The organism is Streptomyces sp. NPDC057702 (assembly GCF_042799315.1).
Taxonomy (GTDB): Bacteria; Actinomycetota; Actinomycetes; order Streptomycetales; family Streptomycetaceae; genus Streptomyces.
This window is the reverse complement of sequence record NZ_JBHVJC010000016.1, coordinates 81570-139240: the sequence shown is the minus strand read 5'-3', so window position 1 is coordinate 139240 and position 57671 is coordinate 81570. Positions and strand designations below refer to the sequence as shown.

Here is a 57671-nt window from a genome sequence, read left to right as displayed (position 1 = left end):
GGTCGTCTCGCCCGTGCACAGTCCGCTGGTCGAGGACGTCCCGGGTCCCACGGGGCCCGACCCCGACGCCCCGGTGCCGCGCTTCCGGACCTTCGGCACCCCCGCCGACCTGGCCACCGGGCGCCTGAGTCTGCGTGTCATCCGCGCCGAGCTGGCCCGCGTCGTGGCCGAGCGTGCCACCACCGATCCGCGTCTGTCCTACCTGGACGGGCGCGACCTGTACGGCGAGCGGGACTTCGCCACGCTCCCGCTGCCCGACCTGCTGCACCCCGACGCGGGCGGTCACGCGCTGATCGGCGAGCGCTTCGCCCGGCTCGCCTTCGCGGCCGACGGGCCCTTCGGCCGACGCTGATCGGCCCGCCGGCGTACGGGGGCTGTGCCGGCCCGCCCGCGCGCGGGGTCGTGCCGGCCGGCTGGGCGCGGGGTCGTGCGGGCCCCGGTCGGGGTGGGCGGATACACGCCGAAGGCCCCGCTCGGTCCGGGGGAATCGGACGCGAAACGGGGCCTTCAGCGAAGAATCCGCGAGCTAGGCGCACCGCACCCGCGTGGCGAACGCAGGCCGCGTGCGGTGCTGTGTCGTGACGGCCGGCCCGCACAGCGGGTTGGCCGGACGACTGTCGAACGGCGTGGGAGAGAGGGCCCACGGGGTCCGTGTCGACAGGGGAAACGAAGCTCGGTCAGACACCGTGACGTGACAGGTGAGAGGCGAGCGAGGTGGTCGCCTCGCGGCCGTCAGCCACGGTTCGCGGTTGGCCATCGCTGGCCGTTACCGCTGGTGAGGCAGTGGATCAGGCGCTCAGGGTGGAGACCTGGGCGGCCAGCGCCGACTTCTTGTTGGCGGCGGTGTTCTTGTGGATCACGCCCTTGCTGGCGGCCTTGTCGAGCTTCTTGGACGCCTCGCGGGCGGCGACGGTGGCCTTCTCCAGGTCACCGGTGGCCACGGCCTCACGGGTCTTGCGGATCGCGGTACGGAGCGAGGACTTGACGGCCTTGTTGCGCTGGCGCGCCTTCTCGTTCGTCTTGTTCCGCTTGATCTGGGACTTGATGTTCGCCACGAAAGAGCCTTTGCAGGTTCGTCGGATTTCTCGGTGTCGTGCTCGTGATCGGGAAGGCGGCCCCGAAGGGCGTTTTCCCGTGGTGCCGCGCACCAGAGAGGTCACGAGGCACGGTCGTCCAGATTACCAGCAGGTGCTGTGGCCTCCCAAACCAGACGGAGACCGCCACTCATGGGACGATGGGCGGGACTATCACCATGTCCCCATTAGCTGCTAGCTGCGTTCAATCACCGAATGGACCCCTGCGTGCCCGCGATCCCTACCCATGTGCCGGAGCCGAGCCGTACCGATCCGGCACTCATCCGTAACTTCTGCATCATCGCGCATATCGACCACGGCAAGTCCACGCTCGCCGACCGGATGCTCCAGCTAACGGGTGTGGTGGAGCAGCGGCAGATGCGTGCGCAGTACCTCGACCGCATGGACATCGAGCGTGAGCGTGGCATCACGATCAAGTCCCAGGCGGTCCGGTTGCCCTGGGCGCCCACCGACGGCGCGGACCAGAGCCCCACCCATGTCCTGAACATGATCGATACCCCGGGCCACGTGGACTTCACGTACGAGGTCTCGCGTTCGCTCGCCGCCTGCGAGGGCTGCATCCTGCTGGTGGACGCGGCCCAGGGGATCGAGGCGCAGACCCTCGCCAACCTCTACCTGGCGATGGAGAACGACCTCACGATCATCCCGGTCCTCAACAAGATCGACCTGCCGGCCGCGCAGCCCGAGAAGTTCGCCGCCGAGCTGGCGCACCTCATCGGCTGCGACCCCTCCGAGGTGCTGAAGGTCTCGGCGAAGACCGGCGAGGGCGTCCCCGAGCTGCTGAACCGGGTGGTGGAGACGGTGCCGGCGCCGGTCGGCGACGCGGACGCCCCCGCCCGCGCGATGATCTTCGACTCGGTCTACGACTCCTACCGTGGCGTGGTCACCTACGTCCGGGTCGTCGACGGCCAGCTCAACAGGCGCGAGCGCATCCGCATGATGTCCACCGGTGCCGCGCACGAACTGCTGGAGATCGGCGTCTCCGCACCCGAGATGACGGCCTCCGACGGGCTGGGCGTCGGCGAGGTGGGCTACCTGATCACCGGCGTGAAGGACGTCCGCCAGTCCAAGGTCGGTGACACGATCACCGCGTTCAGCAAGGGTGCCGAGGAACCGCTTGGCGGATACAAGGACCCCAAGCCGATGGTGTTCTCGGGGCTCTACCCGCTGGACGGCTCGGACTACCCGGAGCTGCGCGACGCGCTCGACAAGCTCCAGCTCAACGACGCGGCGCTGGTCTACGAGCCGGAGACCTCCGCCGCGCTCGGGTTCGGCTTCCGTGTCGGCTTCCTCGGCCTGCTGCACCTGGACGTGATCCGGGAGCGGCTGGAGCGCGAGTTCGGCCTCGACCTGATCGCCACCGCGCCCAACGTGGTCTACCGGGTGATCATGGAGGACGACCAGGAGCACACGGTCACCAACCCGAGCGAGTTCCCCACCGGCAAGATCGCCGAGGTGTACGAGCCGATGGTGCGGGCCACGGTGCTCGCGCCCAGCGAGTTCATCGGGGCGATCATGGAGCTGTGCCAGACCCGTCGCGGCACGCTGCTCGGCATGGACTACCTCTCCGAGGACCGCGTCGAGCTGCGCTACATGCTGCCGCTGGCCGAGATCGTCTTCGACTTCTTCGACCAGCTCAAGTCCAAGACGCGCGGATACGCCTCGCTCGACTACGAGCCCGTCGGCGAGCAGACCGCCTCGCTGGTCAAGGTGGACATCCTGCTGCACGGCGACAAGGTGGACGCCTTCTCCGCGATCACGCACAAGGACAAGGCGTACTCCTACGGCGTGCGCCTGGTGGCCAAGCTGCGTGAGCTCATCCCACGGCAGAACTTCGAGGTGCCCATCCAGGCCGCCATCGGCAGCCGGGTCATCGCCCGTGAGACGGTGCGCGCGATCCGCAAGGACGTGCTCGCCAAGTGCTACGGCGGCGACATCTCCCGTAAGCGCAAGCTGCTGGAGAAGCAGAAGGAGGGCAAGAAGCGGATGAAGATGGTCGGCAATGTCGAGGTGCCGCAGGAGGCGTTCATCGCGGTGCTGTCCACCGACGACGGCGGGGACGCCAAGGCGAAGAAGTAGCGACGCCACCCACCCCGGGCCGCCCGCCGGCCCGTGGGACGCCGGGGCCCGCAGCCGCGCGCTGCGGGCCCCGGCACGTCCGGGCGGGGGAAGAGGGCCTGGTCACTGTTTTAACAAGGAGGTTGCAGCCCCTTACGTGCCGGGGCGCGGCCCTCTAGTCTGATCACTGCTCGAAGGTTACTCATGAGTCACTAGCGCTGAGGCGGGCCCGGGAGGATGCCGTGACCGACACCCAAGCCTTGCTCGACAACCGGCCGCCATCGATGGCCACGCTCTTCGTGGAGCGCGTCGCGGCAACCCCCGAGAAGGAGGCGTACCGCTATCCGGTCCCGCCCGCCTCGGGCGAGGGGCCCGCCGACTGGCGGGCGATGAGCTGGGCCGAGACGGCCACCCGGGTCTTCGCGATCGCGGCGGGCCTGATCGACCTGGGAATCGACACCGAGGAGCGGGTCGCGCTGGCGTCCAGCACCCGGGTGGAGTGGATCTTCGCGGATCTGGCCGTGCTCTGCGCCGGCGCCGCCACCACCACCGTCTACCCGTCCACCAACGACGACGAGACGGCGTTCATCCTCTCCGACTCCGGCAGCCGGGTGCTCATCGCCGAGGACGCCGAGCAGCTCCGCAAGGCCCGCGCGAACCGCGCCGAGCTGCCCGCGCTGGCACACGTGGTGGTGATCGAGGAGGCCGACGCGCTGCCGGCCGACGACGACCCGCCGGGCTGGGTGCTCTCGCTGGCCGAGCTGGAGCGCCGGGGCGCGGAGTACCTGGAGGAGCACCCGGACGGCGTGTGGGACCGGGTGCGCGCGCTGCGCCCCGACCAGCTCGCCACCCTCATCTACACCTCCGGCACCACGGGCCGCCCCAAGGGCGTACGTCTGCCGCACGACGCCTGGGCCTACATGGGCCGGGCGATCGAGGCCATCGAGCTCCTGGAGCCCGAGGACGTCGGCTACCTGTGGCTCCCGTTGGCCCACGTCTTCGGCAAGGTGCTGGTCGCCGGGCAGCTCGCGGTCGGACACACCACCGCGGTCGACGGCCGCGTCGACAAGATCATCGAGAACCTGCCGGTCGTCAGACCGACCTACATGGCGGCCGTGCCGCGCATCTTCGAGAAGGTCTACAACGGCGTCGCGACCAAGGCCCGGGAGGGCGGTGCGGCCAAGTACAAGGTCTTCAAGTGGGCCGCCGAGATCGCGCGCGAGCACGCCAAGGTCTCCCAGGACAACTTCCGGGCCACCGGCACCGCCACCGTCCCGCTCGGCCTGCGGACCCGGCACGGCATCGCCGACAAGCTCGTCTACGCCAAGCTGCGCGAGGCGTTCGGCGGCCGGCTGCGGGCCTGCGTGTCCGGCTCGGCCGCGCTCGCGCCCGACATCGGCTTCTTCTTCGCGGGCGCCGGCATCAACATCCTGGAGGGCTACGGGCTCACCGAGTCCAGCGCCGCCAGCTTCGTCAACCCCCGCGACTACCGCACCGGTACGGCCGGCAAGGCGCTGCCCGGCCTCGAGGTGCGCATCGCCGACGACGGCGAGATCCTGCTGCGCGGCCCCGGCATCATGGCGGGCTACCACGGGCTGCCGGAGCGCACCGCCGAGGTGCTGGAGCCGGACGGCTGGTTCCACACCGGCGACATCGGCGAGCTGTCCCCGGACGGCTACCTGAGCATCACCGACCGCAAGAAGGACCTGATCAAGACGTCGGGCGGCAAGTACATCGCCCCGGCCGAGGTCGAGGGTCGGTTCAAGGCCGTGTGTCCGTACGTCTCCAACATCCTGGTGCACGGCGCGGACCGGAACTTCTGTACGGCGCTGATCGCGCTGGACGAGCCGTCGATCATGGACTGGGCCGCGGAGAACGGTCTGGCCGGCAGGGACTACGCCGAGGTCGTCGCCGCGCGCGAGACGCAGGAGCTCATAGACGGCTACGTTCAGGAGCTCAACGCGAGCCTCCAGCGCTGGCAGACGATCAAGAAGTTCCGCCTGCTGCCCCGTGACCTGGACATCGAGCACGGCGAGCTGACGCCGAGCCTCAAGCTCAAGCGGCCGGTCGTCGAGCGCGAGTACAAGTCGCTGATCGAGGAGATGTACGCCGGCGCACGCGAGGCGTAGCCGACGGCGCGCCGCCATGGTGGTGCGCGCGTGACGGGCGGTGGAGGCGGGCCTCGACCGCCCGTCACGGCGTCCGGGTCCGGCGGCGCGCCGGCTCGGGCCGGCCGGGCCAGCCCGCCCAGGGGCGTCCGCCCGGTCCGGGCGGCCCGGACCGGGCGGGCCGTCCGGACCGCCCGATCGGGTGGGCAGACGCGTGTGTTCCGGCCAAGTCGCGGACGCGGCCGGCGTGCCGTCCCGTTCCGCGCCCGGTGACGCCCACGGCGGACTAAGGTCACTTCGAGCCCCGCCCCCGTTCACCACCCGTTGGGGAAACGGGGGCCGAGCGGGGCGCGGTTGTGGCCGTACGCGACATATCGCAGCTCATGGCAGCGCATTTCCGTAACTCGACGCATATGAGCGCGCGCGTTCTGCCACGCTGTCGGTATCGGACATCGGGGCCGTGCGGGAAGGCGAATTCCTCCACGGCTCACGCCCTACCCGGCCCGCGGGTGTCGCCTTGTCGCACCCCGGGCCTGGGCCCGACGGGGGTCGGGTGGCGTACAGGAGAACCCCCCGGGGGGAGTGGCATGGGCACGGGTGTGGACGCGCACAGGGGTGGTCGCGGAGCCGACGCGGACGCGTACGGGCACGGTGAGGCCGCGAGGCCCCGGCCCGTCGCGCCGACCGGCGCCGGCGTGACCCCGGACGCCCCGCCCGGCGCCCCCGCCCCGCCACCGGAGCGCATCCGTCGCACGGACCTGTCGGGCAACGCGCTGGCGCCGGCGGCGGCCCGTCAGTTCGTACGGACCGCGCTCGCCGACTGGTCCGCGCACGGGATGCCGGTGGGCGACCCGATCACGGCCCAACTCGGCGATGACGCGGTGCTCCTGGTCAGCGAACTGGTCACCAACGCCGTGGTGCACGCCGGCACCGGGGTGGTCGTGCGCTGCGCCCTGGAGCCGGCCGAGGCGCCCGAGCCCGGAGCGACGTTCTACGCCGAGGTCACCGACCACCACCCGGCCAGCGCCCTCCGTGGCCAGCCCGAGCTGGGCCGGGACCCCGCGCTCGGCCGGCTGGCCGACGGGCGGGCCGGCAGCGGGTTGCGGCTGGTGGGCACCATCGCCGACTCCTGGGGCACGATCTACCGCAGGGCCAGCAAGTCGGTGTGGTTCCGGCTGCCGGTCACCCCCGCGCCCCCCGCGCCGCCCGCCGCCTCGGCCGTCGAGCGGGGCGCCGCCGGGGAGCGGGACGCCCCCGAGGTGGCGCGCGTCACGCAGGTCGTGGCGCCCGCCCCGCGCCGGGCCGCCCGGCACCGCGACGTGTCCGACCAGCTCGGCCGGGGCGCGCTCGCCTTCCTGGCGGAGGCGTCCGACCTGCTGGTCGGCCAGTTCGACGAGGACAAGGTCGCCCTGCTGACGGGCCAGCTCCTGGTGCCCCGGCTGGCCGACTGGTGCGCGGTATGGCTCCAGGGCGCGGACGCCGCTCCGTGCGCCCCGTGGGTCTGGCACGCGAGCGAGAGCCGCATGGCGGAGCTGCGGCGCCAGGTCGGCGAGCGACCGCCCAGCCTGCCGTCCGGCGCGGGCGGGCGCGCGGTGCCCTGGCCGTGGCCACGGGACGCGGCCGTCTTCGGGGCGGGCGGCGCGGCCCTGGCCTGCGGACTGGTCACCGGCGGTCGGACGGTCGGCACGGTGGTGATCGGCCGCGGTGGGCTCGGCCACCTCCCGGACGAGGTGGCGCGCCTCTTCGAGGATCTCGCGCGCCGGGTCGCGCTGGCGGTCGTGGCCGCGCGCCAGTACACCCGACAGGCGCGGATCAGCGAGGTGCTCCAGCGCGGCCTGCTGCCCAGCGGGCTCGCCCCGATCCCCGGCGTGGACACGGCGGTGGTCTACGAGCCGACCGGGGACGCCTGCGCGGGTGGTGACTTCTACGACGTCTTCCCGGCCGGTGACGGGCGCTGGTGCTTCGCGCTCGGCGACGTCTGCGGCAACGGCCCGGAGGCGGCCGTGGTCACCGGCCTGGCCCGCCCGGTGCTGCGGCTGCTCGCCCGCGAGGGCTACGGCGTGACCGAGGTCCTGGACCGGCTCAACCGCACCCTGGGCGAGAAGGCCGTGGAGGCCGCGGCGTCCGCGATCGCGGCCCAGGGGCCGGGGGAGTCCCGGTTCCTGTCGCTGCTCTACGGCGAGCTGGTGCCCTACGACGCCCCGGCGGGCGAGGCGGCCACGGCCGGGGAGCCCACGGGCGCGAGCCGGCGCGGACCGGCGGCCGGGGAGGGCGCGGGCCCCCGCGCGCGGCGCGGGGTGCGCTGCACGCTGGCCAGCGCCGGGCACCCGCTGCCACTGCTGCTGCGAGCCGACGGACAGGTCGTGGTGCGCGCCGCGCCGCAGCTCCTGCTCGGTGTGCTGGACGAGGTCCGGTACGAGAGCGAGACCTTCGACCTGCTGCCCGGCGAGACCCTGCTGTGCGTGACCGACGGCGTCACCGAGCACAGGTCGGACCGGGTGCAGTTCGACGACGACGGCGGTCTGGCCCGCGCGCTGGCCACCTGCGTGGGGCTCGGCGCGCACGAGGTGGCCCAGCGGGTCCGTACGGCGGTGCACGCCTTCGCCGCGACGCCACCGGAGGACGACCTGGCGATGCTGGTCCTCAGGGCGGCGCGCTGACCCGTTCGCCCCGAGGGCGCCGCCCACCCGGAGAAGTCCCGGAGCGCGCCCGGCGCGCGGTGTCGGTGGCGCGCGGTCGGGTGCGCGGCGCGGCGTACGCGGGGTGGAGGGCCCGGCGCGCGGGGCGCGCCCCGACGGGCGGCGCGGCGCGTTCCGGTCGGGTCCCGGTCGCGGCGGACCGGGGTAGGTGGGCGATGCCGGAGAATGGACGCATGCCTTCTGCACTGCCCGACGGTGAGCCCATGCCCGACGACGGGGCGCTGCCGCGACACGCCCTGGCGGGCGCCGGGGAGCGACCGCTCGGGTTCTACCTGCACGTTCCGTACTGCGCCACCCGCTGCGGCTACTGCGACTTCAACACCTACACCGCCAGTGAGCTGCGCGGCTCCGGGGGCGCGCTGGCCTCCCGGGACAACTACGCCGCGATGGTCGCCGACGAGGTGCGCCTGGCGCGCAAGGTGCTCGGGGACGACCCGCGCCCGGTGCGGACCGTGTTCGTCGGCGGTGGCACGCCCACCCTGCTGGACGCCGCCGACCTGGTGAGCATGCTGGCGACCATCCGGGACGAGTTCGGCCTCGCGCCCGACGCCGAGGTCACCACCGAGGCCAACCCGGAGTCCGTGGACGAGCGCTATCTGGCCACCCTGCGGGAGGGCGGCTTCAACCGCGTCTCGCTGGGCATGCAGAGCGCGCGCCAGCACGTGCTGAAGGTCCTCGACCGCACGCACACCCCCGGGCGGCCCGAGCGGTGCGTGGAGCTGGCCCGCGCCGCCGGCTTCGACCACGTCAACCTCGACCTGATCTACGGGACGCCGGGGGAGAGCGACGCGGACTGGCGGGCCTCCCTGGAGGCGGCCCTCGGCGCGGACCCCGACCACATCTCGGCGTACGCGCTGATCGTCGAGGAGGGGACGCAGCTCGCGCGGCGCATCCGGCGCGGCGAGGTCCCGATGACCGACGACGACGTGCACGCCGACCGCTACCTGATCGCCGAGGAGACGCTGACGGCCGCGGGCTTCGACTGGTACGAGGTGTCGAACTGGGCCACCACCCGGGCCGGCCGCTGCCAGCACAACGAGCTGTACTGGCGCGGCGCCGACTGGTGGGGCGCCGGCCCCGGAGCCCACAGCCACGTGGGCGGCGTGCGCTGGTGGAACGTGAAGCACCCGGGGGCGTACGCGCAGGCGCTGACCGAGGGGCGCTCGCCGGGCGCGGGCCGCGAGGTGCTCAGCGCCGAGGACCGCCGCGTCGAGCGGATCCTGCTGGAGCTGCGTCTCGCGGACGGCTGCCCCCTGGACATCCTCGCCCCCGCCGGCGCCCGCGCCGCGGCCCGCGCCCTGGCGGACGGCCTGCTGGAGACCGGGCCGTACGAGGCGGGCCGAGCGGTCCTGACCCTGCGCGGCCGACTGCTGGCCGACGCGGTCGTCCGCGACCTGGTCGACTGAGCGGTCGACCGACCAGCCGGCTCGCAGGGCGCCGGGGCGGCTGGACGCGTGCGCACGGAGAGTGCCCCCCCGGCGCTGACGTCCACGCCGCTCGAACGGGACGGGGCGGGACCGGGAGCCCACGGAAGCTGCCCGCCGGGGAGCGCGGCACGCGCCCCGTCGGTCCGTCACCCGTGCGGCGCCGTGTCGGAGGGCCTGGCTCCTACGCCGGGGCCGTGACGAAGTCGATCAGTTCCTCCACGCGGCCCAGCAGTTCGGGTTCCAGGTCGCGGTACGAGTGGACCGCGCCCAGCACGCGCTGCCAGGCCGCGCCGGTGTTCTCCGGCCAGCCCAGAGCGCGGCACACGCCCGTCTTCCAGTCCTGGCCCCGGGGGATCACCGGCCAGGCCGGGATGCCCAGGGAGGCCGGCTTCACGGCCTGCCACACGTCGACGTAGGGGTGCCCGACGACCAGCACGTCGCCGCCGGCCGCGCTGACCTCGGTGGCGATGCGGGACTCCTTGGAACCGGGCACCAGGTGGTCGACGAGGACGCCGAGCCGCGCGTCGGGCGCCGGCGCGAACTCCCGGACGATGGCGGGCAGATCGTCGACGCCCTCCAGGTACTCCACCACCACGCCCTCGATGCGCAGGTCATCGCCCCACACCCGCTCGACCAGCTCGGCGTCGTGGCGGCCCTCCACGTAGATGCGCCCGGCGCGGGCGACCCGGGCGCGCGCCCCGGGGACGGCGACCGACCCGGAGGCGGTACGCGAGGTTCCGCCGCGCCCCGCCGCCGGCCCGCCGGCCGTGCGCGGCCGGGGGCGTACGAGGGTGACCGGGCGTCCCTCCAGGAGGAAGCCGGCCGCGTTCAGCGGGAAGACCCGGTGCTTGCCGAAGCGGTCCTCCAGCGTGACGGTCGGACCCTCGGCGGTCTTCTCACAGCGGATGACCGCGCCGCAGAAGCCGGTGGTCACCTCCTCGACCACCAGGTCCGCCTCGGCGTCCACCTCGGGCACGGACGCGGGCTTCTTCCAGGGCGGGGTCAGGTCGGGCCCGTACTGTCTGCTGCGCATGCGGCAGACGATAGCCGCCGCCCCGCGCCCCGCCCGTCCCCCGCCCACGCCCCGCGCGCCCGGGTGCCCGCCTCCTCGCCCCGTCGGCGGCTACGACGGCACCGCGAAGCGGCGGGCCAGCGTCGCGCGCTGGGCGCGGACGAACGCCGCGTCCACCACCGCGCCGTGCCCCGGCACATACGCCGCGTCCTCACCGCCGAGCGCCAGCAGCCGGTCCAACGCCGCCGGCCAGCGCGCCGGGACCGCGTCCGGGCCCGCCTGTGGTTCGCCCGACTCCTCGACCAGGTCGCCGCAGAAGACGACCTCGGGTTCGCCCGGCACGAGGACGGCCAGGTCGTGTCCGGTGTGGCCGGGGCCCACGTTGGCCAGCAGCACCTCGCGCCCGGGGCCCAGGGTGAGGGTCACCTCGCCGCTCACCGCGTGGCGTGGGTGGACCAGCAGGTCGACGGCCTCGGCGACCGCGTCGGGGTCGGCGCCGTGGCGTACCGCGTCCGCGCGCAGCCCCTCCCGGTCGCGTCGCAGCACCTCCGCCAGGCCGACCGCCCCGTACACCCGCACGCCGGCGAACGCGGCCGTGCCCAGGACGTGGTCGAAGTGCGGGTGGGTGAGGGCGACGTGGGTGACCGGCTGGCCGAACAGGGCACTGACCTCGCGGCGGATCTCCGCGCCCTCACCCAGCGTCGCCCCGGTGTCCACGACGAGGAGGCCCGCCGGGCCGGCCACGGCACCGACGGTGGCGTCCAGGCCGGGCAGCCGCCGCCGGGCGACCCCGGACGCGAGGATCTCCCAACGCTCCCGCACCCGCGTGCTCGCACCAGTGTTCATGGGGGAGACGCTAGCCCGCGCCGGGCGGGTGTGCCCGGGCGGTGCGGCGGCGGTTTCCAGCCCTCCGCGGATCCACGGCCGGGGTCACTCTTGCCCGGATCGCGGTAACCGGCCGTACACTGGCTCAGGGGATTTGGCACTCGGGCGCGATGAGTGCCAGGAAAAGTCCCCTGATAGACGGTTTGACTGGAGGTGTGCGCGATGCTGAGCGAACGCAGACTTGAAGTGCTGCGCGCCATCGTCCAGGACTACGTCGGCACCGAGGAGCCGGTGGGTTCCAAGGCGCTGACCGAGCGCCACCAGTTGGGCGTCTCGCCGGCCACGGTGCGTAACGACATGGCCGCACTTGAGGACGAGGGCTTCATCGCCCAGCCGCACACCAGCGCCGGCCGTATTCCCACCGACAAGGGCTACCGCCTGTTCGTGGACCGGCTCGCGGGTGTGAAGCCGCTCTCACCGCCGGAGCGCCGGGCCATCCAGAACTTCCTGGACGGCGCGGTGGACCTGGACGACGTGGTGGGGCGCACGGTGCGGCTGTTGGCCCAGCTCACCCGTCAGGTCGCCGTGGTGCAGTACCCGTCGCTGACCCGCTCCACGGTGCGCCACGTGGAGTTGCTCGCCCTCGCGCCCGCGCGCGTGATGCTCGTACTGATCACCGACACGGGCCGGGTCGAGCAGCGCATGGTCGACTGCCCGGCGCCCGTCGGCGAGACGGCACTGGCGGATCTGCGGGCGCGGCTGAACAGCCGGGTGGTCGGGCGCCGGTTCGCGGACGTGCCCCAGCTCGTGCAGGACCTGCCGGAGTCGTTCGAGCAGGAGGACCGGGGTACGGTCTCCACGGTCCTCGCGACGCTGCTGGAGACCCTGGTCGAGGAGACCGAAGAGCGGCTGATGATCGGCGGCACGGCCAACCTCACCCGGTTCGGGCACGACTTCCCGCTCACCATCCGGCCGGTGCTGGAGGCGTTGGAGGAGCAGGTCGTCCTCCTCAAGTTGCTCGGCGAGGCCAAGGATTCAGGCATGACCGTACGAATCGGTCATGAGAACGCTCACGAGGGCCTGAACTCCACATCCGTGGTCGCTGTCGGCTACGGTTCGGGCGACGAGGCGGTCGCAAAACTCGGCGTGGTCGGACCGACCCGCATGGACTACCCCGGAACGATGGGAGCGGTACGCGCAGTGGCACGATACGTCGGACAGATCCTGGCGGAGTCGTAAGTGGCGACGGACTACTACGCCGTCCTGGGCGTGCGGCGCGATGCCTCTCAGGACGAGATCAAGAAGGCGTTCCGCAGGCTCGCGCGTGAGCTGCACCCGGACGTCAACCCCGATCCGAAGACGCAAGAGCGCTTCAAGGAGATCAACGCCGCCTACGAGGTCCTCTCGGACCCGCAGAAGAAGCAGGTCTACGACCTCGGTGGCGACCCGCTCTCCAGCGCGTCGGGCGGCGGCCAGGGCGGCTTCGGTGCCGGCTTCGGCAACTTCTCCGACATCATGGACGCCTTCTTCGGCACCGCCTCGCAGCGTGGCCCGCGCTCGCGCACCCGGCGTGGCCAGGACGCCATGATCCGGCTCGACATCGAGTTGGACGAGGCGGCGTTCGGGACCACCAAGGAGATCCAGGTCGACACGGCGATCGTGTGCACGACCTGTAGCGGTGAGGGCGCCGCCCCCGGCACCTCGGCGCAGACCTGTGACATGTGCCGTGGTCGCGGCGAGGTCTCCCAGGTCACCCGGTCCTTCCTCGGTCAGGTCATGACCTCGCGGCCGTGCCCGCAGTGCCAGGGCTTCGGCACCGTGGTGCCGACGCCGTGCCCGGAGTGCGCGGGCGACGGGCGGGTGCGCTCCCGGCGCACGCTGACCGTCAAGATCCCCGCCGGGGTGGACAACGGCACCCGTATCCAGCTCGCGGGCGAGGGCGAGGTCGGCCCCGGTGGCGGGCCGGCCGGCGACCTGTACGTGGAGATCCACGAGGCGCCGCACCCGGTCTTCCAGCGGCGCGGTGACGACCTGCACTGCACGGTCACCATCCCCATGACGGCCGCCTCGCTCGGCACCAAGGTGCCGCTGGAGACGCTGGACGGCCTGGAGGAGATCGACATCAGGCCGGGCACCCAGTCCGGCCAGTCCGTCCCGCTGCACGGGCGCGGTGTGACGCACCTGCGCGGTGGCGGCCGGGGGCAGCTCATCGTGCACGTCGAGGTCATGACCCCGAGCAAGCTCGACCCGGAGCAGGAGGAACTCCTGCGGCGGTTGGCCAAGTTGCGCGGCGAGGAGCGTCCCACGGGTGAGTTCAAGCCGGGACAGCAGGGGCTGTTCTCGCGACTCAAGGACGCGTTCAACGGCCGGTGAGGCTCCGCCCGGTACGCCCGGGCCGGCCTGTCGGTGGGCGCCGACTCCGTGACACACGGGGTCGGCGCCTTTCGCGTGTGGCGGGTCGGGGGCGGCGGCACGGGTGGTGGGGCGACGGGCGGGACGCGTTGCCGGGGCGCCGGCGGGGGCCTTTCGTTCGTGCCGTGGGTGTGCGCGTCGCGTGAACGGCGTGTGCCGGCCGTGCGGCGAGTGTGTGGTGGCCGTCCACGGGGTGGACGCTCGGGGGCGTTACCCGTCGCGGGGGAGCGCGTGACACGATGTGGTCATGTCCTCCGCGTTGACCGATCTCCATCGGTATCCGATCGTGCAGGCCCCCATGGCGGGCGGGGCCTCGCGCCCGCAGCTCGCCGCCGCCGTGAGCACCGCCGGCGGCCTCGGCTTCCTCGCCGCCGGGTACAAGACGCCGGCGGCGATGTACGAGGAGATCAAGCACCTGCGGGCGCAGAGCGACAGGCCCTTCGGCGTGAACCTCTTCATGCCGCAGCCCGCGACCAGCGACCCCTCCGCCGTGGCGGTCTACCGCGAGCAGCTCGCCGGCGAGGCCGCCTGGTACGAGACACCGCTCGGCGACCCCGACTCGGGCAACGACGACGCGTACGACGCCAAGCTGGCCATCCTGCTCGACGACCCGGTCCCGCTGGTCTCCTTCACCTTCGGCTGCCCCGAGCGCTCCGTGTGCGAGGCGCTGGCCCGGGTGGGCACGCTGACGGTGGTCACCGTCACCACCGTGGACGAGGCGCTGGCCGCGCACGCCGCGGGCGCGGACGCCCTGTGCGTCCAGGGCATCGAGGCCGGCGGCCATCAGGGCACGCACCGCGACGACCCGCACGCCCGGGGCTCCGGCGCCGGGCTCGGCCTGCTGACGCTCATCGAGCTGGTGCGCGCGGCGGTGCCCCTCCCGCTGATCGCCGCGGGCGGGGTGATGCGCGGCGCGCAGATCGCCGCCGTACTGGCGGCCGGCGCCAGCGCCGCGCAGCTCGGTACCGCCTTCCTGGTCTGCCCCGAGTCCGGCGCGAGCGACGTGCACAAGCGGGCCCTGACCGATACGACCTTCCCGCGCACCGAGTTGACCCGCGCCTTCTCCGGGCGCCCCGCCCGTGGCCTGGTCAACCGCTTCATGCGCGAGCACGGCCCGTACGCCCCCGTGGCCTACCCGCAGGTGCACCACCTCACCTCCGGGCTGCGCAAGGCGGCGGCCCGGGCGGGTGACCCGCAGGGCATGGCGCTGTGGGCGGGGCAGGGGCACCGGCTGGCCAGGGAGCTGCCGGCGGGTGACCTCGTGGAGGTCCTGGTCGCCGAGCTCGACGCCGCCCGCGCCGCGCTGGCCGGGCACGCCGCGCTGGCCCCCCAGCCGGGGCGGGGTACGGGCGGTCCCGCGTGAGCGCCCCGGTCTTCGTCGCCGAGGCCCTGGCGGACGCGGCGGTGGGCGCCTCCCTGACGCTGACCGGCCCCGAGGGGCGGCACGCGGTCTCGGTGCGCCGGCTGCGGGTCGGCGAGGAGGTCGTGCTCACCGACGGGGCGGGCCGGGGAGCCGTGGGCGCGGTGGCCGCCGTCGAGGGCAAGGACCGGTTGACGGTCGAGGTGCGCGCGGTGCGCGAGGAGCCCGCGCCGAGCCCCCGGGTCACCGTCGTCCAGGCGTTGCCCAAGGGCGACCGGGGCGAGGTCGCCGTGGAAACCATGACGGAGACCGGCGTGGACGCCGTGGTGCCGTGGGCCGCCGCGCGCTGCGTCACGCAGTGGCGCGCCGAGCGGGGCGCCAAGGCGCTGGCCAAGTGGCGGGCCACCGCGCGCGAGGCGGGCAAGCAGTCGCGCCGGCTGCGCTTTCCCGAGGTCGCCGACGCGATGGGCACGCCGGGGGTGGCCGAGTTGCTGGCGCGGGCCGACTTCGCCGCCGTGCTGCACGAGGAGGGCGCGACGCCGCTGGCCACCGCGCCACTGCCGGCGCGGGGCGAGATCGTGCTGGTGGTGGGGCCCGAAGGCGGCGTCTCCCCGGAGGAGTTGGCGGCCTTCGCCGCCGTGGGCGCCCGGCCCTACCGGCTGGGCGCCAGCGTCCTGCGGACGTCCACGGCGGGCACGGCCGCCCTCGCGCTGCTGCTGGGCCGCACGGGCCGCTGGGCGTAACGGCCGCGTCGACCAGCCGCGCCGGGGCGTGGTCGGCCCGGCGCGGTGCCGTCCGGTGCGCCTGGGCAGGCGCGCGCCCGGGGGAGGGGACGTCGGTACGCGCGCGGGCGCGTGGTGCGCGGGTGGCGTATGTCACCGGAGCGGGCCGTGGCGCGGTGTTGCCCGACCGCCGTCCGGCAGGCCGCTCGGTGGGTATGGACGCGGGGGCGCGCGGCACGCGGGTGAGCGCGCCCGTCCGCGTGGCCGAGGGCGCCCTACCGAGCACGTGGGACGGGGTGGCAGGCTGCGACCCATGGGGGCACCAACACGAGTACGGCGATGGCGGCACACGGTCATCGCACTGGGCGCGGTCGGCGCGGCACTGGGCACGCTGGCGGCGTGCGACGACGTCGAGGGCGGGCTGCGGGCATCGACCGTCGCCGTGACCACCGACAAGGTGGGCACGCGGGCGCTGGAGCGCGGCGGCGTCGACGTGGAGTGGCTGACCTGCACGGCGCAGACCAGGCGGGAGGCCGACGACGGGTCGGCCACCCCCCGTTCGCGACACGAGGGCCGCGTGCGGGTGAGCTGCCGGGGCAAGACCAAGGGCGGCCGGGACCTGGAGATCGGCGGGACCGTCACCTACGTGCGCGAGGACCGCTGCGTACGCGGCGCGCTGACCGGCACGTTGGCTGGCCGGGTGGTCTTCGAGGCGGGCCTGATCGGCGAGTGCGGGCGTGGCGGGAGCGACTCGGACCCCGACGGCCGGTCCACGAAGGCCCGGTCGTCCCGGGCCGACCCGCCACCCACGGCACGGCACCGACCCACCACCCCGGCCGGGCCGGCCGCGTCGGCGCGGCCCACGGCGCCGGCCACCGGCGCCGGCCAGGGCGGGGCGTCGGGCGGCACCGGCGACGGTGGCGCGCCGGGCGACAGCGGCACGACCGACGCCGGCGCTGCCTCCGGGAGCCGGGGTGGTGACGTCGGGTCGTCCGTGGCGTGACGGTGTGGCTGACGGCGGCCCAACGCCGCGCCGGCGTGGGGCGCGAGGGGCGGGGCAGCGGCCGAGGCGGCGCCACGGGGCCGCTAGCATGCGACGTACCTCGACGGACGGTGTGTAAGGAGACGCGGCGATGGCGGGAGAACCGCAGGCCGACTGCCTGTTCTGCAAGATCGTGGCGAAGGAGGTGCCGGCGACCGTGGTCCGTGAGACCGCGACGACCCTCGCCTTTCGCGACATAAACCCGCAGGCGCCGACGCACGTGCTGGTCATCCCCAAGTCCCACCACCCGGACGCCGGGTCGCTGGCCGCCGCCGAGCCGGAGGCCGCGGCCGACGTGCTGCGCGAGGCGGGACTGGTCGCCGTCGGCGAGGGCATCAACGACACCGGGTACCGCATCGTGTTCAACACGGGCAGCGGCGCCGGCCAGACCGTCTTCCACGCGCACGCCCACGTCCTGGGCGGCCGTGGCCTGAACTGGCCCCCCGGATAAGTCAGTTGTCCGCACGTGAGCTGGTCGTCCTGGGCACCGCGAGTCAGGTGCCGACCCGGCACCGCAACCACAACGGCTACGTGTTGCGCTGGGACGGCCAGGGCATCCTCTTCGACCCCGGCGAGGGCACTCAGCGGCAGATGCTGCGCGCCGGGGTCGCCGCGCACGATCTGCACCGCATCTGCGTCACCCACTTCCACGGCGATCACTCACTGGGCCTGGCCGGCGTCATCCAGCGGATCAACCTGGACCGGGTGCCGCACCCGATCGCGGCCCACTACCCGGCCAGCGGCCAGCGCTTCTTCGATCGACTGCGGTACGCCACGGCCTACCGCGAGACCGTGGACATCGCCGAGGAGCCGGTGCGCGAGCCGGCACAGACCCTCGCCGAGACCCCCGCGTACACGCTCCAGGCGCGGCGGCTCTCGCACCCGGTCGAGTCCTACGGGTACCGCCTGGTCGAGCCCGACGGCCGGCGCATGCTGCCCGAGCGCCTCGCGGCGCACGGCCTCGCCGGCCCGCTGGTCGGCGCCCTCCAGCGGGAGGGCACGGTACGGGTGGCCGGGCGCACCGTCGCGGTGGAGGAGGTCAGCGAGGTCCGCCGGGGGCAGCGTTTCGCCTTCGTGATGGACACCCGGTTGTGCGAGGGGGTGTACGCCCTGGCCGAGGGGTGCGACCAGCTCGTCATCGAGTCCACCTTCCTCGACCAGGACGCGACGCTGGCCAGCGACCACGGCCATCTGACGGCGGGTCAGGCGGCGCGGGTCGCGGTCGAGTCGGGCGTACGGCAGTTGGTGCTCACGCACTTCTCGCAGCGTTACGGCGAGCCGGCCGAGTTCGAACGCCAGGCCCGCGCGGCCGGTTTCACCGGCGAACTCGTGGTGGCCAGCGACCTGACGCGGGTGCCCGTTCCGGCACGGGCCGGCGCGGCGACCGCCAGCGGTGGGGCCGCGCCCGCGGGGTGACCTCGCGGCGGGCCGGCTCGGGCGGCCGGCCGGGTGCGTGGCAGGGGACGCGGCGCGCCGCCGGTCCTCGTGCGATGGTGCGGAAGCCTTTCCGGCGCGCCGGTGGCGGCGACCACGGGGGCGATCCACAACCGTCGGCGGGCGCCGTGGCCCGCCTCGCTCGGGTACGGCAGGTCCGGGCCCCGCTCCCGTTGACCACGTCCGGGCGTCTGGCGGTGTCCTGGGCGCCTGACGTGGATCGTGACCGTGTCGCCCCACCGTGTCGCCCCAGCGAGACAGATGCCGCTGAGTCCCTGGTCGGCGGCCCCGTGAGGCCACCGGACGGTCGGCCGCCCGGCGAGCGCACTCCGGCCCCCGGGACGGTTCCGCGAGGGCGGTGTGGCGGGCCGCGTCAGTCGGTCAGGGCCGTGGCGGTGGCGCGGGCGAAGCCCTCCGGGTTGTCGAGCATGATGTTGTGCCCGCAGTCCGGGAGGGCGACGACGGCGACACCGGCCGCGGTGAGCTCGTCCGCCCCCGGCAGTGGCCCGTCGGCCGCGGGCAGCAGGTAGGTGCGCGGAACCGGCAGGTCACGCAGCAGGTCGCGGAGCGGAGGCCGGGTGCCGCGGGTGAGGTGGACCGCGCTGCGGTGCAGGGCGAGCCGGTCGGCCAGCCGCATCGTGGCCCACCAGTGGGCGCCGGCCCGGTCCCGTACCTCCCGCCAGCCTCCGGCGAGGAACTCCGCCTCGGAGTGGGCGGCGATGCCCGCGCTGCCCGCCGAGGCGGGGTCGGGCGTGCGGGCGTCGAGGTTGGCGTCGACCAGCACCAGGCGGGAGACCAGGCGCGGGTGGCGGGTGGCCAGCACGATGGCCACCGAGCCGCCCATGCTGTGCGCGACCAACTCCGCCCCGGCCACGCCCGCCTGGGTGAGCGCCGAGGCCAGCGCGTCGGCGTGCGACTCCAGCGCGTAGTCGAAGTCCTGCGGCCGGTCGCTGATGCCGTGCCCGAGCAGGTCGACCAGCAGCGAGCGGTGGCCGGCCAGCAGCGGGTGGACGGCGCTGGCCGTGAAGTAGGCCGGCGACGTGGCGCCCAGGCCGTGGACGTAGACGCGCGTCGGCTGTCGCCCCGGCAACTCGACCCAGCGCATCTGGTCACCCTCGGGGGTCACGGCGGCATGCTGCACGGTCTGCTCCTTCGCGGCGTGGGGTGCGACAGCAGCGTAGACAGCCGGTCGACCCACCCCGTGCGGCGCCCCGTGGTGGGCGCGGTCGGTGGGGGTGGGCGGCGGAGTGGCCGTGGACGATCGGGCACACTGGCCCCAACCTGCGCCACGGGCGTACTCGCGGTACGCCAGGGCACCCGTGGCGTGGTCGTGCAGGGGCAGTACAGCGACGTACGGCGAGGGAGTACACCGTGACACGGCGAGACGGAGACGGCACGAGCGGGCCGAGCGGTGACGGCCCGGCGCGGGGCGAGTGGTCGCAGCGGGCTCGGGAGGGCCGCGCGCCGGGTCCGGCCGGCGCGGCCGAGGGCGTCGTACGCCCCGTGCTCGACCCGCTGGCCGCCGTTCGCCGCCCCGACGACCCGGCCTGCGACGTCTACCTGACCGGCCCCGTCTTCCTCGACATCGTCTTCACCGGGCTCGACTCGGCCCCGGTACGCGGCACCGAGTCCTGGGCCCGGGGCATGGGATCGAGCCCCGGCGGCGTGGCCAACATGGCCACCGCGCTGGCCCGGCTCGGCCTGCGCACCTCGCTGGCGGCGGCCTTCGGCGACGACATGTACGGCGACTACTGCCGGGACGCCCTGGACCGGGGCGAGGGCATCGACCTGTCGCTGTCGCGCACGGTGCCCGGCTGGCACTCCCCGGTCACCGTCTCCATGGCCTACGAGGGCGAGCGCACGATGGTCTCGCACGGGCACGAGGCGCCACCCACGCGGGCGGGGACCGCCGCCGAGGGGGCGTTCGACGGAGAGCCCGCGCCGGAGTGCCCGCCGCCGGCGCGCGCCTGCGTGGCCTCGCTGGTGCCCGGCAGCCGGGAGGAGTGGATCGCGCACGCCGCGCGCCGGGGCAGCCGGGTCTTCGCCGACGTGGGCTGGGACGACAGCGGGCGCTGGGACCCGGCCGACCTCGCCGACCTGGAGCACTGTGAGGCGTTCCTGCCCAACGCCGTGGAGGCGATGCGCTACACCCGCACCGACTGCCCGCGTGCCGCCGCCCACGCGCTGACCGACAAGGTGCCGGTGGCCGTGGTGACGCTGGGCGCCGAGGGCGCGTACGCCGTGGACGGCCGTACCGGCGAGAGCGCCGAGGTGCCCGCGATCGCGGTGGACGCGCTCGATCCGACGGGTGCCGGGGACGTGTTCGTCGCGGGGTTCATCACCGGCACCCTGGCCGGCTGGCCGCTCGCCGACCGGCTGGCCTTCGCCGGCCTGACCGCCGCCCTGTCGGTGCAGGAGTTCGGCGGATCGCTCTCCGCGCCGGGCTGGGTGGAGATCGCCGCCTGGTGGCAGCACGCGCGCGCCTTCGACGACCAGAGCCTGGTCGCGGGGCACGGCAGCGCGCTGCGCCGGTACGCGTTCCTGGACGGGCTGCTGCCCTCGGCCCCGCGCCCCTGGCCGCTGCGCCGCGCGGTGCCCACCATCGGCTTCCGCCCGTCCTGACCCCGCCCACGCCCCGGCCCCGACCGCGCCACCCGCTCCCACATCGGCCGCCCGGCCGCCCGCACCCGGCACCACCCGCCGCCCGCTCCCGAGCCCACCCCCGGCGTGCGCGGGGCGTTCACGCGGTGGTGGCCGGGAAGGCACCGGGCGGTGCCGGGGAGGGCACGGCCTGATACGGGCCTCGATAAAAGGCTCTGGTGTTGTCAGTGCGGCGTCGTACGCTGGATATCCCAAGCCGCTGAATCACGGAAAGAGGGATGAGCAGGCCCCAGAGCCGGCCCATGACGCAGACACCCACAGCCCAGAGCCCCGTCCCGGGGCAGGCACGCGCCCACTTCACCGTTCCGGCCAAGCACCCGATGGTCACGGTCCTTGGTTCGGGTGACTCCCTGTTGCGCGTGATCGAGAAAGCGTTCCCGGCGACGGACATCCACGTCCGGGGAAACCAGATCAGCGCGATCGGCGACCAGCGGGAAGTGGCGCTCATCCAGCGCCTTTTCGACGAGATGATGCTGGTGCTGCGCACCGGTCAACCCATGACGGAGGATGCGGTGGAGCGCTCGATCGCCATGCTGCGCGCGGCGGAGAACGGCGGCGAGCAGGCGGAGACCCCCGCCGAGGTCCTCACGCAGAACATCCTCTCCAGCCGTGGTCGCACCATCCGCCCCAAGACGCTGAACCAGAAGCGCTACGTCGACGCCATCGACAAGCACACTGTGGTCTTCGGCATCGGCCCCGCCGGCACGGGCAAGACGTACCTGGCCATGGCCAAGGCGGTGCAGGCCCTGCAGTCCAAGCAGGTCACGCGGATCATCCTGACCCGGCCGGCGGTCGAGGCGGGCGAGCGGCTCGGCTTCCTGCCCGGCACGCTCTACGAGAAGATCGACCCGTATCTGCGCCCGCTCTACGACGCCCTGCACGACATGCTCGACCCCGACTCCATCCCGCGCCTGATGGCCGCGGGCACGATCGAGGTGGCCCCGCTCGCGTACATGCGCGGCCGGACGCTCAACGACGCCTTCATCATCCTCGACGAGGCGCAGAACACGAACCCCGAGCAGATGAAGATGTTCCTCACCCGGCTCGGCTTCGAATCCAAGATCGTGATCACCGGAGACGTCACCCAGATCGACCTGCCGGGTGGCACCAAGAGCGGCCTGCGCCAGGTGCAGGCCATCCTGGAGGGCGTCGAGGACGTCCACTTCTCGCGGCTCACCAGCACCGATGTCGTCCGGCACAAGCTCGTCGGCCGTATTGTCGACGCGTACGAGCAGTACGACAGCCGCAACGGGCAGTCGGGCTGAGCAGGCCCTGGGCCGTGCGCGCGCCCGCCGTGACCCGTCCGTCGCGGCGTGGTGCGGCACGGCCAGCCAATCGGCATCGGTAATCGGAGAGACCAACACCCCCATGGCGATCGACGTCAACAACGAATCCGGCACGGACATCGACGAACAGGCGGTACTGGACGTCGCCCGGTACGCCCTGGCCCGGATGCGCATCCACCCGCTGTCCGAACTGTCGATCATCGTCATCGACGCCGACGCCATGGAGCAGCTCCATCTCCAGTGGATGGAGCTGCCGGGCCCCACCGACGTGATGTCCTTCCCGATGGACGAGCTGCGTCCGCCGGGCAAGGACGACGACGAGCCGCCCCAGGGGCTCCTCGGCGATATCGTGCTCTGCCCCGAGGTGGCCACGACGCAGGGTGCCCAGGCCCCGACGCAGCACAGCATGGACGAGGAGCTCCAGTTGCTCACCGTGCACGGCTGCCTGCACCTCCTCGGCTACGACCACGAGGAGCCCGACGAGCGCGCCGAGATGTTCGCGCTGCAGAAGGCGATCGTCGACGGCTGGCGGGCCGAGCGCGGTATGACGGGCCCCTCGCCGGCCCCCACCACCAGGTGAGCGCCGCCCGATGACCGCACAACTGATCACCTCGGCCGTCCTCTTGGTCGTCGTCGCCTGGCTGGCGGCCTGTGCGGAGGCCGGCCTGGCGCGCACCACGCGCTTTCGCGCCCAGGAGGCGGTGCGCTCGGGCCGGCGCGGCAGCGCCAAGCTCATGGCGGTCGCCGAGGACCCCACCCGCTATCTGAACGTGGCCCTGCTGGTCCGCGTGGCCTGCGAGGTCGCGGCCGGCGCCGTCGTCACCTACGCGTGCGTGCGCGCGTACGACGAGACCTGGGAGGCGCTGGCCATCGCGATCGGCGTGATGGTCCTCGTCTCCTACGTCGCGGTCGGTGTCTCCCCCCGGACGATCGGCCGCCAGCACCCGCTGAACACGGCCACGGCGGCGGCGTACGTGCTGCTGCCGCTCGCCCGCGTCATGGGACCGGTCCCGCAGCTCCTCATTCTCATCGGCAACGCGCTCACCCCGGGCAAGGGCTTCCGCAAGGGCCCCTTCGCCTCCGAGGCCGAACTGCGCGCCATGGTCGACCTGGCCGAGCAGGAGTCGCTGATCGAGGACGAGGAGCGCCGCATGGTGCACTCCGTCTTCGAACTGGGGGACACGCTGGTGCGCGAGGTGATGGTGCCGCGCACCGATCTGGTCGCCATCGAGCGCTTCAAGACCATCCGGCAGGCGCTGACCCTCGCGCTGCGCTCCGGCTTCTCCCGCATCCCGGTCACCGGCGACAGCGAGGACGACGTGGTCGGCATCGTCTACCTCAAGGACCTGGTCCGCAAGACGCATGTCAACCGGGACTCCGAGAACGACCTGGTGTCCACCGCCATGCGGCCCGCGACGTTCGTACCCGACACGAAGAACGCGGGCGACCTGCTGCGCGAGATGCAGCAGGAGCGCAACCACGTGGCCGTCGTGATCGACGAGTACGGCGGCACGGCCGGCATCGTGACCATCGAGGACATCCTGGAGGAGATCGTCGGCGAGATCACCGACGAGTACGACCGCGAACTGCCGCCCGTCGAGAGCCTGGGCGAGGACCGCTACCGGGTCACCGCCCGCCTGGACATCGGCACCCTCGGCGAGTTGTACGGGCTGCGCCTGGACGACGAGGACGTGGAGACCGTCGGCGGGCTGCTGGCCAAGTCGCTGGGCCGGGTGCCCATCGCCGGCGCGGTGGCCGACGTCGACCTGAGCGAGGACACCACCGACCCGGACCTGACCGCGCTGCGCCTGACCGCCGAGTCCCTGGCCGGTCGGCGCAACCGCATCCTGACGGTCCTGGTCGAGCCCGTACGCGGCACGGGCGCGGCGGAGCCGGCGCGGGAGAGTGCCGGCGACACCGGAGCGACCGGCGCGGAGAGCGACCGCTGACCGACCGCTCCCGCGCGGTACGCCACGGCGCCGACCGCGCGGGAGCATCCGGCTGGCCGTCGCGGCGCGGCCTCGGCCACTGGCCCGGCCCCGGTCACCCGCCCAGCTCCGGCAGGTCGCGTAGTGCGGTGCGCGAGGTGACGCCCAGCTTGGGGAAGATCTTGTAGAGGTGGTAGCCGACCGTGCGGGGGCTCATCGTCAGCCGCGCGGCGATCTCCCGGTTGGTCAGCCCGCGCGCGGCCAGCAGCGCCACCTGTCGCTCCTGAGCGGTCAGCACGTCCGGCGCGTCCGTGGCCCGCCGCCGTACCGACCCGCCCGCCGCGCGGAGTTGACCGAGGGCGCGGTCGCGCCACACGGGGGCGCCGAGCCCGTCGAAGAGGTCCGCCGCCTCCCGCAACGCGGCGCGAGCCGGGCCGGGGCGGCGCGTGCGGCGTAGCCGCTCGCCGTGCGCGAGGGCGTGCCGTGCGCGGGTGAACGGGTGGTCCCCCGCGACCGCCCGGCCCGCCGGGCCCGGGCCCGCCGCGTCGCCGACCTGGTCGGCCATGCGCCAGCCCCCGGCCCCGCCGGCCTCGGTGTCGACGTCCCTTTCGTCCGCGCCCCTGACCCCGTTGGCGTCGGTGTGGCCGCTGGTTCCGTGCGCGTCGGGGTGGCTCCCGGCCTCGCTCTGGCCCCTGGGCCCGCCCCGGGCTCCGGGCGCTCCGCCGGTGCCGGCCGCTCCGCCGTCGCCGGTCGGCCCGTCGGCGCCGCGCGGGGCGCCCGCACTCAGCGCCCCACTGTCGCCGGCGCCCGCCGTCGCGCGCTCCGCCGCGCCGATGTCGAGCAGCCGACAGCGGTCCGCGTCGGCCAGCGCCCACGGCAGCCCGCTGACCTGGGCCCACGCGGAGAACCCGGCCGCCAGTCGCCGGGCACTGACCGCGTCCCCCGCTCCGTGGTACGCCTCGACGAGATCGGCACTGGAGCGCCGCGCCACGCGCGCGTGCGTGTACGGGGAGCCGGGGCGGTGCACGTCGGACAGGTGCTCGCGGGCCTCGTCGTGCGCGCCGCGCGCGAGCGCCGCCAGCGCCAGCGCCCAGCGGGCCTCGGCCGCGGCGGCGCGGTTGTTCAGCGGCAGGGCCAGGGCCGTCGCCTCGTGGGCGTGCGCGCGACAGCTCTCGTGCTCGCCACGCAGCGCCGCGCACCGCGCGAGCACGGCGAGCGCGTCGGCACGCCGTACCGGCTGGTCCATGTCGCGCGACAGGCGTACCGCCTCCGTCGCGTGCTCCATCCCCGCGCGGATCTGGCCCAGTTCGCACTCCAGGCCGGCGCGCCACACCAGCGGCAGGGCGAGCAGGGCCAGGGTGCCCGAGCCGCGCAGGGCGGCGCACGCCTGCGCGGCGAACTCGCGCGCCCGGCGCGGATGGGGCCCCTCGCGCGTGATGGCCAGCGGCCACAACCAGCGGTGCACGCTGCTGGTGCCGAGCTCGTCCGGTGCCCGGCGCAGGATCTCCCACGGGTCGACCCCGCTCGCCGTCGTGTCCCCACTGACGGAGGCGGCCAGCCACCGGCCGTACCGCTGATAGCGGGGGACGCCGTCGAGCGCGGCGATCCGCAGCGCGGTCTCGCGCGCCCGCGTGTCGAGCCCGGCGTGTTCGGCCGCGTCGCACGCCATGAACAACAGCGCGGCAGCGTGCGCCGGCGACGACCCGACCAGCGAGTCGGCGCCCCGGACCAGTTCCTCGTACGCCGCGTCCTGCGGCCCGCCCGCATGCGCCATCAGCCCGGCGAGTCGGGCGAGCGCGACGGGGCGGCCGGCGGCCGACCGGTCGGCCGGCAACTGGTCGGCGGAGACCCGTACGCCGTGGTGGAGCGCGATGTGCTCCGACCCGGTGGCGAGGGCGCCCGGCCCGAGGGTGGGGGGCGGCTCGGGTTGGGTGGCGGACTCGGCGGAGGTCCGTGCCGGCTGGGTGACGGGGCCGGTGGGGGCTTGCGTGGGCTGGGTGGCGGTGCTGACGGAGGGCTGCCCGGGCTCGGGGGTGGGTGGCTGTCGCGGTTGGGTGGCGGGGGCGTGCTGGGGGCGGGGTGCGGGGGCGGTCGGTCCGGGCGTCGGGGCCCGCGCCGGCCGGGGGACAGGGGCGGGGAGGGGCGGCACGGGGTGGCGGGCGGGGCCGGTGGGGGCCCTTGTGGGTTGGTCGGCGGGGGGTCGTCCGGGCTCGGGCTCGGCGGCGGGGTCGGCCGCCGAGTGGGTGTGGGCCGCGGCGGCCTCGGCGGAGAGTTCGCGGGCGGCCTCCGTACGGCCCGACTTCCACGCCGCGTGGGCCGCCTCGGCCAGCCGGCGCAGCCGCCCCTCGGGGTTCTCGCTGAGCTCGGCGGCACACCGCAGGGCCGCCGCGACGGCCGCGAGGCCACCGCGTGCGGCGAGCTCCGTCGCCCGCAGCTCCAGCGCGCTCGCCAACTCCTCGTCCGGCCCCGCGCTGGCCAACGCCCGGTGCCACAGGGCGAGATGCCCGGCGTCTGCGGCCGGAGCCAGAGGTGCTACGCGGTACGCGGCGGGCCGCACCGGCGGGGGAGCGGCGGCCGAACCGGCCGGGGCGAGGCGCGTCGCGTTCGTGCTGGCCGAGCCGGGCGACAGCGCCTCCGTGGCGCCTGCGGTGGCACCGAGCGGCGTCGTCCCGCCGGCGCGGTGCTCCCACTCCTCGGCGATGGCCAGGTGCGCGGCCTGCCGCTCCCGGAACGGCGCGTCGGCGTAGACGGCGGAGCGCACCAGCGGGTGCCGGAAGCGGAGTTCGGGCCCGCTGACGTCCAGCAGGTCCGCGCGTTCCGCGACGTCGAGGGCGGCGGGCAGGACCCGCAACCGCGCGGCGGCGCCCAGCACGATGTCGGTGCGCCCGCGCTCGTCGGCCGCCGCGACCAGCAGGAGCGTGCGCGCGGGCGCGGGCAACCGGCGTACCCGACCGGTGAACGCGGCGCGCAACCGCGCCCCGAGCAGCCGCCCGTCCGCCCCCGCCCCACCACTCCCGCCGCCCCACAACCCGCCACCCGAACCCGACCAGACCCCCGCGTCATCGGGCCCCACACGGCCGGACGCCGGGCCCCCGCACCCCGGAACACCCGACTCCGCGTCACCGCCCACCACGTCATCGGGCCCTGCGCGACCGGGCTCGGAGTCACCCGACCCGGCGCCGCCGGGTTCGGCGCCACCGGGCCACAGAACGCCGGACTCCACATCTCCGCCCCCCGCGCGCACGGTCCCCGCGCCACCGCCACCGGGTCGCGGCCCGCCCCATCCCGGGCCGGCCACGGGCTCCGGGGGCGTGGGCGACACCTCCGCCGCCCACGCCTCGGCTGCCCACGCCCCCGCTTCCCACGGCGCGGACGCCGAGGGGGCGGCCGGCTGGGGCGGGGCGTGGGGTGCGGAGAGTTCGAGGAGGGCCAGCGGGTTGCCGCCCGTCGCGGCGTGCAGGGCGGTCAGGTCGGCGCCGGACAGGGGCCTGCCGTGGTCGGCCAGGAGCGCCCCGCCGGCCTCGACGGACAGCCCACCGAGCCACAGCGCGGGCAGGTCACGGACGAGAGCGCCGGCGCGGTCGGCGGCCCCGAACGTCCCCGCCCCGCCGCCCCCGCCCCCGACCCAGCCCGCCGAGACCCCGGCCACCCCCGCCGTACCACCCCACTCCGCGCCCCGTACGCCGCTCGCGTCCCGCCCCGAAGGCCCCACGTCCCGCGCTTCCCCAGCACCGAGCCCGGCATCCCCCACGCCGTGCGGGGCCACGCGTGCGCTCCGTACGCCGCGACCCCCACCCCGGGGCGCCACGCCCGCACCCTCCATGCCAGGTCCCGCACCGTCCGCGCCCGCACCCTGCGCAGTCGGCCCCGCCCCGCGCGGCGCGCCGGCCCCGCCCCGTACGCCGCCGCCCTCCGCGCGCGGCGTGGCGCCGTCGTCCCGTACGGCGATCAGCGCGGCTACCGGGGCGCGCAGGGTGGTGAGCCGGCGCGCGGCGAAGAGGACGGCCGTCTGCGTCGCCGGGTCCAGCCACTGGAGGTCGTCCACCACCAGCAGCAACGGCCGCTCGTGGGCGGCCCGTTCGAGGAGGGCCAGGGTGGCCGCGCACACCAGGAGGTCGGTGGTGCGGTGTTCGGCGAGCCCCAGGGCACCGTGCAGGGCGGCGCGCTGCGCGGCCGGCAGCGCCGTGGCGTGGTCGAGGGCCGGGGTCAGGAGCTGGTGCAGGCCGCCGAAGCCCAACGTGACCTCGGACTCGACGCCCGTGCAACGCAGTGTCGCCAGGCCGGCGCCCGCCGGTGGCGGCGCCTGCTGCGCCCGGTGCCCTCGCGCCGCTGTCGGCGGCCAGGCCCGCGCTTGGCGCAGCGCGTCCGCGAGCAGCGCGGTCTTGCCGATGCCCGCCTCGCCCCGGACGACCAGGGCCCGGCCCCGGCCCGCGCGCGCGTCGGCCAGCAGGCGGCGCACGCTGGCGCGTTCGGCTTCCCGACCGCGCAGCGGCTCGCGCGCGTCCCGCCCGCCCGACGGCTCCCCCGCCACCTGTCGATCACCCATGGCCAGAGGCTAGCCGGCGGGCGGGACCAGTCGATGTGACAGATGCCCGCGCCGGGGGATCGGCCGGATGCTCGAAGTGGCACGTCGGCGCCGTGGCCTGACAACGACAGGCGGGACGCCGAGCACCAGCGCGACGGACATGAAGGAGTCGGATTCGTGAACAGCACACCGCCCAGGGGACAGTCCCCCCTCCACCGACGGAACGTCCTGGCTGGCGCGTTCGCCGGGGCCGCCGGAGTGGCCGGGCTGGCCGCGTCGGGCACCTCGCGGGCCGCCGCCGACAGCCGACAGCGGGAGGCGGCGCGCGGGGCGCGCGCCGGGCGCCGGTTCGCCGGCAAGGTCGTCGTGATCACGGGCGCCACCTCGGGCATCGGCCGCGCCACCGCCCTGGCGTTCGCCGCCGAGGGCGCGAAGGTCGGATTCTGCGGGCGGCGTACGGAACTCGGCCGCACCGTGGAGCGGGAGATCCGCGCCGCCGGCGGCGAGGCCACCTACCTGCGGGCCGACGTCCGCGAGGCCGACCAGGTCGAGGCGTTCGTGAACGGGGTGGTCGGACGGTACGGCGGCCTGGACATCGCGTTCAACAACGCGGGCATCGAGTTCTCCCGGTCCCTGCACGAGACGACCGTCGCCGAGTGGGACGACATCACGCGCACCAACGAACGCGGCGTCTTCCTCGCCATGAAGTACGAGATCCCCCATCTCCTGCGGCGCGGCGGGGGCGTCGTCATCTGCACCTCCTCCAGCGGCGCCGAGCGCGCCCGACCGGCCCACGCGGGCTACTCCGCCAGCAAGCGCGGCGTCGAGGGCATCGTGAGGTCGGCCGCGCTGGACTACGGCGCCAGGGGCATCCGGATCAACGCCGTCCTGCCCGGCACCACGGACACCGCGCTGGTGCGCCCGCCCGGCCTGAGCGACGACCAGTGGACCGCGTTCAAGAGGGCGTGGGGTCCGCTCAACGTGCCGGGCCTGCACCGGATGGCCGAGCCGAGGGAGATCGCGGACGCCGTACTCGGCCTGGCCTCGGACCAGTTCGCCTTCATGACCGGCACCTCGGTGGTGGTGGACGGCGGCAGCCTCGCGGGCGGGCCGATGAGCTGGCCGGACGGCTTCCCCAAGCCGCCAGGCCAGTAGCCGGCGCGCGAGGCCAGGCCCGCGCGCCGGCCCCGCCGCCGGCGGACGCCCCGCGCCCCGCCGTGGGCCGGGGCCGGCCACCAGCGTCGCCGTATCCTCGTGCACATGAGCGATACGACGGCGTTGGACCCGGAAGACCAGAAGATCATCACGCTCGCCCGCTCCACCCGGGCGCGCAACGGCGTGCCCGAGGGCGCGGCCGTCCGCGATGAGACCGGGCGCACCTACGTCGCCGGCACCGTCGCCCTGGACTCGCTCCGGCTGAGCGCGCTGCGGACCGCTGTCGCGATGGCGGTCGCCAGCGGCGCCACCTCGCTGGAGGCCGCCGCTCTCGTCAGCGACGTCACGGAGGTCTCCGCCGAGGACCGGGCGGCCGTACGGGACCTGGGCGGGCCGGCGACACCGGTGATCCTCGCGGGGGCGGACGGCACGCCGCGCGCCACGGTGAGCGCGGGGTGAGCGCGGGCGACCCGACCGAGCGCCCCGCCCCGCCGGCCGCCGCCGCCAGCCAGGGCGATCCCGGGGCGTCCGTCGATCTCGCCACCCGCCCGCGACCGCCGGCCGACGAGCCGAGCGGCGGCTCGGTCATGGACTGGGCGCTGCTGGTCTGCGGCTCGCTGTTGCTGGTGGGCGTCGCGGTGGACGCGATGAGCGGCATGGGCCTGGCCTGGGTCACCCTCGCCTGGGGGCTGATCCTGCTCCCGGAGGGCGTACGGCGCGTCCTGGCCGGCCGTGGCGACGCGCGCCGGGCCGACCGGGTGGGCCCCGTCGCGGCGGCCGGCACGTTCGCGGCCACCGTGATCTGCTGGGCGGGCCTGGCCTACGACTGGTCCCAGGGCAACGGCACGTCCTGGCTCGTCCTGGTCGCGACGGTGCTGCTGACCGCGGGCGGGGTGTGCTGGCTGGCCCGCCGACTGCTCCCGCGCCGGTAGCCACCGGGCGCGGCGCGCGCCGGCGGACCGACATGCCCCCGTCGCGCCGGCGGCCCCGGGCCGGCCCCGCCGAGTGTGTACGGGGCGGGTACCGGGCGCGTACGGAGCGCGTACGGCGCGGGCCCGGCCGCCCCGGATGGTCGGGGTCGCCGCCCCGATCGGGGAGAATGACCGCATGAGCGCTCGTACCCCCTCCACGGATGCCCCCCACCGCGCGGGTTTCGCCTGCTTCGTCGGCCGCCCGAACGCGGGCAAGTCCACCCTGACGAACGCTCTGGTCGGCACCAAGGTGGCCATCACCTCCAACCGGCCGCAGACCACCCGGCACACCGTGCGCGGCATCGTGCACCGCCCCGACGCGCAACTCGTCCTCGTGGACACCCCCGGTCTGCACAAGCCGCGCACGCTGCTCGGCGAGCGCCTGAACGACGTGGTGCGCAGCACCTGGGCCGAGGTCGACGTGATCGGGTTCTGTCTGCCCGCCGACCAGAAGCTCGGCCCCGGTGACCGCTACATCGCCACCGAGCTGGCCGGCATCAAGAAGACGCCCAAGGTCGCGATCGTCACCAAGACCGACCTCGTGGACTCCCAGCAGCTCGCCGAGCAGCTGATCGCCATCGACCAGCTCGGCCGCGACCTCGGCATCGAGTGGGCCGAGATCGTGCCGGTCTCGGCGGTCGCCGACACCCAGGTGCACCTGCTCGCCGACCTGCTGGTGCCGCTGCTCCCGCAGAGCCCGCCGCTCTACCCCGAGGGCGACCTGACCGACGAGCCGGAGCAGGTGATGGTCGCCGAGCTGATCCGCGAGGCGGCCCTGGAGGGCGTGCGCGACGAGCTGCCGCACTCCATCGCGGTCGTGGTCGAGGAGATGATCCCGCGCCCGGACCGCCCCAAGGACAAGCCGCTCCTGGACGTCCACGCCAACGTCTACATCGAGCGGCCGAGCCAGAAGGGCATCATCATCGGCCCCAAGGGCGCCCGCCTCAAGGAGGTCGGCATGAAGTCCCGCAAGCACATCGAGGCGCTGCTGGGCACCCCTGTCTACCTCGACCTGCACGTCAAGGTCGCCAAGGACTGGCAGCGCGACCCCAAGCAGCTCCGCAAGCTCGGCTTCTGAGCGCACCGCCACCCCTCGGGGTCGCCACCGACCTGGGCAGCCACCCCCGGCAGCCCCCGCCCGCCCGGCCCCGGTCGCCAGGCCCGCTACGTCGCTGGGCCCGCGAGCATCGCCGTGCCCGCTCGGACGAAGCCGATCTGCCCGTACAGCCGGGCCACGTCCGGGTCCTCGGCGGCGAGGAAGACGGTCCGCACGCCACGGGTACGGGCGTCGGCGGCCAGCGCGGCGGTCACCGCGAGCGCCAGTCCGCGCCGGCGCGCGGCCGGCAGCGTGCCCACGCCGACGATCTCGCTGCTGTCACCGGCCAGATGACGCTGGGCGGCACAGAGCGCGAGGCCGCTCGCGTCGTCCACGGCCGCGGCGACGGCGGTCCGCCCGGCCCTGATCCCCTCGGCGACCGCCCGCACCGCACTGGGCGTCCCGTGCCGGGGCAGCGCCGCCGCCAACTCCACCAGGCCCGTGGCGCCGACCCGGGTGCCGGGCTCGGCGAACGCCAGGTGCGGCACGGTCAGCGCGCTGGGCAGCGCCGGATCGGCCGGGGCGACCATGCGGACGGTGACGCCGTCGGGCCGGTGGCGGACGACCGGCAACAGGGCGCCCGGCTCCAGCACGAGCAGCGGGTGCTCCCGCACCGCGAGGCCGTCCCGTTCCATCGCGGCGCGCAGCGTGGGCGCGGTCTCGGCCACCCACTCGAAGTGCTCCGGAACGCCGAGTTCGCGCTGCCGCTCGCGGGCCCGCGCCACGTCGTGGGCCGCCACGCGCCCGGCGTGCCCGAGTGTCGGCCGGGCGAACAGCGGCGGACCCGCCCCCTCCCGTACGAACAGGGTGAGCGGCCCGACGTCCTCGGTCCGCGCGACGGGGCGTAACACCGCGTCGTAGTACCGCTCCAGACGGGCCAGCGTGGCGTGGTGAGAGGTGGTCATGCGGCGATCCAAGCAACACCCCGCAACCCCGGCCACTGGGTTTCCGCCCCCGCCCAGCCAGCCCGCCCCGTCGGCTACGCCCCTTCCCGCAGCACCGTGGTGATCAGTTCGCGCTGCGCCCGGCTCAGCCGTGGATCGGCGCAGTAGACCGTGGTCCCGTCCACCTCGATGCCGTACTGGAAGCCGTCGGGTACGCCCGTCGGTCGGGCGTCGGCTCCCTCGCTCAGCGCCGCACGGGCCAGCTCCTCCAGGCGGTCGGCGTCGGGTCGGCCGGCGCTGTCCAGTCGCGCGCGGCGCGTGATGCCGGCGAAGCCGCCGGTTCTGGTGACGGTGATGCGCATGGTCCCTCTCTACCGGGCCGACGGCGCGGCCCGCTACCCGTGCGGGGCGTGCCCGAGCCGGCGCCACCGGCCCGGGCACGGCTTGGAGCGGCGGTTCAGCTCGCCTGCACGCCCACACGGGACCACGCCTTGCGCAGCGCCCGCTGTTCGTCGCCGTCACCGAACCTGCTCTCGGCCGCCGCCAGCGTCAGCCGCGCGAAGTCGGTGAACGAGGCGTCCGCCGCGAGGTCGCCACCGGTGAGCACGTCGTACCAGATCTGCCCGGCCCGCTCCCACGCGTAGCCGCCGAGGTCGGTGGCCGCCAGGTAGAACGCGTGGTTGGGGATGCCCGAGTTGATGTGCACGCCGCCGTTGTCGTCGCTGGTGTCGACGTAGTCGTCCATCGTCGCGGGCTGCGGGTCCTTGCCCAGCACGTCGTCGTCGTACGCGGTGCCCGGGGCCTTCATCGACCGCAGCGCCTGCCCGGTCACCCGGTCGGTCAGCAGCTCCGCCCCGATCAGCCAGTCGGCCTGGTCGGCGCTCTGCCCCAGGGCGTACTGCTTGATCAGTACGCCGAACACGTCGGAGACCGACTCGTTGAGCGCGCCCGGCTGGCTGAAGTACTCCAGGTTGGCCGTGTACTGCGTGACGCCGTGGGTGAGCTCGTGGCCGATGACGTCCAGCGGCAGGGTGAAGTCCCGGAAGACCTCGCCGTCGCCGTCGCCGAAGACCATGCGCTCGCCGTCCCAGAACGCGTTGCCGTAGTCCTGGCCGTAGTGCACGGTGGCGTCCAGCGGCAGGCCGCTGCCGTCGATGGAACGGCGCCCGTACACCTTCAGGTACAGGTCGAAGGTGGCACCCAGGCCCGCGTAGGCGCGGTTGACGCTCGCGTCCTGGCCCGGCTCCTCGCCCTCGCCACGGACCTTCTCACCGGGCAGCTCCTCCCGGTTGCCGGCGTCGTAGATGGTCCGGCGCGGCGTGTCCGCGGGCTCGCGGTCGGCGGCGGTGGAGCGGATGCCGCGCACGGTGGTGATCCGCCGCCTGGTGCGCTGCAACGCGTCCCGCTCCAGGGTGCGCCGGGCCGGCTCGTGGAGGGCGGGGTCGTCCGCCCGCGCCAGTCGGTCCAGGACGTGCGGGGGCACGATGGTGCAGAAGACGCCGGGTGCGGGAGCGGGGTGGGGCGGGGAGGCCGAGCCGGCGGCGGGCGGGCGGTTGCGGGTGCGTGAGTCGTCCATGGTGGCAATGTCGCACCAGCCGCCGGTGCTGTCATGGCGTGGCGGCCCGATTACCGAAATTGAGTGGTTGACCCCGTCGGGCGCGTGACAGAACCCCGTCCCGCATAGTGATACGGGATGCGGCATTCCCCCACGGCTCGGTTACGCTGCTCCGCATCATGCGTTTTGGGCTGCTTCTTCTCCTTAGCTGCCGCGGCGAGGGCCTGTAGTCGTAGGCCGACCCCCTCCCCGCGGAGATTCGGCGTCGCGCGCCACCCGCCCCGTCGGCCGGTCCCAGCGGATACGAGGAGCCCACGCACCATGTCGAACGCATCGAACGCCTCTGACAACGTCGAACCCGCCAACGCCTCACGCTCCGCCGCGCAGGCGGTCGGCCGCCCCACACCGCAGACGGCCGCGACGCTCACCCAGCGCCCCTCGGGCATGCCCGCCCACCGCTACGGCGCGTACGAGGCGGTGTCCATCCCCGACCGGACCTGGCCCGAGCGGCGCATCACCAGCGCCCCCCGCTGGCTGTCCACGGACCTGCGGGACGGCAACCAGGCCCTGATCGACCCCATGTCGCCGGCCCGCAAGCGCGAGATGTTCGACCTGCTGGTCCGCATGGGATACAAGGAGATCGAGGTCGGCTTCCCCTCCTCGGGCCAGACCGACTTCGACTTCGTGCGCTCCATCATCGAGGAGGGCGCGATCCCCGAGGACGTGACGATCTCCGTCCTCACCCAGGGCCGTGAGGAACTGATCGAGCGCACCGTCGAGTCGCTGCGCGGCGCCCACCGCGCCACGGTCCACCTGTACAACGCGACCGCGCCGGTCTTCCGCCGGGTGGTCTTCCGGGGCAGCCGGGAGCAGGTCAAGCAGATCGCCGTGGACGGCACCCGGCTGGTCGTGGAGTACGCCGAGAAGATCCTGGGCCCCGAGACGACCTTCGGCTACCAGTACAGCCCGGAGATCTTCACCGACACCGAACTGGACTTCGCGCTGGAGGTCTGCGAGGGCGTGATGGACGTCTGGCAGCCCGAGCCGGGCCGCGAGATCATCCTCAACCTGCCCGCCACCGTCGAGCGCTCCACACCGAGCACACACGCCGACCGCTTCGAGTGGATGAGCCGCAACCTCTCCCGCCGCGAGTTCGTCTGCCTGTCCACCCACCCGCACAACGACCGTGGCACCGCCGTCGCCGCCGCCGAACTGGCGGTCATGGCCGGCGCGGACCGCGTCGAGGGCTGTCTGTTCGGCCAGGGCGAGCGCACCGGCAACGTGGACCTGGTCACCCTCGGCATGAACCTGTTCAGCCAGGGCGTGGACCCGCAGATCGACTTCTCGCAGATCGACGAGGTACGCCGGACCGCCGAGTACTGCAACCAGATGGAGGTCCACCCGCGCCACCCCTACGCGGGCGACCTGGTCTACACCGCCTTCTCCGGCTCCCACCAGGACGCCATCAAGAAGGGCTTCGAGGCCATGGAGACCGAGGCCGCCGAGCGGGGCGTGTCGGTGGACGCCCTCACCTGGGCGGTGCCCTACCTGCCCATCGACCCCAAGGACGTGGGGCGGTCCTACGAGGCGGTCATCCGCGTCAACTCCCAGTCCGGCAAGGGCGGCGTGGCCTACGTCCTGAAGAACGACCACAAGCTGGACCTGCCGCGCCGGATGCAGATCGAGTTCTCCAAGATCATCCAGAACAAGACCGACGCCGAGGGCGGCGAGGTCACCCCGGACCAGATCTGGGCCGTCTTCCAGGACGAGTACCTGCCCACCCAGCCCGGTTCCGGCCACCAGCCCTGGGGCCGCGTCCAGCTGCGCAACGGCCAGACCACGACCGACAAGGACGGCACGGACACGCTGGCCGTCGAGGCGGTCGTGGACGGCGAGCCGACCGTGCTGAGCGGCGCGGGCAACGGCCCCATCTCCGCGTTCTTCCAGGCGCTGCAGGCCATCGGCATCGACGTACGACTGCTCGACTACCAGGAGCACACGATGAGCGAGGGCGCGAGCGCGCAGGCCGCCTCGTACATCGAGTGCGCCATCGACGACAAGGTGCTGTGGGGCATCGGCATCGACGCCAACACCACGCGCGCCTCGCTGAAGGCGGTCGTCTCGGCCGTCAACCGCGCCGCGCGCTGACCCCGCGCCGTGCCCTCGCGGGCGGGACCGAGCACGGTCCCGCCCGCTTCGCTCGTGTTCCTCCGCTGTTCGTCTCCCGCTCCCCTGGGTCCGCTCCGGTTTTCTTTTCCGCTTCTTTCGGTCACCCCACCGCCCTCCGACGCGGTCCCCCGCCCCCGCCCCGCCCGCCGTTTCGGCAGGCAGCGGCCCGGAGACGGGCGCCCGCCCGCGCGTACTCCCCCCGGCGGACGCCACAGTTGTCTCCGCACGGGGTACTGACGCCGCGTCTCGGATGTGGCTAACATCACGTCAAGGCGGCGGCTCTGCTCTCAGATGCATAACGAATACGCAGAGGCGTGATGAGGCAGCGCGATGGAGCGATGCGAAGCGTCAGGGAGGTGCCACGCGATGTACGCGCGAGAGCCACGCGAACGGAGCCTGTGCGTCATCGGCGTCCGCACGAGTTGGCGCACGGTCGGCGACGGCGAGTTCTTCTGCACCGCCTGCGGAGGTGATCGCAACTACCGCCGCCGCACGGGACGCCGCAGAGTCGTCGTCCTCGGTCTGCCCCTAGTGCCACGCGGCACCGTGGCACCGGTCGTCGCCTGCTCGGCCTGCCACGCCCACTTCGGCACCGAAGCCCTCAACCACCCCACCACCACCCGGCTTTCCGCGATGCTTCGCGACGCCGTGCACACGGTCGCGCTGGCCGTCCTCGCCGCCGGCGGCACCGAGGCCCGCCCGGTGCGCCAGGCGGCCGTGGGCGCGGTGCGCGCCGCGGGGTTCGCGGACTGCGACGAGGACCAGTTGCTGGCGCTGATCGCGGCGTTGGTCGCCGACACCGGACGGCTGCCCGGCGTCGGCTGCGGCGACGAGGACGCCCACACCTTCGGGCTGGGCGACCCCAGCACGGCCCTGGCCATCGAACTGCACGAGGCCCTGGAGCCGTTGGCGCCGCACCTGGCCCCCGCCGGCCGCGAGAGCATCCTCCTCCAGGGCGCCCGCATCGCACTGGCCGACGGCGCGTACTGCCCGGCCGAGCGCGCGGTCCTGGAGACCGTGGGCCGCGCCCTGTCGCTGGACCCCGAGGACACCACGCGCCTGCTGCTCGCCGCCTCGCACGCCGCGTCCTGACCCACCCCACCCACACGCTCGCGCAGGAAGCTTTCGCCCCTTGGCGCGCTCGCGCCGCGCGGTGCCGCTCGCGCCGCCGCGGTGGTGGCCGTGTGGTGGCGTCGCGCGGTGGTGGGCCCGCGCGGGTCCGGTCTCGCCGTGTCGGCTGGGTACGTCGTGCGCCGACCGGGCGGCGTCGCCCCGCGCGGGGGTGGGGCCCGGCCCGCGCGAACCCGCTCGCTCCGTGTCGGTCGTACGCGGGGTGGGGCGTCTGTCGGCGGATCGGAGCGCCGGCCCGCCGAGCCCGTCGCATCCGCCGTACGCCGTACGCCTACGCGACGGAGGCGCTGCCGGGCGTACTCCCCAGGGAGTAACGCCGCAGTGCGGCCCCCCGACGAAGTACCGCTCATCTCCGTCCCCGTACCGACGACTGTCCGCTCTCTCCACGAAAGCCTGAAGGGGTCAGCACACCAGGCACAGGAGGGGAGGCCCGCATGGCGGTCACACGGACCACCGGGGGCAGCGGGTTCGCGGGGGACGCGCCGGGCTCGGGTAGCGGGGGAGCGGACGCGGTGTCCGGCGAGGGCGGTGCCCGGGAAGGCGGCGCCGGGCCGGCGGCGGCCTCGGGCGGTGGCTCGGTGGGGGAGCACGGCCCGCCCGGCCCCGCCGCGAGCAGACGCCAGCGGCGAGGGGTGCCCTGGGCCCTGGTCGCCCTGTGGATCGTCGTCATCGCGGTGGCCATGCCGTTCGCGAGCAAGCTCAGCGGCGTCCAGGACGACACGGCCGTCAACTACCTGCCGGCAAGCGCCGATTCGACCCGGGTGGCCGAACTCCAGGAGAGCCTGCCCGGCGGCGACACCACCGACCTCATCCTCGTCTACCACCGCGAGAGCGGGCTGACCGCGGCTGACCGCGCCAGCGCCGGCCAGCACATAGCCGAGCTGGCCGACGCGTACGAGTTCAGCGGCGGCCAGCAACCCAGAGCGGTGGACTCCAAGGACGGCACCACGGTGATGTACGGGGTGTCGCTCAGCGGCATGCCCGACGAGGAGGACCAGAACAAGGCGGTTGACGACATCCGCGAGGCCCTCGACGACCACCCCGAGGGGCTGAGCGTGGAGGTCGGCGGCTCCGGCGGCCTCGGCGCCGACGCCAACAAGGTCTTCGAGACCGTCGACGGCACGCTGATGTTCGCGACCGCCGGCGTCGTCGCCCTGCTGCTGATCCTCACCTACCGCAGCCCCTTCCTGTGGCTGGTGCCGCTGATCGTCGTCGGCGCCGCCACGGTGACCGCGATGGCCGTGGTCTACGGGCTCTCGCAGGCGTTCGACGTGACCATCACCGGCATGAGCTCGGCCGTGATGACGGTCCTGGTCTTCGGCGCCGGCACGGACTACGCCCTGCTGCTCACGGCCAGATACCGGGAGGAGCTGCGCCGCTACCCGCGCCCCTACGACGCGATGGTGGCGGCCGTGCGCGGCTGCGGCGCCGCCGTGCTCGCCTCCTCCGGCACGGTGGCCGTGGGCCTGATGTGCCTGCTCGCCGCCGACCTGAGCAGCAGCAAGGGGCTGGGGCCGGTCGGTGCGGCGGGGGTCGTCTGCGCACTGGCCGCGATGATGACGCTGCTGCCCGCCATCCTGGTGCTGCTCGGGCGTCGGGTGTTCTGGCCGCTGATCCCCGCGTACGGGAGCACGCTCGCCAAGCGACGCAACGTGTTCGCGGCCATGGGCGGTTCGGTCAGCCGGCGCCCCGTCACCTTCCTGGTGGGCGGCCTGGCGCTGCTCGGTGCGCTCGCCCTCGGCACGCTGAACGCGCCCGGCGACCTCAAGCAGGAGGACACGTTCACCAACAAGCCCGAGTCCGTCTCCGCCCTGCGCACACTGGCCAAGGCGTACCCCGAGCAGGGCAGTCAGCCGATCACCGTCATGACCCGCACCGATCACGTGGGCGCCGTGCTCGACGCGACGCGGGACCAGGAGGGGATCGTCAGGGCCGAGCGTGGCCGCAGCGGGGCGGGCTGGACGGAGATCAGCGCGTTCGCCAAGGACGCCCCCGAGTCGCCCGGCGAGGCCCGCGCCATCAAGGGACTGCGGTCCGAACTCGCCGCCATCGACGGGAGCGACGCCCTGGTCGGCGGCGCCAGCGCGGAACAGATCGACCTGGAGAAGACCAACGCGGACGACCGCGAGGTGGTCATCCCGCTGGTGATGCTCGCGGTGCTGCTGATCCTGATCGCCCTGCTGCGCAGCCTGGTCGCCTCGGTGATGCTGGTGGTCGCCGTGGTCGCGGTCTGGGGCGCGGCGACCGGACTCGGCGGGCTGTTCTTCGAGCCCGTCTTCGACCTGAAGGGCATCGACCCCGGGCTCCCGCTGATCACCTTCGTCTTCCTGGTCGCCCTGGGCGTCGACTACGGCATCTTCCTCATGCACCGGATGCGGGAGGAGGCGGTCAAGGGCGCGAGCACACCGCAGGCCGCCCTGACAGCGCTGCACACCACGGGCGGTGTGATCGCTTCCGCGGGCCTGGTGCTGGCGGCCACCTTCGCGGTCCTGGGCACCATGCCGATGGCGATGATGCTGGAGCTCGGCTTCATCATCGCGGTCGGCGTCCTTCTGGACACCTTCCTGGTCCGCACCTACCTGGTCACCTCGGCCAGCCTGCTGCTCGACCGGTGGATCTGGTGGCCGGGGAAGCTGTTCCGTCGCCAGTCGGTACCGGCGCGGGACGCCGAGGCGGCCGGCCCGGCCGGGGCGCCGGAGCGCACGGCCGAACCCGCGGGCCGATGATCTGACTGGCCGGCTCGCCCGCCCGCCGGGCCTTCCCACCACCTGCCCGGCGCGCTGCGAAGCCGCTGGTCAGCGGCGCCTCGCCCGCCTCCGTACCCGGCACATCCGGAATACGCGGACGACGTGTGGGGTGCCGACGGGTGCGGTGGAGCGGGGAGTTATCCACAGGGATGGACGGGCCAGAGCCAAAGTCGAGCTCGTACCGCACGATGGGACCGTGCAGATGACCGAATTCACCGCAGCCCTGCGTGGCGGCCGACGTGCCCGTGCCGCGCCGGTGGCCCGGCCCACGGCGCGGGACGTGACGCTCGCGCTGGCGGTCCTGGTGGTGCAGAGCGCCCTCGCGGTGAGCGTGCGCGACGACGGCAGCCAGCCGGACGCCGTCGGGTGGGCGCTGCTCGTCGTCAGCGCCCTCGCGCTGGTGTCGCGCAGGACCGCTCCGACGACCACCACGGTCGTGGTCGTGCTGGCCGTCGGCCCGTACCACTCGTTGGACTACAACCACTTCGCCACGGTGCCCGCGGGCCTGGTCGCGCTGTACGCACTGGCGGTCGGCGCGCCGGCGACCAGGTCCCTGGTGGCGGTCACCGCGATAGTGGGCGTCATGGCGGTGGTGATGGGCAACTCGCCGGACCACCAGGCTCTGCCGGAGATGCTGCGTAGCTCCGGATGGCTGCTGGCCGTGGTGGTGATCGGCATAGCGATCAGGACACACCGCAACTACGTGGCCGCCATCGTCGAGCGGGCCGAGCGCGCCGAGCGCACCCGCGAGGAGGAAGCCGCGCGCCGCGTCGCCGAAGAGCGCCTGCGGATCGCTCGTGACCTGCACGATCTGCTGGCCCACAGCATCACGCTGATCGGCGTGCAGACCTCGGTCGCGGCCCATGTGCTGGTCGCCGATCCGGAGCGGCTCGACCGGGACGCGGTCTCCAAGGCGCTGGACTCGATAGCGGACACCTGCCGGGACGCACGCGCCGAACTACGGACCACCCTGCGGGTGTTGCGCGCGGGGGAGGCGGAGCCGGCGACGGACGCGACCCGTCCGCCGCCGGGCCTGGCGGGCCTGCCGGACCTGGCGCGCTCCGCCGAGGCCGCCGGGGCCCGCGTCACGCTGGAGTTCGCGCTCACCCCCAGCGCCGCGTCCGCGATACCCCCGGCGGTGGGGGCCGCTGCCTACCGCATCGTTCAGGAGGCACTGACCAACGCGGTGCGGCACGCCGGTTCCGAGGTGCGCACGGTGGCCACGGTGTGCCAGGTGCCCCATCCGTGGGCGGAGGGAGAGGCGTTGAGCGTCACGGTGACCGACGACGGACCACCCGTGGGGCGGGGGACGGGCCAGGCCGGGGCGGTCGCGGCCGGTGCCAGCGGCGCCGGTGGAGGTGGGGTCGCTCCGGGGGGACCCGGCGCCGGCGCGGCTGGTGCCGGTGGGGCCGAGGGGTTCGGTATCGCCGGGATGCGCGAGCGAGCGCGCAGCGTGGGGGGTTCGGTGACGGCCGGCTGGCGCGCGGACGCCCCGGGATTCGTCGTGCGCGCGGTCCTGCCGCTGGCCGGCCCACCGCGTGGCGGGCCGGCCGCTCCCCGCGCCGAGTCCACGGCCTTCGGCTGGAAGAGCGCCAGGGGGACGGCCGCGGGTGTGAGGGCGACGGCGGGGGACGAGACGGCGGTGCGGGCGAGACCGCGAGCGGGGAGCGGAGCCGGGGCGGGTGCCGGAGCCGGGGCAGGAGAGTCGGCCGGAACGGTCGGCGTCGAGGAAGAGACAAGGGAGGACGCGTCGTGAACGCATCGCGACCCATTCGCGTGTTGCTCGCCGACGACCAGACGCTGGTGCGGGCCGCGTTCGCGATGCTCGTCGAGTCGGCCCGGGACATGGAGGTGGTCGGGCAGGCCGGGAACGGTAGGGAAGCGCTGGAGCTGGCGCGTACGGTCGAAGTCGACCTCGTGGTGATGGACATCCGCATGCCGGAGCTGGACGGCATCGAGGCGACCCGACGTATCGCGGCGGACGCGGGGCTCTCCGATGTGAAGGTGCTGGTGCTCACCACGTACGACACCGACGAGTACATCGTGGACGCGCTGCGCGCGGGCGCCTCCGGGTTCCTGGTCAAGGACACCAAGCCGGCCGAACTGCTGGACGCCATCCGCACCGTGGCGGCGGGTGACGCGCTCCTGTCGCCCGGCCCCACGGCCCGACTGATCGCCCGCGTCCTACGCCTCCCCACCACTCCCTCACCGGCCCCCGCGGCCCCCGACAGCCTGGTCGCGCTCTCCGACCGCGAACGGCAGGTCCTCACCCTCGTGGGCCGGGGTCTGAACAACGCGGAGATAGCGGAGGCCCTGGGGCTGAGCCCGCTGACGGCCAAGACCCACGTCAGCCGCATCATGGGCAAGCTCATGGCCCGCGACCGAGCGCAACTGGTGATCGCCGCCTACGAGTCGGGGCTGGTGTCACCGGCCCGGACGGGGACGGCGGGATAGGCCCGCGCGAGCCGCGCGGGCAGGGCCCGCCTCGCGAGAGGGCGACTCCGTGAACGGCAGGGGGCGGCCGGTGTGTCAGGAGCGTTCGCGTCGGCTGACGGGCGGGCGGGGTGACGGGCGGGGCCCGGGGTGGTCTGGCCGAAGCGGTTGGGGCGGCGAGGCGGTGGGGTTGGTCGAGCGGTCGGAGTGGCTGGGCGGGCTGGTCTGGGTGGGGCGGTCGGACAGTCGGGGTGGCCCGGGTAGCTGACGGGGTCGGCCGGTCGGAATGTGGCGCGGTGCGGACGAACGAGAGGAGGGCGCCGGGTGCGGCGTGTGGCGTGGGGATGGCTGGGAACGGTCGGCCCGTGGCCTGGGAGGGGCGGGGTCGGGGTCGGGTTGGCGCGGGCCGGGGAGGGGTCGGCTACCGTGGCCGCATGCCCACGCGTGCCCGTGACCGCCTGCTGGAGACCGCCGAGGACCTGTTCTACGCCGAGGGAATCCAGGCGGTCGGGGTGGAGCGGTTGCTGGCGGCCTCCGGTGTGGGGCGTGCGTCGTTCTACCGGCATTTCGTCGGCAAGGACGCCCTGGTCGCGGCCGTGCTGCGACGTCGGGGCGAGCACTGGTTGGCGTGGTTGGAAGGCGCCGTCGCGGAGCACGGGGGCGGGCCGCTGGCCGTGTTCGACGCGCTGGCCGACCGGTCGCGAAGCAGGGGTTTCCACGGTTGTGCGTTCATCAACGCGATGGCGGAGACGGCCGACCCGACCGGTGAGGTGTACCGGTTGGCCGAGGCGCACAAGCGTCGGGTCACCGGGTACGTCGAGCGGTTGATCAAGGCGGCTGGTCACGAGCGGCACGCGGAGCTGGCCCAGCAGTTCGTCCTCCTGATGGACGGGGCGACGGTCACGGCGATGCACGAGCGCACCGGCGAACCGGCGATGCGGGCCCGAGAGGTCGCACGGCGCCTCCTGACGTGAGGGCCGCCGGCGGCGGGTGGCCGGCGGGGGGAAGAGAAGGGCGGCCGGCTCAGTCCCTGGTCGCCAGTTGGGCACGGAGGGTCGCTACTTCGCTGGCCAGGGCGGCGTTGGCCGTTTCCAGGGTGGTGCGTTGCAGGGTCAGTTCGGAGCGGGCTGAGCGTAGGTGTGCGTTCTCGGCCTCCACCTTGGCGATGTGGGCGCGTACCGCCGGTAGGGCGCCGGCCAGTTCGGCCTGGGTGAACCGTGGGGTGATGTGCTGGGGGCAGTTCCAGTTGAACCCCTCGACCCGGATCGTGACCAGCCGCTCCACCCGTCCGTCGGTGCGGGTCCCGCCAAGGCGCTCGGCCAGGTCCGGATGTTCGTCCAACGCTCTGATCTCGGCGCGCCCGAAGATCTTGAGTCGGGCGGGCCGCGTGTAGTCCATCAGGAAGAGGGCGACGCGCCCGTCGGCCCGTACGTTGCCGGTGGAGATGTACTGCCGGTTGCCGCGCACATCCGCGTAACCCAGGGTCCGTTCGTCCAGGACGTGCAGGAAGCCGGGCGGGCCGCCTCGGAACTGCACGTACGGCCACCCCGTCTCGCTGACCGAGCCGAGGTAGAAGCCGTCCCGCTCGGCGATGAACGCGGCCTCGGACGCCCCGATGAGGTCGGGCGCGTCGCCGTGGGCCAGCGCGCGGGCGGCGGCGGACGCGCTGCCCTCCTCCCGCTGCACGCGCAGGACGCTGTCGGTGTAGGCCAGATGGGCAAAGCGGCTCATCGCGAAGTCCCCTCGTCCAGGGCGCGGGTGACGCCCCCGATAACTCGGATGGTACCAATCGGTTCCGTTGTGGGGTGAGAGGTAGTTCCGGGGCTGTTGATGACTGGGATGACCAAGATGATTGGAGTGCCTGGGGTAGCCAAAGTGACACTGGTGGCCGAGGCGACAGCGGGGCCAGCCGAGGAAGAGCGGGGGAGCGGGAGGGGGCGCGCGTCCTCGGTCAGGCGTCAGGCGCGTCCGATGCCCTGCGGCTCGCTTCGGGCGTCGGGTGGGGCCTGGTGTGGTGAGGCGAGGTGAACAGGGGGGCCTGGCCGTGACCGCCCCTCGGTTGGTGCTCCTGGTCCACGTGGCCCTGCCAGAGGAGTACGCCGTGCTGTCGCTCCCAGCGGGCGGCCCGTTCGGCGCGTAGCAGGGGGGCCGGGGACAGCAGCAGGATGAGGAACGCGGTCAGCGGTTCGAAAGCGGCCAATGCCGTGCCGAAGACGACCCAGAACGCCAGCATTCCGGCGTAGAGGCGGCGCAGTTCTGTCAGTGATGCGGTGTGCCCGGCCAGCACGCCGTCCGGGTCGGCGAGCGTCGCCGCCCCCTCGAACGCCGCCACGTCCGACCACCGTCGCGGCTCCACCCGGAGGAGCAGGACCCACAGTGCGACGGCGCCGATCACGACGGCCGCCACCTTTCCGTTCGGCATGTCCGGCGACCCCGTGACGAGGTGGCCCAGCGCTGCCGTGCCTGCCGCCGAGGCCGCCATCACCCCGGCGTACGCCCGCTGCTTGTGTACGAATCTGACCATGGAGGGTTTCTGTAGCACGCCGACATGACCGGTACGTGCTCGCGTGTCACGCGCTTCGTCGATGCGTCGCGCGCGGGAAACATCCCCGCTCGTCCGCCCGTTGCGCTCCCGTCGCCGGTCCAGGTTCGCCAGCGGGTTCGTGACCGGGGGCCGTGTCCGTCAGCTCGCGTCCGCGAGTCCGGGTTCGTGCGCCCGTGTCTGTCGGGCGGCGCCCCGGAACGGGAATGCGTTGAGAATGTCGTGGGCGCGAGGAACGCGCGGTCGGCTCGGCTTGTCCGTCGCACCGGGGGCGGATTCGGCCCGGGTCAGGTCCGACGGGGGAGGCGGAGTCGTCGCCTGTTCGCGCTGACTTCCTCGACGTCGTGGGCGATCGGGAGTGGCGCGCATGCGGGGCTTGGCCCGGTGGCGCGGCATGTCGGCCAGGAGCGGTACGTGTCGACAACCCCGCGAGGGTGTCGGCGCCCGACACCGGGCCACCACCTCGGCCGCGAGCCCGGACCAGCAGCCCAGGCCGCCGCGCCAAGCCGCCCCCCGCGCCACTCGGCGTCCGCGCCGCCACCCGACACGCGACGGCGCTACCTCGCGCGAGGCCGTCATTCGACACGACTCCGCCCCCGGCACGCGTTCGGCACCCGCCAAGACCACGGCCCGGCCCCGCGTCACAGGTCCGGCCCAAGATCACGGTCCGGCCCGCAATCGCAGCCCGAGGAATTGCCGCAGCCGCATGAAGGGCGCGACAAGGCACGAAAGGACGGTGCCGAACAAAGCCGAATAAACCAGCCCACGGCCCCGCCCGGGCGGGCGCGAGCAATGCTTCCTGTTCTCCGGGAATGTCCCGTGGCGTCGACCGGACCCCGCGCTCCCCACCAAAAGCACGGATGCGACGAGAACGATCCGGGCTGATTCCCCCGTATCGGCCCACGTTTCACGTGCCGGCCCGTTCCACATACCGATGTCCCGCCACGACGTGCCGGCCTCCCGCCAGGGCGTGGCGGCACCACGGCCAGGCGGAAGCGGAGTTCGTGGGCGACGCGGCATCCCTCGCCAGGCACCCGCCAGCCGCCCGCGAACCACTCACCGCCAGCGATACGCCGCATGCCCATAAACTGCCGACTGTCGGCATCCGCATCCGCATCAGCCGATCGCCGGCGAACCGACACCGGCCGGCGCCAGCGCCCCTCGGGCGGGGTCGGCCGGCGCCGCGGACGCCGGCCCCTTCGACGCGTTGGAGCGCCCGTGACGGAGATCGTGACGTACGACGACATCGAGGCCGCCGCCGCGCGGATCGCCGGACACACCCGTACCGTGGCTCTCGCGCGGGCGGACGACGACCTGTGGTTCGCCCTCGAGTACCTCCAGCACACCGGGAGTTTCAAGGCGCGCGGGGCGGCCAACTTCGTCGCCGCGCACGTCGCGGCGGGGACCATGCCCGCCGCTGGCGTCGTCATCGCCTCCGGCGGCAACGCGGGCCTGGCCAACGCCTGGGCCGCCGCGCGGCACGGCGTACCGGCCACCGTGTTCACGCCGACCACCTCGCCCGCCGTCAAGGTGGACCGCATTCGGGCGCTGGGGGCGGACACGCGACTGGTCGGTACGGAGTACGACCAGGCGCTGGCGGCCTCGCGTGAGCACGCGGCCACCACCGGGGCGCTGCTCTCGCACGCGTACGACAACCCGTTGGTGGCGGCGGGGGCCGGCACCGTGTTCGAGGAGATCTACCAGGCCAGGCCGGAGCTGGACACGGTGATCGTCGCCTGCGGTGGCGGCGGGCTGTTCGCGGGGGTCGCCGCCGCCGCGCACGCGCGCGGCGTGCGGGCCGTCGCCGTCGAGCCGGCCGGCTGCCCGACCCTGCACACCGCGCTCGCCGTGGGCGAGCCCGTCGAGGTGGGCGTGGACTCGATCGCGGCCGACGCGCTCGGTGCCCGCCTCGTCACTCCCGCCGCGCTGCACTGGGCCCAAACGACCGGCGCCCCGACGCTGCTCGTACCGGACGAGGCGATCACCGCCGCGCGCCGGGCGCTGTGGGAGGAGTACCGGATCGTGGTGGAGAACGCCGCCGCCGCCGCGTACGCCGCCCTCCACAGTCGGGCCTATGAGCCCGCGCCGGGGGAGCGGGTCTGCGTGGTGCTGTGCGGGGCCAACACCGACCCCGGTGACCTGGTCGTCCGGCCGTAGCGGTCGCCACCGGCGCGGCCCGCCGACCGGCGTGGAGGCGCGGCCCGTCGGACCCCGGATCGGTGGGCCCGGCGCGTACGGGACAATGAGCGTATGAGTCTGTTCCGCGACGACGGCATCGTGCTGCGCACCCAGAAGCTGGGAGAGGCGGACCGGATCATCACGCTGCTGACCCGGGGCCACGGCCGGGTGCGGGCGGTGGCCCGAGGGGTGCGGCGGACGAAGTCGAAGTTCGGGGCGCGCCTGGAACCGTTCTCCCATGTGGACGTGCAGTTCTTCGCGCGCGGCAGCGAACTCATCGGCCGCGGGCTCCCGCTGTGTACGCAGAGCGAGACCATCGCCCCGTACGGTGGCGCCATCGTCACCGACTACGCGCGGTACACCGCCGGCACCGCGATGCTGGAGACCGCCGAACGCTTCACCGACCACGAGGGCGAGCCCGCCGTCCAGCAGTACCTGCTGCTCGTGGGCGGCCTGCGCACGCTGGCGGCCGGCGAGCACGAGCCCCATCTGGTGCTCGACGCGTTCCTTCTGCGCTCGCTCGCCGTCAACGGGTACGCGCCCAGCTTCGGGGACTGCGCCAAGTGCGGCATGCCCGGGCCGAACCGGTTCTTCTCGGTCGGCGCGGGCGGCGTGGTCTGCGCGGAGTGCCGCGTGCCCGGCAGCGTCGTACCCTCTGCGGAGTCGCTGGCGCTTCTCGGCGCGCTGCTGACGGGCGACTGGGTGACCGCCGACGCGTGCGAGGCACGCCACGTGCGGGAGGGCAGCGGCCTGGTCGCGGCGTACCTGCACTGGCACCTGGAGCGGGGACTGCGCTCGCTCCGGTACGTGGAGAAGTGAGTTCCGGTACGTGGGGGCGTGCGCCCCACGCCGGGGCGGGGCGCCGGTCGCGCGGCGTGGCGCACGCCGCGCGGGTCGGCGCGGAAGAAGGCTGCGGCGTACGACGGACGCCGTACGAGCGAGGCTGACGGCGCGCAGGCGCCGCACGAGCGAGATTGTGGGAGACGTGGCAGGCATGGCACGACGCGGTTTCATGGGCCGGGCACGACGCGAGTACCGGGCTCCGGACCCACATCCGTCCGGTGCGCGCCCCCCGAAGATCCCCGGCGAACTGGTGCCCAAGCACGTGGCGATCGTCATGGACGGCAACGGCCGCTGGGCCAAGGACCGTGGGCTGCCGCGCACCGAGGGCCACAAGGTCGGCGAGGGCGTGGTGCTCGACGTCCTCAAGGGATGCCTGGAGATGGGCGTCAAGAACCTGTCCCTGTACGCCTTCTCCACCGAGAACTGGAAGCGTTCGCCCGACGAGGTGCGCTTCCTGATGAACTTCAACCGCGAGGTCATCCGGCGCCGGCGGGACGAGATGGACGAGCTGGGCATCCGCGTGCGGTGGGCGGGCCGGATGCCCAAGCTGTGGAAGTCGGTGGCCAAGGAGCTCCAAGTCGCGCAGGAGCAGACCAAGGACAACGACGCCATGACGATGTACTTCTGCCTGAACTACGGCGGCCGGGCGGAGATCGCGGACGCGGCTGCCGCGCTGGCCGCCGATGTCGCGGCGGGGCGGCTCGACCCGTCGAAGGTCACGGAGAAGACGTTCGCTAAGTACCTCTACTACCCGGACATGCCGGATGTGGACCTCTTCGTGCGCCCGTCCGGCGAGCAGCGGACGTCCAACTACCTGATCTGGCAGAGCGCGTACGCGGAAATGGTCTTCCAGGACGTGCTGTGGCCGGACTTCGACCGGCGTGACCTGTGGCGCGCGTGCCTGGAGTTCGCCCAGCGCGACCGCCGTTTCGGCGGCGCGATCCCGAACCTGTCCGAGCCCGCCGCGCCGAGCGACGAACCGCGGCCCTGACCCGTCCGGGTCGGCCCCGCCCCGGGCCGACCCGCCGCCTCGCGCCCGACCCGGGCGCCGCGAAGCCTTCGGCCGCGTGCGTGCCGCGGGTCTCCTGGCGGCTCGGGTGGCCCGGGTGCCCTCCATGGCTCGGGTCGCGCGGCGTCTCCCGGTGACCTCGGCCCGGGCCGGGGCGCGTGCGGCGTACGCGGTCCGGCCCGGCCCGGCTCGGTCCGGCTTTCCGACGTACGCGACCTCCCGGCTCGCCCCGGCTTACCAAGCCCTCCAGCCGTGCCCGCCCCGCGTCCGGGCGCGGGGCCGTTCGCGTGGGCTCGGTCCGTGTGGGCTCAGTCTGCGGTGTCCGGCGCGGGGGCGGGGGCGGGGGCGCCGTGGTGCCAGTCGCGCGTGGCGCCGAGGTTCGCGGTGGCGCTGCGCGTGGCGCTGGTGGCGTCGCCCGTGCGCAGGGCGTCCACCAGTTCCTCGTGCCCCCGGTGGTCCGCGCCGTGGAACCCCCGCTCGTCCCACTGGGCGGCCGTCGAACGGCGCAGGGTCGGGCCGAGCGCCGCGTACAGGTCGGCCAGCAGCGCGTTGCCGCTGGCCACGGCGACGGCCTGGTGGAACGCGTCGTCGGCGCGCACCCAGGCGTCGCGGTCGCGGCGCCGCCAGGCGTCGGCCCGCTCGGCCAACAGGGCGTCCAGCGCGGCGAGCCCCTCCGGCGTGACGCGCTCGGCGGCCAGCCGGGCCGCCTGCGCGTCCAGGGCCTCGCGTACTTCGAGGACGTCGCCCAGTTCGCTGTCGAGCCGCCCTACGGCGCCGGCCAGTTCGCTGGTGGCCCGCACGTAGGTGCCGTCGCCCTGCCGCGCCTGGAGCAGGCCCGCGTGGATGAGGGCGCGGGTGGCCTCGCGCAGGGTGCCGCGCGCGATGCCCAGTTGTTCCATGAGCGCCGACTCGGTCGGGATGCGACCGCCCACCGGCCACCTGCCGGAGGTGATCTCGGTGCGCAGTCGCTGGATGACGTCGTCGACCAGTACCGAGCGGCGTACGGAGGGCAGGGCCACGGCGGTCCTTCCTGACGAGGGAGGGGCGGAGAGGAGGTGTGCGAGGACCGTCAGCTTAGCGGTAAAGGTTGGACGTAAAAGGTCAGACGTTTTACGTTTCCTCTTATGCCGCGCCTTCCCCGCACCCGCCAGACCCCTTCCGCCACCACTTCCGACACCCGTCCCGCTACCGTCCCCGGCGCCGCAGCCACCCCCACTGTCGCTTCCGCCCCGCCGGGCCGCTCCCGCCCCGGCGCGGCCTGGCTGACCGTGGTCGGTGTCGTGCTGATCGCGTTCAACCTGCGGCTGGCGGTCAGTTCGTCGGCCGCGTTGCTGGAACAGGTGCGGGCGCAGCTGGGCTTCGGGCCGCTCGTCGCCTCGCTCGTGCCGACCGTGCCCACGCTGTGCTTCGCGGCCGTGGGCGCCACCAGCGCCATGCTGGCCCGCCGGGTGGGTACCGAGCCCGCCGTCCTGCTGGCCCTGGGCGCGCTCAGTGCCGGGCTGGCCCTGCGCGCGCTGCCGCACACCGTGGCCCTGCTGGCCGGCACGCTGCTGGGCACGGCCGGCCTCGCCGTGTGCAACGTCCTGCTGCCGGCCGTGGTCAGGGCGCACTTTCCCACCCGTGTCGCCCTGTTGACCGGCGTCTACACCACCACGATGGCCCTCGGTTCGGCCGTGGCCGCCGCTGCCGCCGTCCCCGTCGCCGACCTCGCGGGCCGACCGACGCTGGGCCTGGCCGTGTGGGGCGTACCCGCCCTGACGGCCCTCGCCCTGTGGGCGCTGCGGCCGGGTTCCCGGCGGGCCCCGGCGCCGGCCGCCGACCACGCGTCGGCCTCCGCCTGGCGCGTTGGCCGAAGCGGGTTCGGGCTGCTGGTCACCGCGTTCTTCGCGCTCCAGTCGCTGAGCGCCTACGTCGTCATCGGCTGGCTGCCCACCCTCCTGACCGACCACGGGATGAGCGCCGACCGGGCCGGGTTCACGCTGGGTGTGGCGTTGCTCGTCGGCGTTCCCTCGACGTTCGCCCTGCTGCCGCTCACGCGCGGCGGCCCGCGCCTGCGGCTGGCGTTCACCCTGGTCGGGGCGTCCCTGATGGCCGGCTACCTGGGCCTGCTGTACGCGCCGCTGGCGCTGCCCACCCTGTGGGCCGTCCTCATCGGTATCGGGCTCGGGGCCTTCCCGCTGGTCCTGGCGATTATCGGCGCCAGCGGCCACAGTGCGGAGGAGGCCGCCGCGCTCTCGACCTTCGCCCAGAGCACCGGCTACCTCCTCGCCTCGGTCGGCCCCCTCGGCATCGGCCTGGCGCACTCCGCCACCGGCTCGTGGACGGTGCCACTCGTCCTGTTGCTCGGCCTCGCGGTGGTCCAACTCCTGGTCGGACTCGCGCTCACCACCGCCGTACGAGCCCCGTGCACCACCCACGCCGCGACACGTGGTGGGCCGGGTGGGGCGCGGGCCGGGGCCGGACGGCGGACTGGCGTCGGGGGAGGCTGACGTCGGAGGAGGGTGGCGTGGGGTGAGGGGGCGTCGGTCACGAGAGGCCAAGGCGCGATGCCAGGGCGGGGATGCCAGGTCAGGAGTGTCAGGCCACGGGCGTCAGGCCAGCGCTGTCAGGCGGGAGCTGACGTCGGGTGAGGTGACGTCAGGAGAACGCGATGTCGGGTCGGGGCCGCCGCGGTGCGGGCCGCCGCGTGGGGTACGGGGTGGGACGCGGCGGCCGGAACCGGAGTGCGGGCGGGGCGGTGTCGCCGGTCGGCTCCGCGCCCTGGTGACGGACGGGTCAGGCCCTGGCCGCCGCGCACTCGCCGCAGGTGCCGAAGATCTCGATCGTGTGCGCCACGTCCACGAAACCGTGCTCCGTGGCGATCGAGTCCGCCCACTTCTCCACGGCCGGGCCCTCGACCTCGACGGCCTTGCCACACGAGCGGCAGACGAGGTGGTGGTGATGGTCGTCGGTGCTGCACCGCCGGTAGACGGACTCCCCCTCGTCCGTACGCAACACGTCCACCTCGCCGGCGTCGGCGAGGGACTGGAGCGTGCGGTAGACCGTCGTCAGGCCGACGGAGTCGCCGCGGTGCTTGAGCATGTCGTGGAGCTCCTGCGCACTGCGGAACTCGTCCACCTCGTCCAGCGCCGCCGCCACCGCGGCCCGCTGCCTGGTAGCCCGGCCGCGTACTGGGGGACCCGCGGTCGCCACAGCTTCCTCCTCAGTTGCCTGCTCGTCGCCTGTCCGGCATCCGGCTGGACATTGTGCCAGTCTGCCAGGTGAGGTGACCGGCACAGCGGCGCCTTCCCGCCCCCACTTGTCACACCCTCGCCTCGCCACCCGCCGATACGCGGTGGGCCGGGGTCTCCAGAGCGCACCGTTCCGCTTCCAGCGCCGCCTGCCGCGCCCGTCGTCGGGTCAACGGCGCCGCGAGCGCGGTGATCACGGCGAAGACGAGGATGGCCAGGACCACGATGCTCGCGCCCGGCGGTACGTCCTCGTAGTACGAGTAGCTCGTGCCCGACAGCGTCACCAGGACGCCGATGGTGACCGAGAGGGCCATGGTCATCCCGAAACTGCGCGTCGCCTGCTGCGCCGCCGCCACCGGGACCACCATCAGGGCGCTCACCAACAGCAGCCCCACCACGCGCATGGCCACGGTCACGGTCACCGCCGCCGTGACGGCGAGCAGCAGATTCAGGAACCGGACCGGAAGTCCGGTCACGCGGGCGAACTCCTCGTCCTGGCAGATGGCGAAGAGCTGACGCCGCAGACCCACTGTGATCAGCATCACGAAGGCGGCCAGCGCGCAGATGGTGCGTACGTCCCCTTCGGAGACCGTCGTGATCGAGCCGAACAGATACGAGGTGAGGTTCGCGTTGGAGCCGGTGTCCGACATGTTGATCAGCAGGACGCCGCCCGCCATGCCGCCGTAGAACAGCATCGCCAGCGCGAGATCGCCGCGGGCCTTGCCGTACCAGCGGATCAGCTCCATCAGCACCGCGCCGAGCGAGGCCACGGCCACCGCCGTCCACACCGGGTTGTTGCCGGTCAGGAAGCCGAGCGCGACGCCGGTCAGCGCGACGTGGCCGATGCCGTCGCCCATGATCGCCTGGCGGCGCTGGACGAGGTAGATGCCGACCGCCGGGGCGGTGACGCCGACCAGGACGGCGGCGAGCAGCGCCCGCTGCATGAAGGCGTAGTCGAGCATGTCCATCAGATCAACAGCCCCGTCCGGATCGGTTCCGCGGCGTCCGCGGCGTGCGGGTGGATGTGGTCGTGGCCGGGCAGGGCGTGCTGGCCGACGGCCTGCGGCGGCGGCCCGTCGTGCACCACACAGCCGTCGCGCAACACCACGGCCCGGTCGATCAGCGGCTCAAGGGGCCCCAGCTCGTGCAGGACCAGGAGCACCGTGGTGCCCCGGGCGACCTGCTGGCGCAGCGCGTCCGCCAGGACCCGCTGGCTGTCCAGGTCGACGCCGGCCATCGGCTCGTCCATGATCAACAATTCGGGTTCGCCGGCCAGCGCGCGGGCGATCAGCACCCGCTGGTGCTGGCCGCCGGAGAGCGCGTTGACCGAGTCCCTGGCCCGGTCGGCCATGCCGACCAGCTCCAGCGCGCGGTCCACGGCCGCCCGGTCCGCCCGGCCCGGCCAGCGCAGCTTCGTGCGGGCCAGCCGACCGGAGGAGACCACCTCGCGCACGGTGGCCGGAACGCCACTGGCCGCCGTGGTGCGCTGCGGCATGTACCCCACCCGCGCCCACTGCCGGAAGCGGCGTCGCGGGATGCCGAACAGCTCCAGTTCGCCACCCGTGAGCGGCACCTGACCGACGAGGGCGCGCACCATCGTGGACTTGCCCGAACCGTTGGCGCCGAGCAGCGCGACCACCTCGCCGCGCTGGACCGTGAGGTCCACACCGCGCAGGACCGGTCGCGAGCCGAGCGAGGCGCGCGCCCCGCGCACGGTGAGGACCGGCCCCGACGGCTCCGCGCCGGCCACGCGCGTCGCGCGGGACGCCGCCTGGGCTCCGTCGGCCACGCCCCCGCCCGCGGGTGCGGCCGGCTCGGGCGTCACCGGTGTGGAGGCCGCCGGTTCGGGCGTCGTCGGTCCGGGTGCGGCGGCCGGGTGCCCGACGGGGGAGGGGGCGCTCGCCGCGGGCTCGCGGCCGTCCGCCGCCCCGGGTGGCGCGGCCGCCTTGGCCCCCGCGTCCGGCGCGGTCGCCGTCTCCGCCGACCCCGCCGCCTCCGTCGTGGGCTTCCGGGCCGCGCCGGGTATGTCCCCGGCCGGCCCCTCGCTCCGCTCGCTCGCCACGCCTGCCTCCACCATCGTTCGCTGGTCCTACGGTTCTGTCGGTCTGCCGACCGGGTCTGTTGGTCCGCCGCTGGCGGCCGTCGTTACTGTCGTCGCCCGCCGCCGCTCGCGCCGCTCTGGCCTCCCCCGCCACCGAGACCGCTCGCTGTCGCTGTCGCGCGTCGGGTGGGCCGGGACGCGTACGGAGCGCGGGTGGCGCGGCGTCGCGGGGGGCTAGTGGGGCGTACGGGGTACGGGGCCCCTGCCGGTCGGGGCGCCGGCAGCGATCATGGCACCGGTGGGGCGGCGGGAGTCGACCGGGGCGGCGGGACGGCGGGCGGGGGCGCTCACCGCGCGCCCAGCGCCTGCTGGAGGGCGGCCAGGTTGGCGCGCATGACCTCGAAGTAGTCCTTGCCGGGGGACTTGTCGCCGATGCCCTCGACGGGGTCGAGCACGCCGGTCTTGAGGCCGGTGTCCTCGGCGACGGTCTTCGCCCCCTTGTTGCTGGCCAGCGTCTCGAAGAAGACCGTGCTCACCTTCTCCTTCTTCGCGATCTCCTGGATCTGCCTGATCCGGGCCGGGCTGGCCTCGGCCTCGGGGGAGATGCCGGAGATGCCCTCCTGGTCCAGCCCGTAGCGCTCGGCGAGGTAGCCGAAGGCCGCGTGGGTGGTGATGAAGGTGTCGGTGGCACGGTTCTTCAGGCCGGCGGCGAAGTCCCTGTCGAGCGCGGTGAGCTTGGTGACCAGCGCGTCGGTGTTCTTCTGGAAGGCGGCCCGGTGGTCGGGGTACGCCTGCCCGAGCTGCTTGTTCAGGCCCTTGGCCACGTCGGCGTACTTGGTGGGATCGAGCCAGACGTGCGGGTCGCCGGCCTCGCCGCCGTGGTCGTGGCCGTGCTCGTCCTCGGCGTGCTCGTGGTCCCCCTCGCCGCCGTGGTCGTGTCCGTCGTCGCCGTGCTTCTCCAGCGAGGTCAGTTCGGCGGCGTCCACCGTGTGCTTGGCGTCGGACTGGCCGATCGCCTCGTCGACGGCGGGCTGGAGGCCCTTGAGGTAGACGACGACGTCGGCCTCGCTCAGCTCGCCCACCTGGCGGGGCTTGAGCTCCAGGTCATGCGGCTCGACGCCGGGCTTGGTGAGGGTGTCGACGCGGATGTCGGCGTCGCCGATGATCTGCTTGGCCAGGAACTCCATCGGATAGAACGACGCCACGACCTGCGGCTTTCCGTCCTTCCCGGAGTCGCCGGAACAGGCGGAGAGCGTGACCACCGCGAGTGCGGTGGCGCTGGCTATCGCGGTGGTGGTGAGGAGGCGTCGTCGTGCGTTCATGACAGTCATTTTCAACTAAACTGGAAACGATTGTCAACAAGGCTGGTTGAAGGCTGTCATACCCGGAACCGATTTGATCCCAGGGGTGTCGCCGCCGGTAATCTGGGGCTTTCGCTGGGGCGCGCGGGCGAGTACCCGGCGGACCCCACACTGACCGCTTCGTCGTCGTAATGAAGAGAGCACCGTGGCCGCCGACAAGATCGACACCATCGTCAGCCTGAGCAAGCGCCGTGGCTTCGTCTATCCGTGCAGCGAGATTTACGGCGGTCAGCGCGCCGCCTGGGACTACGGACCGCTCGGCGTGGAGCTGAAGGAGAACATCAAGCGCCAGTGGTGGCGCTCGATGGTCACCTCGCGCGACGACGTCGTCGGTCTCGACTCGTCCGTGATCCTCGCTCGCGAGGTGTGGGAGGCGTCCGGCCACGTCTCCACCTTCACCGACCCGCTCACCGAGTGCACCTCCTGTCACAAGCGCTACCGCGCCGACCACCTGGAGGAGGCGTACGAGGCGAAGCACGGTCAGCTCCCGCCGAACGGCCTCGCCGACATCAACTGCCCGCACTGCGGCAACAAGGGCGCCTTCACCGAGCCCAAGCTCTTCTCGGGCCTGCTCTCCACGCACCTCGGCCCCACCCAGGACGCCGGCTCCCTGGCCTACCTGCGCCCCGAGACCGCGCAGGGCATCTTCACCAACTTCGCCTCCGTGCAGCAGACTTCGCGCAAGAAGCCGCCGTTCGGTATCGCCCAGCTCGGCAAGTCCTTCCGCAACGAGATCACGCCCGGAAACTTCATCTTCCGCACGCGCGAATTCGAGCAGATGGAGATGGAGTTCTTCGTCAAGCCGGGCGAGGACGAGCAGTGGCAGGAGTACTGGATGGAGCAGCGCTGGAACTGGTACACCGACCTCGGTATCCGCGAGGAGAACATCCGGTGGTTCGAGCACCCGGCGGAGAAGCTCTCCCACTACTCCAAGCGCACCGCTGACATCGAGTACCGGTTCAACTTCGGCGGCACCGAGTTCTCCGAGCTGGAGGGCGTGGCCAACCGTACGGACTACGACCTGAAGGCCCACTCGAAGGCGTCCGGCCAGGACCTGTCGTACTTCGACCAGGAAGCCGGCGAGCGCTGGACCCCGTACGTCATCGAGCCGGCCGCCGGCGTGAACCGCGCCATGCTCGCGTTCATGCTCGACGCCTACATCGAGGACGAGGCGCCCAACGCCAAGGGCAAGCTGGAGAAGCGCACCGTCATGCGGCTCGACCCGCGACTGGCGCCGGTCAAGGTCGCGGTGCTGCCGCTGTCGCGCAACCCGCAGCTCTCCCCGAAGGCCAAGGGCCTGGCCGCCGACCTGCGGCGGAACTGGAACATCGAGTTCGACGACGCCGGCGCCATCGGCCGCCGCTACCGTCGCCAGGACGAGATCGGCACGCCGTTCTGCGTCACCGTCGACTTCGACACCCTGGACGACAACGCGGTGACCGTCCGCGAGCGCGACACCATGCAGCAGGAGCGTGTCTCCCTGGACCAGATCCAGTCCTACCTGGGCGCACGCCTGCTCGGCTGCTGACACCCCGCCGGTAGCGCCCCTCCTCGGGGCGCGGTCCGCCGTCGGCGCCGCCCTCCTCCAGGGGTGCGCGGCGCTACCCCGGTGCCCGCCACGCCCACGCGTGGCGGGCACCGCTGTCGGTACGGGCGCGGACGCCGTGGCGCGGGCCGGCGCCCCCCGGGGTGGGGGGGGGGGGGGGCGGCGGCGCGGGCCCCCCCCCCCCCCC

At 74.0% G+C, this 57671-nt stretch carries 46 protein-coding genes (1 of these 46 only partly in view); 31 read left to right on the top strand and 15 right to left on the bottom strand.

Annotated elements, in window-relative coordinates:
- Window positions 1-352, top strand: the 3' portion of a protein-coding gene (locus tag ACFVFR_RS14770) for a GDSL-type esterase/lipase family protein (protein WP_383701277.1). Its footprint begins 809 nt before the window's first position; only the last 352 of its 1161 coding nucleotides appear in the window; the start codon falls outside the window, past its left edge; its stop codon occupies window positions 350-352.
- A 436-nt stretch (window positions 353-788) separates the two neighbouring features.
- Here the strand turns inward: ACFVFR_RS14770 and rpsT are convergent, their stop codons facing one another.
- Window positions 789-1055 (bottom strand): 30S ribosomal protein S20, encoded by a 267-nt coding sequence (gene rpsT / locus ACFVFR_RS14765; protein ID WP_383701274.1) that lies wholly within the window; start codon window positions 1053-1055, stop codon window positions 789-791.
- Window positions 1056-1301: 246 nt separating this feature from the next.
- Between rpsT and lepA the strand changes: the two genes are divergently transcribed.
- The 4 genes from lepA (at window position 1302) to hemW (ending at window position 9365) form a co-directional block, all read left to right on the top strand.
- The gene (gene lepA / locus ACFVFR_RS14760; protein ID WP_383701271.1) at window positions 1302-3173 is read left to right on the top strand and encodes a translation elongation factor 4; all 1872 of its coding nucleotides are present in this window, start codon (window positions 1302-1304) and stop codon (window positions 3171-3173) included.
- Window positions 3174-3394: 221 nt separating this feature from the next.
- Window positions 3395-5281, top strand: coding sequence for an AMP-dependent synthetase/ligase (locus tag ACFVFR_RS14755; protein WP_383701268.1), 1887 nt, complete (start codon window positions 3395-3397; stop codon window positions 5279-5281).
- A 566-nt stretch (window positions 5282-5847) separates the two neighbouring features.
- The gene (locus tag ACFVFR_RS14750; RefSeq protein ID WP_383701265.1) at window positions 5848-7920 is read left to right on the top strand and encodes a SpoIIE family protein phosphatase; all 2073 of its coding nucleotides are present in this window, start codon (window positions 5848-5850) and stop codon (window positions 7918-7920) included.
- Between the two features lie 212 nt (window positions 7921-8132).
- A complete protein-coding gene (hemW, locus tag ACFVFR_RS14745; protein ID WP_383701262.1) occupies window positions 8133-9365 on the top strand; it encodes a radical SAM family heme chaperone HemW in 1233 nt (410 codons plus the stop codon).
- A 202-nt stretch (window positions 9366-9567) separates the two neighbouring features.
- Here hemW and ACFVFR_RS14740 read toward each other — a convergent pair whose 3' ends face one another.
- Together ACFVFR_RS14740 and ACFVFR_RS14735 are read right to left on the bottom strand one after the other, a co-directional pair.
- Window positions 9568-10419 (bottom strand): DUF3097 domain-containing protein, encoded by an 852-nt coding sequence (locus tag ACFVFR_RS14740; protein WP_383701259.1) that lies wholly within the window; start codon window positions 10417-10419, stop codon window positions 9568-9570.
- A gap of 90 nt (window positions 10420-10509) precedes the next feature.
- The gene (locus ACFVFR_RS14735; RefSeq protein ID WP_383701256.1) at window positions 10510-11244 is read right to left on the bottom strand and encodes an MBL fold metallo-hydrolase; all 735 of its coding nucleotides are present in this window, start codon (window positions 11242-11244) and stop codon (window positions 10510-10512) included.
- Between the two features lie 201 nt (window positions 11245-11445).
- Here ACFVFR_RS14735 and hrcA point away from each other — a divergent pair, with 201 nt between their 5' ends.
- The 7 genes from hrcA (at window position 11446) to ACFVFR_RS14700 (ending at window position 18175) form a co-directional block, all read left to right on the top strand.
- Window positions 11446-12462, top strand: coding sequence for a heat-inducible transcriptional repressor HrcA (hrcA, locus tag ACFVFR_RS14730; protein ID WP_176161546.1), 1017 nt, complete (start codon window positions 11446-11448; stop codon window positions 12460-12462).
- Window positions 12463-13596 carry a molecular chaperone DnaJ gene (gene dnaJ, locus ACFVFR_RS14725; protein ID WP_383701253.1) on the top strand — a complete coding sequence of 378 codons (1134 nt, stop codon included), beginning with the start codon at window positions 12463-12465 and terminating at the stop codon, window positions 13594-13596.
- A gap of 286 nt (window positions 13597-13882) precedes the next feature.
- Window positions 13883-14998, top strand: coding sequence for a nitronate monooxygenase (locus ACFVFR_RS14720; protein WP_383701250.1), 1116 nt, complete (start codon window positions 13883-13885; stop codon window positions 14996-14998).
- Complete coding sequence (locus ACFVFR_RS14715; protein ID WP_383701247.1) at window positions 14995-15738, top strand: 16S rRNA (uracil(1498)-N(3))-methyltransferase; 744 nt, start codon at window positions 14995-14997, stop codon at window positions 15736-15738. The genes ACFVFR_RS14720 and ACFVFR_RS14715 overlap by 4 nt, the downstream gene beginning before the upstream one ends.
- Before the next feature lie 292 nt (window positions 15739-16030).
- Window positions 16031-16720, top strand: a complete 690-nt coding sequence (locus tag ACFVFR_RS14710; RefSeq protein WP_383701244.1) for a hypothetical protein — start codon at window positions 16031-16033, stop codon at window positions 16718-16720.
- A 130-nt stretch (window positions 16721-16850) separates the two neighbouring features.
- Window positions 16851-17210: a histidine triad nucleotide-binding protein gene (locus tag ACFVFR_RS14705; protein ID WP_383701242.1), complete on the top strand. Its 360-nt coding sequence runs from the start codon at window positions 16851-16853 to the stop codon at window positions 17208-17210.
- Window positions 17211-17215: 5 nt separating this feature from the next.
- Entirely contained in the window at window positions 17216-18175 is a 960-nt protein-coding gene (locus tag ACFVFR_RS14700; RefSeq protein ID WP_383701239.1) for a ribonuclease Z, read from the top strand.
- Between the two features lie 391 nt (window positions 18176-18566).
- Here ACFVFR_RS14700 and ACFVFR_RS14695 read toward each other — a convergent pair whose 3' ends face one another.
- Window positions 18567-19334, bottom strand: coding sequence for an alpha/beta fold hydrolase (locus ACFVFR_RS14695; protein ID WP_383701236.1), 768 nt, complete (start codon window positions 19332-19334; stop codon window positions 18567-18569).
- A gap of 362 nt (window positions 19335-19696) precedes the next feature.
- Between ACFVFR_RS14695 and ACFVFR_RS14690 the strand changes: the two genes are divergently transcribed.
- The 4 genes from ACFVFR_RS14690 (at window position 19697) to ACFVFR_RS14675 (ending at window position 24089) form a co-directional block, all read left to right on the top strand.
- Window positions 19697-20815, top strand: a complete 1119-nt coding sequence (locus ACFVFR_RS14690; protein WP_383701376.1) for a carbohydrate kinase family protein — start codon at window positions 19697-19699, stop codon at window positions 20813-20815.
- A gap of 281 nt (window positions 20816-21096) precedes the next feature.
- Window positions 21097-22119 carry a PhoH family protein gene (locus tag ACFVFR_RS14685; protein WP_383701233.1) on the top strand — a complete coding sequence of 341 codons (1023 nt, stop codon included), beginning with the start codon at window positions 21097-21099 and terminating at the stop codon, window positions 22117-22119.
- A gap of 103 nt (window positions 22120-22222) precedes the next feature.
- Window positions 22223-22720 carry an rRNA maturation RNase YbeY gene (gene ybeY, locus ACFVFR_RS14680; protein ID WP_383701231.1) on the top strand — a complete coding sequence of 166 codons (498 nt, stop codon included), beginning with the start codon at window positions 22223-22225 and terminating at the stop codon, window positions 22718-22720.
- A gap of 10 nt (window positions 22721-22730) precedes the next feature.
- Window positions 22731-24089, top strand: a complete 1359-nt coding sequence (locus ACFVFR_RS14675; protein WP_383701228.1) for a hemolysin family protein — start codon at window positions 22731-22733, stop codon at window positions 24087-24089.
- Window positions 24090-24183: 94 nt separating this feature from the next.
- Here ACFVFR_RS14675 and ACFVFR_RS14670 read toward each other — a convergent pair whose 3' ends face one another.
- Window positions 24184-28614 (bottom strand): AAA family ATPase, encoded by a 4431-nt coding sequence (locus ACFVFR_RS14670; protein ID WP_383701226.1) that lies wholly within the window; start codon window positions 28612-28614, stop codon window positions 24184-24186.
- Between the two features lie 156 nt (window positions 28615-28770).
- Here ACFVFR_RS14670 and ACFVFR_RS14665 point away from each other — a divergent pair, with 156 nt between their 5' ends.
- From ACFVFR_RS14665 to era, 4 genes are all read left to right on the top strand, one after another.
- The gene (locus ACFVFR_RS14665; protein WP_383701224.1) at window positions 28771-29748 is read left to right on the top strand and encodes an SDR family NAD(P)-dependent oxidoreductase; all 978 of its coding nucleotides are present in this window, start codon (window positions 28771-28773) and stop codon (window positions 29746-29748) included.
- 105 nt (window positions 29749-29853) lie between these two features.
- On the top strand, window positions 29854-30207 hold the full coding sequence (locus ACFVFR_RS14660) for a cytidine deaminase (RefSeq protein ID WP_383701222.1): 354 nt from the start codon (window positions 29854-29856) through the stop codon (window positions 30205-30207).
- A complete protein-coding gene (locus tag ACFVFR_RS14655) occupies window positions 30204-30680 on the top strand; it encodes a hypothetical protein (RefSeq protein WP_383701220.1) in 477 nt (158 codons plus the stop codon). Before ACFVFR_RS14660 ends, ACFVFR_RS14655 begins: the two co-directional genes overlap by 4 nt.
- A 175-nt stretch (window positions 30681-30855) precedes the next feature.
- Window positions 30856-31797 (top strand): GTPase Era, encoded by a 942-nt coding sequence (gene era / locus ACFVFR_RS14650; protein ID WP_383701218.1) that lies wholly within the window; start codon window positions 30856-30858, stop codon window positions 31795-31797.
- An 86-nt stretch (window positions 31798-31883) separates the two neighbouring features.
- On the opposite strand, the gene ACFVFR_RS14645 is transcribed toward era, so the two are convergent.
- From ACFVFR_RS14645 to ACFVFR_RS14635, 3 genes are all read right to left on the bottom strand, one after another.
- Window positions 31884-32720 carry a GNAT family N-acetyltransferase gene (locus ACFVFR_RS14645; protein ID WP_383701216.1) on the bottom strand — a complete coding sequence of 279 codons (837 nt, stop codon included), beginning with the start codon at window positions 32718-32720 and terminating at the stop codon, window positions 31884-31886.
- A 74-nt stretch (window positions 32721-32794) separates the two neighbouring features.
- Window positions 32795-33061 (bottom strand): protealysin inhibitor emfourin, encoded by a 267-nt coding sequence (locus tag ACFVFR_RS14640; RefSeq protein ID WP_383701214.1) that lies wholly within the window; start codon window positions 33059-33061, stop codon window positions 32795-32797.
- 95 nt (window positions 33062-33156) lie between these two features.
- Window positions 33157-34275 (bottom strand): M4 family metallopeptidase, encoded by a 1119-nt coding sequence (locus tag ACFVFR_RS14635; RefSeq protein WP_383701212.1) that lies wholly within the window; start codon window positions 34273-34275, stop codon window positions 33157-33159.
- A 300-nt stretch (window positions 34276-34575) separates the two neighbouring features.
- Between ACFVFR_RS14635 and leuA the strand changes: the two genes are divergently transcribed.
- The 6 genes from leuA to ACFVFR_RS14605 all read left to right on the top strand — a co-directional run bounded on the left by leuA (window position 34576) and on the right by ACFVFR_RS14605 (window position 43708).
- Entirely contained in the window at window positions 34576-36402 is a 1827-nt protein-coding gene (gene leuA / locus ACFVFR_RS14630; RefSeq protein ID WP_383701210.1) for a 2-isopropylmalate synthase, read from the top strand.
- A 387-nt stretch (window positions 36403-36789) separates the two neighbouring features.
- Window positions 36790-37515 carry a TerB family tellurite resistance protein gene (locus ACFVFR_RS14625; protein ID WP_383701208.1) on the top strand — a complete coding sequence of 242 codons (726 nt, stop codon included), beginning with the start codon at window positions 36790-36792 and terminating at the stop codon, window positions 37513-37515.
- Window positions 37516-38234: 719 nt separating this feature from the next.
- Entirely contained in the window at window positions 38235-40280 is a 2046-nt protein-coding gene (locus tag ACFVFR_RS14620; RefSeq protein WP_383701373.1) for an MMPL family transporter, read from the top strand.
- Between the two features lie 223 nt (window positions 40281-40503).
- A complete protein-coding gene (locus ACFVFR_RS14615) occupies window positions 40504-42057 on the top strand; it encodes a sensor histidine kinase (RefSeq protein ID WP_383701370.1) in 1554 nt (517 codons plus the stop codon).
- On the top strand, window positions 42054-42755 hold the full coding sequence (locus ACFVFR_RS14610; RefSeq protein WP_383701206.1) for a response regulator: 702 nt from the start codon (window positions 42054-42056) through the stop codon (window positions 42753-42755). Before ACFVFR_RS14615 ends, ACFVFR_RS14610 begins: the two co-directional genes overlap by 4 nt.
- Window positions 42756-43168: 413 nt before the next feature.
- Complete coding sequence (locus ACFVFR_RS14605) at window positions 43169-43708, top strand: TetR/AcrR family transcriptional regulator (protein WP_383701204.1); 540 nt, start codon at window positions 43169-43171, stop codon at window positions 43706-43708.
- 49 nt (window positions 43709-43757) lie between these two features.
- On the opposite strand, the gene ACFVFR_RS14600 is transcribed toward ACFVFR_RS14605, so the two are convergent.
- Window positions 43758-44465, bottom strand: coding sequence for a pyridoxamine 5'-phosphate oxidase family protein (locus ACFVFR_RS14600; RefSeq protein WP_383701202.1), 708 nt, complete (start codon window positions 44463-44465; stop codon window positions 43758-43760).
- Window positions 44466-44685: 220 nt separating this feature from the next.
- The gene (locus tag ACFVFR_RS14595) at window positions 44686-45258 is read right to left on the bottom strand and encodes a hypothetical protein (RefSeq protein WP_383701199.1); all 573 of its coding nucleotides are present in this window, start codon (window positions 45256-45258) and stop codon (window positions 44686-44688) included.
- Between the two features lie 1245 nt (window positions 45259-46503).
- On the opposite strand from ACFVFR_RS14595, the gene ACFVFR_RS14590 reads away from it, so the two are divergent.
- The 3 genes from ACFVFR_RS14590 to ACFVFR_RS14580 all read left to right on the top strand — a co-directional run bounded on the left by ACFVFR_RS14590 (window position 46504) and on the right by ACFVFR_RS14580 (window position 49288).
- The gene (locus ACFVFR_RS14590; RefSeq protein ID WP_383701367.1) at window positions 46504-47433 is read left to right on the top strand and encodes a serine/threonine dehydratase; all 930 of its coding nucleotides are present in this window, start codon (window positions 46504-46506) and stop codon (window positions 47431-47433) included.
- A gap of 93 nt (window positions 47434-47526) precedes the next feature.
- Window positions 47527-48273, top strand: coding sequence for a DNA repair protein RecO (gene recO, locus ACFVFR_RS14585; RefSeq protein ID WP_383701197.1), 747 nt, complete (start codon window positions 47527-47529; stop codon window positions 48271-48273).
- 175 nt (window positions 48274-48448) lie between these two features.
- Entirely contained in the window at window positions 48449-49288 is an 840-nt protein-coding gene (locus tag ACFVFR_RS14580; RefSeq protein ID WP_383701195.1) for an isoprenyl transferase, read from the top strand.
- Between the two features lie 326 nt (window positions 49289-49614).
- On the opposite strand, the gene ACFVFR_RS14575 is transcribed toward ACFVFR_RS14580, so the two are convergent.
- Entirely contained in the window at window positions 49615-50325 is a 711-nt protein-coding gene (locus ACFVFR_RS14575; RefSeq protein ID WP_383701193.1) for a FadR/GntR family transcriptional regulator, read from the bottom strand.
- Between the two features lie 105 nt (window positions 50326-50430).
- Here ACFVFR_RS14575 and ACFVFR_RS14570 point away from each other — a divergent pair, with 105 nt between their 5' ends.
- Window positions 50431-51795: an MFS transporter gene (locus ACFVFR_RS14570; protein ID WP_383701191.1), complete on the top strand. Its 1365-nt coding sequence runs from the start codon at window positions 50431-50433 to the stop codon at window positions 51793-51795.
- 286 nt (window positions 51796-52081) lie between these two features.
- Here ACFVFR_RS14570 and ACFVFR_RS14565 read toward each other — a convergent pair whose 3' ends face one another.
- From ACFVFR_RS14565 to ACFVFR_RS14550, 4 genes are all read right to left on the bottom strand, one after another.
- On the bottom strand, window positions 52082-52498 hold the full coding sequence (locus tag ACFVFR_RS14565; protein WP_383701189.1) for a Fur family transcriptional regulator: 417 nt from the start codon (window positions 52496-52498) through the stop codon (window positions 52082-52084).
- A 109-nt stretch (window positions 52499-52607) separates the two neighbouring features.
- A complete protein-coding gene (locus ACFVFR_RS14560) occupies window positions 52608-53504 on the bottom strand; it encodes a metal ABC transporter permease (RefSeq protein WP_383701187.1) in 897 nt (298 codons plus the stop codon).
- The gene (locus ACFVFR_RS14555) at window positions 53504-54286 is read right to left on the bottom strand and encodes a metal ABC transporter ATP-binding protein (protein WP_383701364.1); all 783 of its coding nucleotides are present in this window, start codon (window positions 54284-54286) and stop codon (window positions 53504-53506) included. Before ACFVFR_RS14555 ends, ACFVFR_RS14560 begins: the two co-directional genes overlap by 1 nt.
- A gap of 638 nt (window positions 54287-54924) precedes the next feature.
- Window positions 54925-55899 carry a metal ABC transporter substrate-binding protein gene (locus tag ACFVFR_RS14550; protein ID WP_383701185.1) on the bottom strand — a complete coding sequence of 325 codons (975 nt, stop codon included), beginning with the start codon at window positions 55897-55899 and terminating at the stop codon, window positions 54925-54927.
- A gap of 184 nt (window positions 55900-56083) precedes the next feature.
- Here ACFVFR_RS14550 and ACFVFR_RS14545 point away from each other — a divergent pair, with 184 nt between their 5' ends.
- Entirely contained in the window at window positions 56084-57466 is a 1383-nt protein-coding gene (locus ACFVFR_RS14545; RefSeq protein WP_383701183.1) for a glycine--tRNA ligase, read from the top strand.
- The last annotated feature ends 205 nt before the right edge of the window (window positions 57467-57671 follow it).

Coding starts and splice junctions, on each gene's coding strand:
- ACFVFR_RS14640 (WP_383701214.1), bottom strand. CDS start 33,061: ATGCGCATCACCGTCACCAGAACCGGCGGCTTCGCCGGCATCACGCGC.
- ACFVFR_RS14615 (WP_383701370.1), top strand. CDS start 40,504: ATGACCGAATTCACCGCAGCCCTGCGTGGCGGCCGACGTGCCCGTGCC.
- ACFVFR_RS14660 (WP_383701222.1), top strand. CDS start 29,854: ATGAGCGATACGACGGCGTTGGACCCGGAAGACCAGAAGATCATCACG.
- ACFVFR_RS14710 (WP_383701244.1), top strand. CDS start 16,031: ATGGGGGCACCAACACGAGTACGGCGATGGCGGCACACGGTCATCGCA.
- ACFVFR_RS14580 (WP_383701195.1), top strand. CDS start 48,449: ATGGCACGACGCGGTTTCATGGGCCGGGCACGACGCGAGTACCGGGCT.
- ybeY (WP_383701231.1), top strand. CDS start 22,223: ATGGCGATCGACGTCAACAACGAATCCGGCACGGACATCGACGAACAG.
- ACFVFR_RS14670 (WP_383701226.1), bottom strand. CDS start 28,614: ATGGGTGATCGACAGGTGGCGGGGGAGCCGTCGGGCGGGCGGGACGCG.
- ACFVFR_RS14675 (WP_383701228.1), top strand. CDS start 22,731: ATGACCGCACAACTGATCACCTCGGCCGTCCTCTTGGTCGTCGTCGCC.
- ACFVFR_RS14595 (WP_383701199.1), bottom strand. CDS start 45,258: ATGGTCAGATTCGTACACAAGCAGCGGGCGTACGCCGGGGTGATGGCG.
- ACFVFR_RS14635 (WP_383701212.1), bottom strand. CDS start 34,275: ATGGACGACTCACGCACCCGCAACCGCCCGCCCGCCGCCGGCTCGGCC.
- ACFVFR_RS14600 (WP_383701202.1), bottom strand. CDS start 44,465: ATGAGCCGCTTTGCCCATCTGGCCTACACCGACAGCGTCCTGCGCGTG.
- ACFVFR_RS14605 (WP_383701204.1), top strand. CDS start 43,169: ATGCCCACGCGTGCCCGTGACCGCCTGCTGGAGACCGCCGAGGACCTG.
- hemW (WP_383701262.1), top strand. CDS start 8,133: ATGCCTTCTGCACTGCCCGACGGTGAGCCCATGCCCGACGACGGGGCG.
- ACFVFR_RS14685 (WP_383701233.1), top strand. CDS start 21,097: ATGACGCAGACACCCACAGCCCAGAGCCCCGTCCCGGGGCAGGCACGC.
- era (WP_383701218.1), top strand. CDS start 30,856: ATGAGCGCTCGTACCCCCTCCACGGATGCCCCCCACCGCGCGGGTTTC.
- leuA (WP_383701210.1), top strand. CDS start 34,576: ATGTCGAACGCATCGAACGCCTCTGACAACGTCGAACCCGCCAACGCC.
- ACFVFR_RS14620 (WP_383701373.1), top strand. CDS start 38,235: ATGCCGTTCGCGAGCAAGCTCAGCGGCGTCCAGGACGACACGGCCGTC.
- hrcA (WP_176161546.1), top strand. CDS start 11,446: ATGCTGAGCGAACGCAGACTTGAAGTGCTGCGCGCCATCGTCCAGGAC.
- ACFVFR_RS14735 (WP_383701256.1), bottom strand. CDS start 11,244: ATGAACACTGGTGCGAGCACGCGGGTGCGGGAGCGTTGGGAGATCCTC.
- recO (WP_383701197.1), top strand. CDS start 47,527: ATGAGTCTGTTCCGCGACGACGGCATCGTGCTGCGCACCCAGAAGCTG.
- ACFVFR_RS14560 (WP_383701187.1), bottom strand. CDS start 53,504: ATGGACATGCTCGACTACGCCTTCATGCAGCGGGCGCTGCTCGCCGCC.
- ACFVFR_RS14705 (WP_383701242.1), top strand. CDS start 16,851: ATGGCGGGAGAACCGCAGGCCGACTGCCTGTTCTGCAAGATCGTGGCG.
- ACFVFR_RS14550 (WP_383701185.1), bottom strand. CDS start 55,899: ATGAACGCACGACGACGCCTCCTCACCACCACCGCGATAGCCAGCGCC.
- ACFVFR_RS14645 (WP_383701216.1), bottom strand. CDS start 32,720: ATGACCACCTCTCACCACGCCACGCTGGCCCGTCTGGAGCGGTACTAC.
- ACFVFR_RS14570 (WP_383701191.1), top strand. CDS start 50,431: ATGCCGCGCCTTCCCCGCACCCGCCAGACCCCTTCCGCCACCACTTCC.
- ACFVFR_RS14720 (WP_383701250.1), top strand. CDS start 13,883: ATGTCCTCCGCGTTGACCGATCTCCATCGGTATCCGATCGTGCAGGCC.
- ACFVFR_RS14750 (WP_383701265.1), top strand. CDS start 5,848: ATGGGCACGGGTGTGGACGCGCACAGGGGTGGTCGCGGAGCCGACGCG.
- ACFVFR_RS14625 (WP_383701208.1), top strand. CDS start 36,790: ATGTACGCGCGAGAGCCACGCGAACGGAGCCTGTGCGTCATCGGCGTC.
- ACFVFR_RS14740 (WP_383701259.1), bottom strand. CDS start 10,419: ATGCGCAGCAGACAGTACGGGCCCGACCTGACCCCGCCCTGGAAGAAG.